The 57,671-nt window shown below is 43.9% G+C and carries 53 protein-coding genes (1 of these 53 running past the window's edge); 2 read left to right on the top strand and 51 right to left on the bottom strand.

Annotated elements, in window-relative coordinates:
* The 7 genes from fabG to D0469_RS19960 form a co-directional block, all read right to left on the bottom strand.
* Nucleotides 1–292, bottom strand: the 5' end (the start) of a protein-coding gene (fabG, locus tag D0469_RS19995; protein WP_117328482.1) for a 3-oxoacyl-[acyl-carrier-protein] reductase. 449 nt of this gene lie to the left of the window's left edge; 292 of the gene's 741 nt are visible here — the first part of the coding sequence; it begins with the start codon at nucleotides 290–292; the stop codon falls past the left edge of the window.
* Between the two features lie 5 nt (nucleotides 293–297).
* Nucleotides 298–1,236 (bottom strand): ACP S-malonyltransferase, encoded by a 939-nt coding sequence (gene fabD, locus D0469_RS19990; protein WP_117328481.1) that lies wholly within the window; start codon nucleotides 1,234–1,236, stop codon nucleotides 298–300.
* 10 nt (nucleotides 1,237–1,246) lie between these two features.
* Nucleotides 1,247–2,242 carry a phosphate acyltransferase PlsX gene (gene plsX / locus D0469_RS19985; RefSeq protein ID WP_117328480.1) on the bottom strand — a complete coding sequence of 332 codons (996 nt, stop codon included), beginning with the start codon at nucleotides 2,240–2,242 and terminating at the stop codon, nucleotides 1,247–1,249.
* Nucleotides 2,239–2,820, bottom strand: a complete 582-nt coding sequence (fapR, locus tag D0469_RS19980; RefSeq protein ID WP_117328479.1) for a transcription factor FapR — start codon at nucleotides 2,818–2,820, stop codon at nucleotides 2,239–2,241. Before fapR ends, plsX begins: the two co-directional genes overlap by 4 nt.
* Before the next feature lie 150 nt (nucleotides 2,821–2,970).
* Nucleotides 2,971–5,013, bottom strand: a complete 2,043-nt coding sequence (recG, locus tag D0469_RS19975) for an ATP-dependent DNA helicase RecG (RefSeq protein WP_117328478.1) — start codon at nucleotides 5,011–5,013, stop codon at nucleotides 2,971–2,973.
* Nucleotides 5,014–5,640: 627 nt separating this feature from the next.
* Complete coding sequence (locus D0469_RS19965) at nucleotides 5,641–7,284, bottom strand: DAK2 domain-containing protein (protein WP_407675759.1); 1,644 nt, start codon at nucleotides 7,282–7,284, stop codon at nucleotides 5,641–5,643.
* Nucleotides 7,285–7,338: 54 nt separating this feature from the next.
* Nucleotides 7,339–7,701: an Asp23/Gls24 family envelope stress response protein gene (locus tag D0469_RS19960; RefSeq protein ID WP_117328475.1), complete on the bottom strand. Its 363-nt coding sequence runs from the start codon at nucleotides 7,699–7,701 to the stop codon at nucleotides 7,339–7,341.
* A 327-nt stretch (nucleotides 7,702–8,028) separates the two neighbouring features.
* Between D0469_RS19960 and rpmB the strand changes: the two genes are divergently transcribed.
* A complete protein-coding gene (gene rpmB / locus D0469_RS19955) occupies nucleotides 8,029–8,217 on the top strand; it encodes a 50S ribosomal protein L28 (RefSeq protein WP_029281412.1) in 189 nt (62 codons plus the stop codon).
* A gap of 186 nt (nucleotides 8,218–8,403) precedes the next feature.
* On the opposite strand, the gene spoVM is transcribed toward rpmB, so the two are convergent.
* The 17 genes from spoVM to D0469_RS19870 all read right to left on the bottom strand — a co-directional run bounded on the left by spoVM (nucleotide 8,404) and on the right by D0469_RS19870 (nucleotide 26,271).
* Nucleotides 8,404–8,484 carry a stage V sporulation protein SpoVM gene (gene spoVM, locus D0469_RS19950; RefSeq protein ID WP_101593720.1) on the bottom strand — a complete coding sequence of 27 codons (81 nt, stop codon included), beginning with the start codon at nucleotides 8,482–8,484 and terminating at the stop codon, nucleotides 8,404–8,406.
* A gap of 100 nt (nucleotides 8,485–8,584) precedes the next feature.
* Nucleotides 8,585–9,238 carry a thiamine diphosphokinase gene (locus tag D0469_RS19945; protein WP_117328474.1) on the bottom strand — a complete coding sequence of 218 codons (654 nt, stop codon included), beginning with the start codon at nucleotides 9,236–9,238 and terminating at the stop codon, nucleotides 8,585–8,587.
* A gap of 148 nt (nucleotides 9,239–9,386) precedes the next feature.
* The gene (gene rpe / locus D0469_RS19940; RefSeq protein ID WP_117328473.1) at nucleotides 9,387–10,031 is read right to left on the bottom strand and encodes a ribulose-phosphate 3-epimerase; all 645 of its coding nucleotides are present in this window, start codon (nucleotides 10,029–10,031) and stop codon (nucleotides 9,387–9,389) included.
* A gap of 4 nt (nucleotides 10,032–10,035) precedes the next feature.
* Nucleotides 10,036–10,917: a ribosome small subunit-dependent GTPase A gene (gene rsgA, locus D0469_RS19935; protein WP_117328472.1), complete on the bottom strand. Its 882-nt coding sequence runs from the start codon at nucleotides 10,915–10,917 to the stop codon at nucleotides 10,036–10,038.
* Between the two features lie 14 nt (nucleotides 10,918–10,931).
* A complete protein-coding gene (gene pknB / locus D0469_RS19930) occupies nucleotides 10,932–12,923 on the bottom strand; it encodes a Stk1 family PASTA domain-containing Ser/Thr kinase (RefSeq protein WP_117328471.1) in 1,992 nt (663 codons plus the stop codon).
* A gap of 5 nt (nucleotides 12,924–12,928) precedes the next feature.
* Nucleotides 12,929–13,678 carry a Stp1/IreP family PP2C-type Ser/Thr phosphatase gene (locus D0469_RS19925; protein WP_117328470.1) on the bottom strand — a complete coding sequence of 250 codons (750 nt, stop codon included), beginning with the start codon at nucleotides 13,676–13,678 and terminating at the stop codon, nucleotides 12,929–12,931.
* A 5-nt stretch (nucleotides 13,679–13,683) separates the two neighbouring features.
* Nucleotides 13,684–14,760 carry a 23S rRNA (adenine(2503)-C(2))-methyltransferase RlmN gene (gene rlmN, locus D0469_RS19920; RefSeq protein WP_407675758.1) on the bottom strand — a complete coding sequence of 359 codons (1,077 nt, stop codon included), beginning with the start codon at nucleotides 14,758–14,760 and terminating at the stop codon, nucleotides 13,684–13,686.
* Nucleotides 14,761–14,778: 18 nt separating this feature from the next.
* The gene (rsmB, locus tag D0469_RS19915) at nucleotides 14,779–16,125 is read right to left on the bottom strand and encodes a 16S rRNA (cytosine(967)-C(5))-methyltransferase RsmB (protein WP_117328468.1); all 1,347 of its coding nucleotides are present in this window, start codon (nucleotides 16,123–16,125) and stop codon (nucleotides 14,779–14,781) included.
* A 1-nt stretch (nucleotide 16,126) separates the two neighbouring features.
* On the bottom strand, nucleotides 16,127–17,071 hold the full coding sequence (gene fmt / locus D0469_RS19910) for a methionyl-tRNA formyltransferase (RefSeq protein ID WP_117328467.1): 945 nt from the start codon (nucleotides 17,069–17,071) through the stop codon (nucleotides 16,127–16,129).
* A complete protein-coding gene (def, locus tag D0469_RS19905) occupies nucleotides 17,068–17,553 on the bottom strand; it encodes a peptide deformylase (RefSeq protein WP_233523125.1) in 486 nt (161 codons plus the stop codon). Before def ends, fmt begins: the two co-directional genes overlap by 4 nt.
* Nucleotides 17,554–17,567: 14 nt before the next feature.
* Entirely contained in the window at nucleotides 17,568–19,982 is a 2,415-nt protein-coding gene (priA, locus tag D0469_RS21790; RefSeq protein WP_117328465.1) for a primosomal protein N', read from the bottom strand.
* Nucleotides 19,979–21,196 (bottom strand): bifunctional phosphopantothenoylcysteine decarboxylase/phosphopantothenate--cysteine ligase CoaBC, encoded by a 1,218-nt coding sequence (coaBC, locus tag D0469_RS19895; RefSeq protein WP_117328464.1) that lies wholly within the window; start codon nucleotides 21,194–21,196, stop codon nucleotides 19,979–19,981. Before coaBC ends, priA begins: the two co-directional genes overlap by 4 nt.
* Nucleotides 21,197–21,428: 232 nt before the next feature.
* Entirely contained in the window at nucleotides 21,429–21,644 is a 216-nt protein-coding gene (gene rpoZ, locus D0469_RS19890) for a DNA-directed RNA polymerase subunit omega (RefSeq protein WP_117328463.1), read from the bottom strand.
* A gap of 3 nt (nucleotides 21,645–21,647) precedes the next feature.
* Nucleotides 21,648–22,262: a guanylate kinase gene (gene gmk, locus D0469_RS19885; protein WP_117328462.1), complete on the bottom strand. Its 615-nt coding sequence runs from the start codon at nucleotides 22,260–22,262 to the stop codon at nucleotides 21,648–21,650.
* A gap of 9 nt (nucleotides 22,263–22,271) precedes the next feature.
* Complete coding sequence (remA, locus tag D0469_RS19880; RefSeq protein ID WP_101593696.1) at nucleotides 22,272–22,535, bottom strand: extracellular matrix/biofilm regulator RemA; 264 nt, start codon at nucleotides 22,533–22,535, stop codon at nucleotides 22,272–22,274.
* 54 nt (nucleotides 22,536–22,589) lie between these two features.
* The gene (locus D0469_RS19875) at nucleotides 22,590–23,465 is read right to left on the bottom strand and encodes a YicC/YloC family endoribonuclease (protein ID WP_117328461.1); all 876 of its coding nucleotides are present in this window, start codon (nucleotides 23,463–23,465) and stop codon (nucleotides 22,590–22,592) included.
* 127 nt (nucleotides 23,466–23,592) lie between these two features.
* Nucleotides 23,593–26,271, bottom strand: coding sequence for a cation-translocating P-type ATPase (locus tag D0469_RS19870; RefSeq protein ID WP_117328460.1), 2,679 nt, complete (start codon nucleotides 26,269–26,271; stop codon nucleotides 23,593–23,595).
* Nucleotides 26,272–26,836: 565 nt separating this feature from the next.
* On the opposite strand from D0469_RS19870, the gene D0469_RS19865 reads away from it, so the two are divergent.
* Complete coding sequence (locus tag D0469_RS19865) at nucleotides 26,837–28,585, top strand: Rqc2 family fibronectin-binding protein (RefSeq protein ID WP_117328459.1); 1,749 nt, start codon at nucleotides 26,837–26,839, stop codon at nucleotides 28,583–28,585.
* 168 nt (nucleotides 28,586–28,753) lie between these two features.
* Here the strand turns inward: D0469_RS19865 and pyrE are convergent, their stop codons facing one another.
* From pyrE to D0469_RS19730, 27 genes are all read right to left on the bottom strand, one after another.
* Nucleotides 28,754–29,386 carry an orotate phosphoribosyltransferase gene (gene pyrE / locus D0469_RS19860; RefSeq protein WP_117328458.1) on the bottom strand — a complete coding sequence of 211 codons (633 nt, stop codon included), beginning with the start codon at nucleotides 29,384–29,386 and terminating at the stop codon, nucleotides 28,754–28,756.
* A complete protein-coding gene (gene pyrF / locus D0469_RS19855; protein ID WP_117328457.1) occupies nucleotides 29,383–30,099 on the bottom strand; it encodes an orotidine-5'-phosphate decarboxylase in 717 nt (238 codons plus the stop codon). Before pyrF ends, pyrE begins: the two co-directional genes overlap by 4 nt.
* Nucleotides 30,071–31,012 (bottom strand): dihydroorotate dehydrogenase, encoded by a 942-nt coding sequence (locus D0469_RS19850; RefSeq protein ID WP_117328456.1) that lies wholly within the window; start codon nucleotides 31,010–31,012, stop codon nucleotides 30,071–30,073. Before D0469_RS19850 ends, pyrF begins: the two co-directional genes overlap by 29 nt.
* Nucleotides 31,009–31,788, bottom strand: coding sequence for a dihydroorotate dehydrogenase electron transfer subunit (locus tag D0469_RS19845; protein WP_117328455.1), 780 nt, complete (start codon nucleotides 31,786–31,788; stop codon nucleotides 31,009–31,011). Before D0469_RS19845 ends, D0469_RS19850 begins: the two co-directional genes overlap by 4 nt.
* Nucleotides 31,785–35,012 carry a carbamoyl-phosphate synthase large subunit gene (gene carB / locus D0469_RS19840; protein WP_117328454.1) on the bottom strand — a complete coding sequence of 1,076 codons (3,228 nt, stop codon included), beginning with the start codon at nucleotides 35,010–35,012 and terminating at the stop codon, nucleotides 31,785–31,787. Before carB ends, D0469_RS19845 begins: the two co-directional genes overlap by 4 nt.
* A complete protein-coding gene (locus D0469_RS19835; protein WP_117328453.1) occupies nucleotides 34,991–36,097 on the bottom strand; it encodes a carbamoyl phosphate synthase small subunit in 1,107 nt (368 codons plus the stop codon). Before D0469_RS19835 ends, carB begins: the two co-directional genes overlap by 22 nt.
* The gene (locus D0469_RS19830) at nucleotides 36,094–37,380 is read right to left on the bottom strand and encodes a dihydroorotase (RefSeq protein ID WP_117328452.1); all 1,287 of its coding nucleotides are present in this window, start codon (nucleotides 37,378–37,380) and stop codon (nucleotides 36,094–36,096) included. Before D0469_RS19830 ends, D0469_RS19835 begins: the two co-directional genes overlap by 4 nt.
* Complete coding sequence (locus tag D0469_RS19825) at nucleotides 37,343–38,278, bottom strand: aspartate carbamoyltransferase catalytic subunit (RefSeq protein ID WP_117328451.1); 936 nt, start codon at nucleotides 38,276–38,278, stop codon at nucleotides 37,343–37,345. The genes D0469_RS19830 and D0469_RS19825 overlap by 38 nt, the downstream gene beginning before the upstream one ends.
* 229 nt (nucleotides 38,279–38,507) lie before the next feature.
* Entirely contained in the window at nucleotides 38,508–39,839 is a 1,332-nt protein-coding gene (locus D0469_RS19820; protein ID WP_117328450.1) for a solute carrier family 23 protein, read from the bottom strand.
* Nucleotides 39,840–40,087: 248 nt separating this feature from the next.
* The gene (pyrR, locus tag D0469_RS19815) at nucleotides 40,088–40,630 is read right to left on the bottom strand and encodes a bifunctional pyr operon transcriptional regulator/uracil phosphoribosyltransferase PyrR (protein ID WP_117328449.1); all 543 of its coding nucleotides are present in this window, start codon (nucleotides 40,628–40,630) and stop codon (nucleotides 40,088–40,090) included.
* A gap of 370 nt (nucleotides 40,631–41,000) precedes the next feature.
* Nucleotides 41,001–41,915, bottom strand: coding sequence for an RluA family pseudouridine synthase (locus D0469_RS19810; RefSeq protein WP_117328448.1), 915 nt, complete (start codon nucleotides 41,913–41,915; stop codon nucleotides 41,001–41,003).
* A complete protein-coding gene (gene lspA, locus D0469_RS19805) occupies nucleotides 41,908–42,381 on the bottom strand; it encodes a signal peptidase II (protein WP_117328447.1) in 474 nt (157 codons plus the stop codon). The genes D0469_RS19810 and lspA overlap by 8 nt, the downstream gene beginning before the upstream one ends.
* Before the next feature lie 328 nt (nucleotides 42,382–42,709).
* Entirely contained in the window at nucleotides 42,710–45,481 is a 2,772-nt protein-coding gene (gene ileS, locus D0469_RS19800; RefSeq protein WP_117328446.1) for an isoleucine--tRNA ligase, read from the bottom strand.
* A gap of 465 nt (nucleotides 45,482–45,946) precedes the next feature.
* Nucleotides 45,947–46,450, bottom strand: a complete 504-nt coding sequence (locus D0469_RS19795; protein ID WP_117328445.1) for a DivIVA domain-containing protein — start codon at nucleotides 46,448–46,450, stop codon at nucleotides 45,947–45,949.
* 254 nt (nucleotides 46,451–46,704) lie between these two features.
* Entirely contained in the window at nucleotides 46,705–47,478 is a 774-nt protein-coding gene (locus D0469_RS19790) for a YlmH family RNA-binding protein (RefSeq protein ID WP_117328444.1), read from the bottom strand.
* Between the two features lie 203 nt (nucleotides 47,479–47,681).
* Entirely contained in the window at nucleotides 47,682–47,957 is a 276-nt protein-coding gene (locus tag D0469_RS19785; protein WP_117328443.1) for a YggT family protein, read from the bottom strand.
* Nucleotides 47,958–47,964: 7 nt separating this feature from the next.
* Nucleotides 47,965–48,411, bottom strand: a complete 447-nt coding sequence (locus D0469_RS19780) for a cell division protein SepF (protein ID WP_117328442.1) — start codon at nucleotides 48,409–48,411, stop codon at nucleotides 47,965–47,967.
* A gap of 12 nt (nucleotides 48,412–48,423) precedes the next feature.
* Nucleotides 48,424–49,101, bottom strand: coding sequence for a YggS family pyridoxal phosphate-dependent enzyme (locus D0469_RS19775; protein WP_117328441.1), 678 nt, complete (start codon nucleotides 49,099–49,101; stop codon nucleotides 48,424–48,426).
* A 7-nt stretch (nucleotides 49,102–49,108) separates the two neighbouring features.
* Entirely contained in the window at nucleotides 49,109–49,930 is an 822-nt protein-coding gene (gene pgeF, locus D0469_RS19770) for a peptidoglycan editing factor PgeF (RefSeq protein WP_117328440.1), read from the bottom strand.
* Between the two features lie 101 nt (nucleotides 49,931–50,031).
* Nucleotides 50,032–50,295: a YlmC/YmxH family sporulation protein gene (locus tag D0469_RS19765; protein WP_117328485.1), complete on the bottom strand. Its 264-nt coding sequence runs from the start codon at nucleotides 50,293–50,295 to the stop codon at nucleotides 50,032–50,034.
* A 348-nt stretch (nucleotides 50,296–50,643) separates the two neighbouring features.
* Nucleotides 50,644–51,423, bottom strand: coding sequence for an RNA polymerase sporulation sigma factor SigG (gene sigG, locus D0469_RS19760; RefSeq protein WP_101593639.1), 780 nt, complete (start codon nucleotides 51,421–51,423; stop codon nucleotides 50,644–50,646).
* Between the two features lie 270 nt (nucleotides 51,424–51,693).
* The gene (gene sigE / locus D0469_RS19755; RefSeq protein ID WP_117328439.1) at nucleotides 51,694–52,413 is read right to left on the bottom strand and encodes an RNA polymerase sporulation sigma factor SigE; all 720 of its coding nucleotides are present in this window, start codon (nucleotides 52,411–52,413) and stop codon (nucleotides 51,694–51,696) included.
* Between the two features lie 54 nt (nucleotides 52,414–52,467).
* Nucleotides 52,468–53,394, bottom strand: coding sequence for a sigma-E processing peptidase SpoIIGA (gene spoIIGA / locus D0469_RS19750; protein WP_117328438.1), 927 nt, complete (start codon nucleotides 53,392–53,394; stop codon nucleotides 52,468–52,470).
* Nucleotides 53,395–53,817: 423 nt separating this feature from the next.
* Entirely contained in the window at nucleotides 53,818–54,951 is a 1,134-nt protein-coding gene (gene ftsZ, locus D0469_RS19745) for a cell division protein FtsZ (protein WP_117328437.1), read from the bottom strand.
* 42 nt (nucleotides 54,952–54,993) lie between these two features.
* Nucleotides 54,994–56,286 carry a cell division protein FtsA gene (gene ftsA / locus D0469_RS19740; protein WP_117328436.1) on the bottom strand — a complete coding sequence of 431 codons (1,293 nt, stop codon included), beginning with the start codon at nucleotides 56,284–56,286 and terminating at the stop codon, nucleotides 54,994–54,996.
* A 142-nt stretch (nucleotides 56,287–56,428) separates the two neighbouring features.
* Nucleotides 56,429–56,791 (bottom strand): small basic family protein, encoded by a 363-nt coding sequence (locus tag D0469_RS19735; protein WP_117328435.1) that lies wholly within the window; start codon nucleotides 56,789–56,791, stop codon nucleotides 56,429–56,431.
* Nucleotides 56,791–57,516 carry a DUF881 domain-containing protein gene (locus D0469_RS19730; protein ID WP_117328434.1) on the bottom strand — a complete coding sequence of 242 codons (726 nt, stop codon included), beginning with the start codon at nucleotides 57,514–57,516 and terminating at the stop codon, nucleotides 56,791–56,793. Before D0469_RS19730 ends, D0469_RS19735 begins: the two co-directional genes overlap by 1 nt.
* Between the last annotated feature and the right edge of the window lie 155 nt (nucleotides 57,517–57,671).

Below are 57,671 nucleotides of genomic sequence, written 5' to 3'. Positions count from 1 at the left end.
AAAGGTTGTCACGGGTGATGCCTGCATTGTTAATCAAAATATCCAGGCTGCCAAAGCGTTCAATCACAGCCTTTACCATATCTGTTACAGATTCCGAATTGGAGACATCACATTGAATGGTACAGCTATCCCTGCCCATTGCCTTGATTTCATCAGCCACTTCGTTTGCTTTTGCCTCACTGCCAGCAAAATTAATCGCTACATTCGCACCCTGCCTCGCCAGCTCCAGAGCAATTTCTTTTCCGATACCTCTTGATGCACCGGTTACCAGCGCTGTTTTTCCTTCAAGCATTCCCTTTACCCCCTAATGGCCTCGGTCGTTTTTCGCAGGCTTTCTGCATCTGAAATGGAATACACCGTTACAGAACGATCAATTTTTTTAATTAAGCCTCCAAGTACCTTTCCAGGTCCAATTTCAATAAATGTGTCGACACCAAGCCCTAGAAGCGTATGAATGCTGTCTTCCCATTCTACAGGCGAGTAAAGCTGCTCCACCAGCTTTGTCTTCATTTCTTCAGGGTCGGATATGGCACGAGCCGTTACATTTGATATAACCGGAATCACTGCCGGTCTAATTGTAATACTCTCGAGCACTTTCAGCAGTCTACTAGCGGCAGGTTTCATTAGTTCTGAGTGAAAAGGACCGCTGACTTCAAGCGGGATAGCTCGTTTTGCCCCTTTTTCCTTTGCTGCTTCACAAGCTTTCTTTACACCTTCAGCGGTACCGGATATAACTATCTGGCCTGGGCAATTAATATTTGCAAGCTGAACGGGATCTCCCTGGCGAGACACTGCGTCAGTAACTTCTCCGAGAAGGCCGCGATCCATTCCAAGAATAGCCGCCATTGAGCCCTGTCCGCTCGGAACAGCTTCTTCCATAAACTCTCCGCGCTTGCGGACAGCAAAAACTGCCTCTTCAAACTCGATGGCTCCTGCAGCCACCAGTGCTGAATATTCTCCAAGGCTGTGTCCCGCAGTATAATCTGCTGTAATTCCAGCTTTAGCTGCAAGCTCAAGGAGTGCAATGCTGGTTGTTAATAGTGCAGGCTGCGTGTTTGCTGTCTTTGTTAATGTTTCTTGCGGCCCTTCGAAAATAATCTGAGATAAAGAAAAATCCAGTTTCCTATCTGCCGCTTCAAATATCTGCCGCGCAAACTCGTTTGAAGCATATATATCTTTGCCCATTCCGACCGTTTGGGAACCCTGCCCAGGAAAGACAAATGCTATTTTTCCCATACCAATCCCCCTACTCTGCTGTTTTTGCAGCTTCAATCATTTCTTTTATAGTTCCTGCTACATTATGCTGTACCATTATGCGGGTCTGCCTGATAGCACTGAAGAAGGCTGTTGCATCAGATGAACCATGAGCTTTGATAACTGGTGCCTTTAAACCAAAAAGCCCGGCACCTCCATACTCGGAATAGTCCATTTTCATTTTGATGTCTCTCAATTCCGGTTTTAAAACCCCGGCTGCTAGCTTGCTTTTCAGACTACTCGTCAAAGCTTCCTTTAGCATTTTAAAAACAGAAAATGCAGTGCCTTCAATCGTCTTTAAAACCATATTGCCTGTAAAGCCGTCTGTGACTACAATATCAGCTGCACCTTCAAGCAAATCGCGGGCTTCTACATTCCCGATGAAGTTAAGGCCCGAATCCTTCAATAGCCCAAAAGCTTGCTTTGTCAGGTCATTTCCTTTTGTCTCTTCAGTCCCGATATTCAGTAATCCGACCCTCGGACTTGCAAGGCCTCTTACCTGTTGGGCATAAATCGAACCCATAATTGCGAATTGCAGCAAGTGCTCTGGCCGGGCATCGGAGTTTGCCCCAACATCCAACAGGACAAAGCCCTCGCCGGCAACAGTGGGAAGAGTTGGAGCAAGCGCTGGACGTTCAATTCCTTCAATCCTGCCTACAACAAATAATCCTGAAGCCATCAGGGCGCCAGTATTGCCTGCGGATATACAGCCATCGGCGTTTCCGTCAGCCACCTGCCGGGCGGCAAGCACCATTGAAGCATTTTTCTTGCGCCTTACTGCCCTTACAGGTTCATCAGTCCCTAAAATCTGTTCTTCTGTATGTAAAATCGTAATTCGTGTATTATCTTTCAGATGCTGCTTAATCTGCTTTTCATCCCCGACTAGCAGAATTTCTAAGTCCGGAAATTCCATAACAGCTTTCATGGCCCCTAATACAGGTTCCTTTGGAGCATGATCTCCACCCATTGCATCTATTGCTATTTTCATTCTAATTCTTCCTTTTCTGCGGTTGTTGACCGGAACATTTCAAATTCCCCTTTGAATACCAGTTCCTGGCCGACATAGCTGTTGACTTCAACAAGCGTCCGGTCATTCTTATCAAGGGATTTAACTTTCGCCTTGGCGATTACTCGCTCACCTTGCTTGACGGGCCTGGTAAATACTATACCCGCCCTTGCCGTTAATGCAAGCTCATCATTTATAACTGCTACTGCTAGGGAATTTGCCTGTGCAAATAAGTGATGGCCCCTTGCAATTTTATTCCGTTTAAATACATGTTCAGCGGTAATATCTAATATTGATATCGCACTTTGGTCAAGGTCGATATCAATTACTTCCCCGATTACTTCTTCTAGCGGCAGCGCCCTGACTTCGTCACTGAATCTCTTTTCCGCCACATTCTTGATTCTCTCACGGAGTTCCGGAATAGAAAGCTCTAGCCGATCCAGCCTGACCGTTTGGACACTGACAGAAAATGTTTCAGCCAGTTCTTCATCTGTAATAAAAGGATTATGCTTAATCGTTTCGACTAACAGATGCTGGCGTTCCTTCTTATTCCGTCTCATTTGAAGGTCACCATCCGTAGTATTAAGACTAGGTACTAATAGTAGTATAAAGATAATAAAAACAGATTGCAAGAATTTGAATAACTCTCCCAATCTGTTTTCAGTTTCCATAACGTATTATATTTGCTAATGATACAGAAGGTTTTTTGGCTAATCGAGCTTTTCGCTGCCCATAGCACCTGATTCTTGTAAGTACTCTCTAATAATTTTATATTCGGGAGCATTCCAGAATTCATCAGATGCTATCAATTTGGCAGCATCATTTCTGGCTACTTCTAGCGTTCGATAATCATGGACCATGTCTGCCACTTTAAACTCAGGGACCCCACTTTGTTTTTTGCCAAAGAAGTCACCTGGACCTCTAAGTTCAAGATCCTTCTCGGACACAACAAAGCCGTCGTTCGTTTCCGTCATGATCTTCATCCGCTCTTTTCCTGTTTCTGACTTAGGATCGGCAAGCAGGATGCAGAATGATTGGTCGCTGCCTCTACCTACCCTTCCGCGAAGCTGATGAAGCTGGGCCAGACCAAACCGTTCAGCATCGTAAATAACCATTACTGTTGCATTGGGAACATTGACACCTACCTCAACGACAGTAGTGGATACTAGTACCTGGGCAGTGTTTTCGCTGAAAGCCTTCATAACTGTTTCTTTTTCCTCCGGATGGAGACGTCCATGCATCAGGCCAACGCGGTACCGCCCGGCGAAATACTGGGTCAGAGCTGCATGCACATCAAGCACATTTTGAAGCTCCAGCTTTTCTGATTCCTCAATCAGCGGACAGATAACATATGCCTGCCTTCCCTTCTGGAGTTCCTTCTCTATAAAAGAAAGCACACGGGGAAGCATATCCTGCTTTGCCCAATAAGTCTCAATTCCTTTGCGTCCAGCAGGCATCTCATCAATGGTTGAGACATCCATTTCACCAAACACGGTAATTGCCAGCGTTCTCGGGATTGGGGTAGCAGTCATAAACAGGACATCCGGATTCTCACCTTTTTCCCTAAGTATCCTGCGCTGTTCTACACCGAACCGATGCTGTTCATCGGTTATCACCAGCCCAAGTTTTTGAAAATGGACCTCATCCTGAATAAGGGCATGGGTCCCGATAATAATGTCGATTTCACCTGCTTTTAACGATTCCAGCAGCTCCCTGCGCTTTTTTCCTTTTATTGAACTTGTAAGCAGCGCTGTTTTGAGTCCCGCAGGTTTCAGCAAATCCTTGAGAGAAGCAGCATGCTGTTCAGCAAGGATTTCAGTCGGAACCATAAGCGCCCCTTGATAGCCTGCAGACACAGAAGAGAGCAGGGCGATGGCGGCCACCACTGTTTTCCCTGACCCAACATCCCCCTGCAGCAGCCGGTTCATCCTGTATGGAGATTTCATATCGGCACTAATTTCATTGACGACCCTTTTTTGGGCATTGGTTAATGGAAAAGGGAGACTTCCTATGAATTCCTTTACTTCTGATAAATTATATTTCTGCTGAATGCCTTTCGTTTCTTCTCGTTGCATCTTTCGCAATGCTTGCATTTTCAGCTGGAAATATAGAAACTCTTCATAGACGAGGCGTCTTCTGGCCTGTTTAATATCTTGCCCTGAGAGCGGAAAATGCATGGTGCGAAGTGCGTCCTTCCTTGGCATTAGTTTATACTCTGATAGGATATTGCGGGGAATGTTTTCATTAATTTGTTCCCCATACACGGCAAAAGCTGCTGCAATAAACTTTCGCAGGGTTTTTACAGTCAAGTTTCCCCTTGTACCATAAACCGGTTCAAAATCTTTCTCTTTTTTATATGGACCTGCAGTGAATTCATTGGCTGTAATAGTCTGTCTATTGCGGTCCCATTTCCCTGTAACTGTAACAATGTCATTGATTGCCATTTTGCTTTTTAAATATGGCTGGTTGAAGAAAACGACTGAGACAAGATTCCTTCCTGCAAGAAGCTTTATGGTAAGCCGTGACTTCTTTTTGCCAAAGTACATTAATGAAGGCTGGCTGTGGATCTTGCCTTCAACAGTTACCCTTTCTTCATGCCCAGCATCCTCTAAATCCTTCAGCCTGTAATCCTCATAGCGGTAGGGCAGATGTTCGAGAAGGTCGGCAATAGTATAGATATTCATTTCGTTCAATGAATTGGCCGTTTCCTCTCCAATTCCCTTCAGCGCGGAGACCGGATCATTGATGTTCATGCGGTTTCTCCCTCTACATTCTATTTTTCTTACTCTATTATCGCTCAAACCGGCCAATTATTCCAGAAATTATACAAACTGATGTTCCGATCGATACGGAAAACGCAAGCGCATTGATTAGCGTAAGGACTGCTACAATCGCCAATGTTGTAACTTAAACCCGATCAACCCTTGTCCATTTATGACGTCAGCACTAGCGCATCCTCACAAAGCTGCCGTATTATTTCGTGAGATCCCTCGGTGCCAAAGCGTGTCATGGCCTGTGCGTCGGGGCTTTATTTTCCTGCGAAAAAAAATTGCTGAGTGCTGGAGCTGGATATCAAGAAAGCGGAAGCGCCCTGTTTTAGAGGAAGAACGGCTAAATTCGCCACGTCCTGTGGGAACGCCGTTCTGACCCACGTCCTGTGGGCCTCCGACAAGCATAAGACAAGTGCTGAAAGAAGGCGCTTTTTGCCTGCTGATGACCCTGAGGGGCTGGGTGCTGGGGCTATACTCTGTACAGGTTAAAAAAGTCTTTTTTTCCAAATAAAAAAACTGCTCCATCATACCCTGTGCCTATAGCAATCTGCATTTCAAGCAATTCGCTCTCTTTAGGCCGGTACAATGGAACAGCTAATTCATTGTTGCTTATTCAATTGAAAAAATGAAAGAATATAACGGCTGGTTTCCGTTGTGAATCTCTACCTCTGCATCTTCGAAGTTTTCATTGGCAAATTCAACAATTAAGTCTACCTCTTCCCGGCTTGCTTCTTCACCGTACAAGATTGTCAGAATTTCTGATTCTTCATCCATTATTTCCTTCAGTAATTCCTTGGCAGCCTGAACCTTATCCTTGTTCTTAATCACGATTTTTCCGTCTGCAAGCCCCATAAAGTCACCTTTTTCGATTTCAAGCCCGTCAATGCTTGTATCACGAACTGCATAGGTAATTTGCCCTGTTTTCACATGACTTAGCGCATCCTTCATCGCTTCAGAGTTTTGCTCTGGTTTAGCAGAAGGATTAAAGGCCAGAAGTGCGCTCATTCCCTGAGGAACAGTCTTGGAAGGGATAACAATAATATTTTCCTCCAGCACATCTGCAGCCTGCTCAGCTGCCATGATGATGTTTTTGTTATTAGGCAGAATGATTACGTTCTTGGCATTTGTTTCCTTCACTGCCGTAACGATATCCTCCGTGCTAGGATTCATCGTTTGGCCGCCCTCTATTACAGCGTTCGCCCCAATGCTTTTAAATAGTGAAGTGATACCTGACCCCATTGCAACAGCGACAATACCATACTCTGATTGTTCCTTCTTAGCGGGTTTCATCTCTGTATTTAATTTGGAATGAGTTTCTCCAACGATACTGCTGTGCTGTTCACGCATATTTTCGATTTTTAACTTTATTAAGCTGCCGTATTTCTGGCCATAGTTTAAGCACTCACCCGGCTGTTCGGAGTGAATGTGCACCTTAACAATTTCGTCGTCGGAAATAACCAGCAGAGAATCACCGTATTCACTTAGATCATTACGGAATTGCTGTTCGTCGAATGGCTTTTGTGACATCTTATCCTTTTCAAGCTTGACCATAAATTCGGTGCAATAGCCAAAAACGATATCTTCCGTGTTGATATGTCCCTGAACGTTTATATGATGCTCAGCACTTACCAGCTCATCCATTGAAGGACCATTATACTGTGTTTCAGGCAGCTTTTCACCCTTCAGTTCGGCAAGGAAGCCTTCATAAACAAGCACAAGCCCTTGCCCGCCGCTATCGACTACGCCAACTTCTTTCAGAACCGGCAGTAAATCAGGCGTTCTATTTAAGGATGCCTTAGCTTCCTTAAGAGTTTCTTCCATAACCGCAATGATGTCTGTCTCATTTTTAGCAGCAGCGACAGCGCGTTTGGCCGCATCCTTTGCAACCGTCAGGATTGTTCCCTCAACCGGCTTCATGACTGCTTTGTATGCTGTTTCGACACCTGCTTCAAAAGCATGAGCAAATTCTTCACTGTTAATAGATTGCTTATGCTCTATAGATTTGGAAAATCCGCGGAATAATTGCGAAAGGATTACTCCTGAGTTTCCGCGCGCCCCCATCAGAAGTCCCTTTGACAAGGAAGCCCCGACTTTTCCAATATGGTCCTGCACATTATCCTTAACTTCCTTAGCGCCCGAAGTCATGGATAGATTCATATTTGTCCCGGTATCACCATCCGGCACTGGAAAAACGTTCAGAGCATCAACCATGTTTGCATTCGCTGCAAGATGGTTGGCACCCTGGATGATCATTTCAGCAAAACGCTTTCCATTAATACTTTTAATCGACACAAACTTTCCTCCTTACTATGGGTTCGTCACTCGGACTCCCTGAACAAAAATATTTACGGAATCCACAGCAAGTCCAACCGTTTTATCAAGAGTGTACTTTACTTTTGATTGAACATTATGGGCAACCTCTGATATTTTCGTTCCATAACTTACAATTATGAACATATCAATATGTACTTCATCGTTTTCCTGGCGAACGATAACACCCTTAGCAAAGTTTTCTCTTCTTAACATTTCCGCGATTCCGTCTTTAAGCTGCTTTTTGGAAGCCATCCCTACAATGCCATAGCAGTCGACAGCAGCTCCGCCGGCAACCGTAGCGATAACATCATTTGAGATATCGATCTGACCGAACTTCGTTTTTAATTCGATGGACATTAATCGTTCCCCCTTTGGAAATTACTCCATTGCTATAGACATTTTACTATATTGTCATTTTTTTTAAAAGTAAAGATCGCAAAACGCTTTCAGGCCAGTACTTTAAGCATGGGATTTTCAGGCCTGACACTCTTTTTTTTCGTTACTGTCTTATTATAAAGCAATCACTATAGTAATATGTCAAGGTTTTTTTCTTGAAACCTTAGAACAGAAGTATTGCATTCTAACTGCATGTGTGTTAAATTATTAAAGTGTTTTCTAAAGACTTATAAAAGACTTAAGAAGATTGATACTTAAGCGTAGCACGTAGTTAGGAGGGAATTTAATATGGCACGTAAATGTGTAATCACTGGAAGAAAAACTCGTTCTGGTAATAGCCGCTCTCACGCAATGAACGCAAGCAAGCGTACATGGGGCGCTAACCTTCAAAAGGTACGTATTTTAGTTGACGGCAAACCTAAGCGTGTATACGTTTCTGCAAGAGCTCTTAAATCAGGCAAAGTAGAACGCGTATAATGCTCAGGCATCCTTGATAATAAGGATGCCTTTTTTATTTCTCGGCATAAATGAGTTTTTCATACGGGTTTGGGCTGCCATCTGGCCATTTGCAGCAGATTTTAATGTGTTCAAGCTTTATGGTAAAACAGAATTAAAAAAACACCCACTGAGCTGGGTGCTAAGGATGTTCCATTCAATTCATTTTTAATCTTTTTTAAATGCTCCGAGCATAGCGCGCACTAACCCGCCCAGAAATCTTGGCAATTTAATTGTATAAAATTTCATAATGCCCCTCCTCGCAATATCTCACTTATTTCAATTTAAGCTTATCAGGAGATATCCAGACATCATCACTCATGCCCGCTTTTCCCATATAAGCGTGAATTCAATCACGGCTTCTTACCACCAATAATATGCCATCCGTAAACGAAAAAGTACCATTGTTTGAAATAAGTTCGTTGCTGACGCATAATGAGAAACCCATTTTTATATCCATATTGTCTAAAGGATATTTAAAGCCGTTAAGAGTAATCCCTTTTACTTCCCGGGTAACAGGCAGAAATGATACATACCGAAACTCTGTCTGCCGGGAAATATGGTAGGTGCCCGGTTTACGTACGGTAATCATATTCAAACGGTCAACAACATGAATTTCAGGGTCATCACTGTTCAGAAGTACCTCATCTCTTGTTAAAAGCTGAATGTTGGCAAGCATATGGTCGAGCCTGCCTCCAGTTGCCCCGAAAATAAAGATATTTTCCGCTTTTTGTGACATGGTCCAGTTGAAGGCGATTTCCATATCAGTTTCATCCTTTTCGGATGGATAAATTTCCAATTCGCCCAGCTGTGCCGTGATCAAGTCTAATTCGTCTCCGGTTACTGAGTCAAAGTCTCCAAAAGCTACATCAGGCTTTATTCCTTTTTCAAGCAAAATAAACACACCACGGTCAATCCCTACCCATAAAGTGCTGGGAGATTGATAGAGGCTTAAATCAGGCAGCAGTTCAGGTGGTCCTCCTGCAACAAGGCATATATTCATAAACAAGCACCCCCTTCTTTATTGCTTTTATATATATAAGTAGACCCTGCCATCAGCCGCTCTCCGGTGAATAACAGGGTCTGTTTTTCCACAGCTAGAAATTCTGCATACTGCGTTTGAAGCAGTCAGCTTCGCTGCATTTATAACCTTAAATTCCCCGGATATTTTCGATTGCAGCCTTCCGGTCCAATTGATTAAAGATAGCTGATCCTGCTACCAGGACAGTTGCTCCCTGCTCAACGCAAAGCTTAGCAGTTTGAGCGTTAATGCCGCCATCCACTTCAATTTCCAGCTGAAGTCCTTTTGAATCTGCCATTTCTTTTACTTCTCTTATCTTTCGCAAAGTGGAAGAAATAAAATTCTGGCCTCCAAAACCTGGATTTACAGACATAAGCAGCACCATATCGAGGTCCTCTATAATCTGCTGAATCGTTGAAACTGGAGTTGCTGGATTTAAAACTACTCCCGCCTTAACACCTAATGATTTAATAAGCTGGATCGTTCTATGCAAATGAGGGCAGGCCTCGACGTGAACTGTTATATAATCTGCACCTGCTTTTGCAAAAGCCTCAATGTACCGGTCCGGATTTTCAATCATCAGATGTACATCAAGCGGCAGCTTTGTTACAGGGCGGATCCCTTCAACGATAAGCGGACCTATGGTGATATTCGGGACAAAATGGCCATCCATAACGTCAACATGGATATAATCAGCACCGCCAGCCTCAACATCACGAATTTCCTCTCCCAAGCGCGAAAAATCCGCAGACAATATTGATGGTGCAATCTTCATCGCATTAATACCTCGGCTTTCTCTCTCTGATTTCATCTAAAAACTGTATATAGTGATGGTACCGGTAATCAGGGATTACTCCATCCTCGACCGCTCCTTTAACCGCACATTTAGGTTCTTTGTCATGGAGGCAGCCACGGAATTTGCATAACTCTCCGGTTTTGTGAATTTCCGGGAAACAGTAGGATAGCCTTTCTGCTTCAATCTCAATGAACTCCAGCGAACTAAATCCCGGAGTGTCAGCTACAAGGCCGGTCCCGATATGGATTAACTCGACATGTCTCGTCGTATGCTTTCCCCTGCCAAGATGTGTAGAGATATCGTTCGTTTTGAGCTCAAGTTCCGGGTTAATGGCATTTAATAGCGAAGATTTCCCGACACCGGATTGACCGGCAAACACGCTGATTTTATCTTCCAGAAAAGGCAGCAAACGTTCTGTTCCATCTGAAGTAACGGAGGATGTAGCAATAACAGTATAGCCCATTGCTTCATAATCCTTAATATACTGATCCAGCTCGTCTTTACTGCCAGATGAGGCCAAATCCATTTTGCTGACAACAATAATCGGCTCAATCTCATTATCCTCGATGAGCACTAAAAATCTGTCGAGCAGTGCAGTGCTAAAGTCCGGTTCCACAGCTGAGAAAACCAGTATAGCTTGATCGACGTTGGCAATTGGCGGCCTGATTAGTTCATTTTTTCTCTCATTCACTTCCAGGATATACCCATCCGTGATATTCTCAGCCTGGTAAACAACACTGTCCCCTACCAAGGGGGTGACTTTATTCTTGCGGAATACCCCTCTTCCCCTGCATTGCACAATCTTATCTCCATCCAAGACATAATAAAAACCGCTAAGAGCTTTAATAATTTTGCCTGAAGGCATAGCATCACTCCTTATTATTCTTCATCAGGATACGGAACGTACTCTTCAAAAATTGTTGTATTGTCCCTGATTACTTTATAGATAGCTGTTGTACCAGGTGCTATTGTAAAAGTAAGCGTTTCTTTTGCAGTCTCCGTAATAAAGAAGCTATTATCAAGTACAGAAATATCCCGGGTCATATCTTGGATGAATATTTGTACTTCCTGTGGCTCCCCAGGGGTCACAGGAGCATATTCTATCGTGATGTCCCTTGTTACCTGTTTGGGAGGAAGCTCTTCCTTTCCTTTTGAGAGAACTACCTTGACGGTGCTGCCTTTATTGATTTTGGTATAAGCTGCAGGCGACTGGCTGATAACCTGGCCGACAGGGATTGTGTCGTGATATTCTTCTTTATCTACCTCAATAATAATCCCAGCCTCATCTTCATAATCATCCAGGCTTTTTTTCGTGTATTCCTTCAAGTCCTTAAGAGTGATTTTATCCGCGCCTTTGCTGACCACGAGCTCAAGCACTGTTTCGGAGGGAACGACTTCTGTGCCTGGCGAAGGCGACTGTTCCAGGATGGTACCGGGTTCACTTTCTTCGTTGAATTCTTCCTGTATATCGATTTCTTTGAATCCGATTTCCTTGAGATTAGGCTGTATTGTTTCATATAGGCGCTCGCGGTAATCAGAAAGTTCAACTTTTCCCTTCCCGGTACTCCGGTAAATATCAATCTCTTGGCCTTCTTTTACAAGCTTACCTGCTTCAGGGTCAGTTTTGATTACCGCACCATCAGGAATTTCCTCATCTTCAAGTTTATGAGTCTCGCCAATTTCAAACCCTGCACCCATCAGAGAAGTTAAGGCGTCATCAAGGTCTTCTCCTCTTACGTCCGGTACCTTTACCTCTTCAGGACCCAGGAGCTGAGGGAAAACCGTCACAGTAAGGATGCCCAGCGTTAATAGCAGAGTAAAAATTATTAGTAGAGTAATCATTACCTTTTTGCCTTTTTTCTTGTCTTTTGGGGCGGTGTTTTTCTTTTTTTCCTTTGGCTGTGACTGTTCGGCATTGACGATTGTCGATCTGTCAGGATCCCTGATTAATGTTTCTTCCCTCGGCGGCACATTGTCATTAGTTATGATGGGGATTGCTTTCGTAGCTTCCTCATCTTCTGGGATAGTAAAAGGCGTTTCATTGATCCGCTCCGGCTGCAAGGCTGTACGGATATCATCTTCCATTTCGTCAACGCTGCTGTATCTGTAATAAGAATCCTTGGCTGTCGCTTTTAAAATAATATTTTCCACGCTCTGAGGAATTTCTGGATTCCAGCGGCGGGGCGACGGAGTTTCTGATTGAAGGTGCTTCAATGCAATGGAAACAGCAGATTCCCCTGAGAAAGGCAGCCTCCCAGTTACGATTTCAAACATTACAATTCCCAGTGAATAAATATCGGATTTCTTATTGGCCATTCCGCCCCTCGCCTGTTCAGGAGACAGGTAATGGACAGAACCCAGGACGGCGTTCGTCTGGGTGATGCTAGTTGCACTTAATGCCATGGCAATCCCGAAATCTGTTATTTTAACATTGCCATGATCATCAATTAATATATTCTGAGGCTTAATATCTCGATGAATAATTCCATTATGATGGGCATGGGCAATAGCCGCTGTAATCTGTTTCATAATATCGACCGCTTTTTCGATCGGTATCGGATAATACTTTTGTATGTACTGCTTTAATGTCAGACCTTTAACATATTCCATGACGATATAGTAAATGTCTTTTTCTTCGCCGACATCATATATGCTGACTATATTTGGATGAGCCAGGGAGGTAGCAGACTGCGCTTCCCGGTTAAACCGTTTAATGAACTCTTCATCATTGGAAAAATCCATCCGCAAAATTTTTAGCGCAACCTCACGTTCTAAAATCATATCCTGTGCCAGGTATACGTTGGCCATACCGCCTCCGCCTACCATGTCTAGAATTTTATACCGGCCGCTGATTCTCTTTCCTATCAGCATCCGTATCACCCGCCTTCACTTTCATTGAAAAATTCCACTAGGACAAGGGTGATATTATCTTCGCCTCCATGATCATTGGCAAGCTCAATCAGCCGGTCGGCCTTTTGTTCCAGATTAGTGTCTCTCGTTATTACATCAAGCATCTCAGGCTGTGAAACCTTGTTGGATAAACCATCAGAACAAAGCAGGAGTATGTCCCCTTCTTCAAATCCGATTGTCACTGTATCCATCACCACGTTCGTTTCGGTGCCCAAAGCTCTCAGAAGTACGTTTTTTCGGGGATGGTGTTCTGCATCCTCTTTGGAAATCTGACCGGACCTGACAAGTTCATTGACTAGAGAGTGGTCTTCGGTGATTTGTTTGAATCCGCTTTCGTTATAAATATAACAGCGGCTGTCACCAATATTAGCCACTGTTGCAAAGCGGTCAGTACAAATAGCAGCGACAATTGTTGTCCCCATGCCATTGCATTCAGAGTTATTTGCAGAATGCTCAAATAGTAGCTTATTGACGTGGACAATATTGTCGCGGAGCCATATTTCAGCATCCTCCGGTGTCTCCATCGGCCCTGATTCTGCCCAGCGGGACTGGAGCTCCTGAATGGTCATTGCGCTTGCAACGTCACCAGCACGGTGCCCGCCCATGCCATCTGCAACGATGGCCAGGCGGACTCCCTTTGAGCTTCTAAAAATCCCTCCGTTATCTTCATTATGCTGGCGGACTTTGCCACGGTCACTTTTAAAAATAGCTTTCATAGCCCTCACCTCGTCTCTTCTTTACGCTCCTTTGCCCGGAGCTGACCGCAGGCCGCTTCAATATCATGGCCCTGTTCCCTGCGGATGGTGACATTAATTCCGCGCTTTTTAAGCGTCTTTTCAAATTCGAAAATTTGTTCACGAGGTGTTCTTACATAGTTGCGTTCCGGTACATAGTTTACTGGTATCAGGTTAACATGGCATTTTAACTCTTTTATCAATGCTGCCAATTCTTCTGCATGTTCTACCTGGTCATTGACACCGCCAAACAGCCCGTATTCAAAGCTAATCCTTCTGCCTGTCTTGTTTGTATAATATTTCACCGCTTCAATAAGCTCAGGGAGCTTGTATGCACGGTTGATTGGCATCAGCCTGCTTCGAAGTTCAGTATTCGGCGCATGTAGTGAAATTGCAAAATTAATCTGCATGTTTTCATCGGCAAATTGATAAATTTTCGGGATGATTCCACTGGTAGAAACGGTTATGTGGCGCGCCCCGATATTGAGGCCTTTTTCGTGATTAATCGTTTTTAGGAAAGAAAGCATTGCATCATAATTATCGAACGGCTCACCTATACCCATAATTACTACTGAACTTACCCTTTCCTCTGTTTCATCAAGTGCCTGTTGGACATTTACGACCTGGGCCACGATTTCTCCTGCTTCCAGGTTTCTTTTTAAACCCCCAAGAGTGGATGCACAGAAGGTACAGCCGATTCGGCATCCGACTTGAGTGGTAACACAGACTGAATTACCATAGTCATGGCGCATCAAAACGGTTTCAATTGAATAACCGTCATGCAGTTCAAATAAAAATTTTATTGTCCCATCACTCGACGTATGCTTAATCAGCGTTTTTAACGTGGTTATTGTAAAATCCTTGGCCAGCTTTTCACGAAGCTCCTTTGAAAGGTTGGACATATCCTCAAAGCTTGATGCTCGCTTTTTATATAGCCAATCAAATACCTGTTCAGCCCGGAAAGGCTTTTCATCATTGCTTTTAAGCCAATCCTTTAATTCATGAAGCTCCAGGGAATAAATGGACCGTTTTTTCTCTTCTGTAGCGGCGGTAGTTTGTTCAATTGTCTTTTCTTCCAATTATTACACCTTCTTTCTGAAGCAAGCTATATAAAAACCATCACTGCCAAAATCCTGTGGGAAAATTTGAATCTCATGCTGGTCTACAAATGGCTGTACTTCTTGTGGCATACGGTTAGCAAGGGATAAATCCGGTTCAAAATCCGGATGGGCGCTCAGGAAGGCATCAGCTACCCTTTCGTTTTCTTCCTTATCCACCGTACACGTGCTATAAACTAGTGTTCCTTCCTGTTTTAAAAGGGGAGCAACCGCCTGAAGCAGCGTTCGCTGAATACTTGAAAGCCTCATAATATCATTTTCTGATTTGGAATACTTCAAATCAGGCTTACGACGCATTACCCCTAAACCTGAACATGGGGCATCTACAAGAACTTTATCAAATGTTTGCTGTTCAAACAGCTCCCCTGCTTTGCGGCTATCGGTTGCTTTTATTTCGATATTATTCAGATGCAGTCGTTCAGCCTGTTCCGCGACAAGTTTTACCTTGTGCTCATGAAGATCAAGGGCAAAAACTTTACCTGATGACAAGCCTTCTGCAATATGGGTCGTTTTTCCTCCAGGTGCAGAACAGCTGTCCAGCACCCAATCATCGCCCTTAGCTCCAAGGGCATATGCAACAAGCATCGAGCTTTCGTCCTGAATCGTTAACAAGCCTTCCTTGTAAGCATTAGAGTGTGCGAGATTACCCTTCAGGCACCTGATTGCTTCGTGAAGAATAGGACTCGGTTCCACATAAAACCCTTCTTCCTCAAGACGTAAGATCAGTTCCTTCCTGGACAAAATCGTTTTATTTACACGTGCCGTCTGCACAGGAGCATGCAAATTCAACTCACACATAGCCTCTGTCTTATCAAAGCCGAATTGGTCAACCCAGCGCTTCACAAGCCATGTTGGATGGCTTGTGGAAATGGCTAAGCGTTCGTCCTCATCCTTAATTTCATCAAGGGATGGCAGGCCTTTGCGCTGGATATTTCTTAATACCCCGTTTACCATTGAAGCTATTCCTTTATGACCGCGTTTTTTAGCGATTTCTACTGCTTCAAATAATATTGCATGATCCGGGACCTTATCCAGGAATGTCATCTGGTAGACCGACAGGCGCAGGAGAATCATAACCCAGTCCTCTACTTTTTTTCCGTTACCCAGAAAGGGTTCAAGAAAATAATCAAGAGTCATCCTGCGCTGCAGGGTTCCATACGTTAATTCCGTAAGAAGCCCGCTGTCTGATTGGGAAAGCTTATATTTGTTAATAGTTGAATTAAGCAGTAAATTGCTGTACGATTGGTTTTTTTCAACCGATTGGAGAATCTCAAGAGCAATTTCGCGAACTCCTTTTTTCTTAGCTGCCATTCTATTCACCTAACTTCCAGCCAGTTTCAACCATCGCACCAGCACCGCGCAAATAATCCTTCGCACTTATTCGCTTCTTCCCAGCAGGCTGAAGCTCGGTAATGATCACCGCGGTTGAATTTCCGGTTCTAACTTTTATGCCATCATCAAGGAGGCCAATGACTTCACCGGGTACCCCATTGTTGCTTGCTTCGGCTTTCCTTGCACTCCATACTTTCATGACATCCCCGTTTAAGGACGTATAAGCTACAGGCCAAGGATTCAGGCCGCGGATCTGATTGTATATGTCTTCACCTGATTTATTCCAGTCTATTTTTTCCTGTTCCCTTCTAATGTTCGGCGCAAAAGTTGCCTTCATATGGTTTTGTGGAATAGGAGTGAGCTCTCCCTTTATTAGCTTTGGAAGAGTTTGAGCAAGCAGGTCTGAGCCAAGTACACTCAGTTTTTCGAACAGCGTGCCAGTTGTATCGTCTTCTTTTATTGCAATTTCAGCCTGTGTAAGGATATCACCCGCATCCAGCTTTTCAGCCATATACATGATTGTGATTCCCGTCTTTTCTTTTCCCTCCAAAATAGCATAATGGATAGGCGCACCTCCCCGCAGCTCAGGAAGCAGTGAGGCGTGTACGTTAATACAGCCATATTTAGGAGCCTCAAGCAGGTCATTAGGAAGAATTTGGCCAAAGGCAGCCGTTACGACAAGGTCCGGATTTAAGGCAAGGATTGGTGCGAGTTCCTCTTGGATACGGATTTTTTCAGGCTGAAAAACCGGGATCCCATGTTTCTCTGCTTCAACTTTAACCGGAGGCGGGGTTAGTACCCTTTTTCTGCCAACAGGGCGATCCGGTTGTGTAACTACCCCGATTACCTCATAGCCTTCCGCGATGATTCTTTTAAGCACCGGTACAGAAAAATCCGGGGTTCCCATAAAGACGATTTTTGTCATTCTTCTTCATACCTTTCCAACTCTTCTTCGGTTAAATAAGCTGTGATTTTAGAGGTAAACAGAACACCATTCAGGTGGTCAATTTCATGCTGGATGGCCCTCGCCAGGAAATCTTCGGCAGCCAGCTCAAAGAACCGTCCTTTTCGGTCCTGCGCCCGGATTTTTACAAAATATGGCCTTGAAACCTCGCCGTATGTGCCCGGAAAACTTAAGCAGCCCTCCGGACCAGTTTGCTCGCCGTCTGTCACTAGTATTTCCGGGTTTATCATTTCAATGATTCCACTCTCATCACCGATATCGACAATGGCTACCTGCTGGCTAACACCGACCTGGGGAGCAGCAAGACCGACTCCATCAGCTGCAATCATGGTCTCATACATATTGTCTAACAGTTTTGCCAATTTTTTATTAAAACTTGCCACTTTTGTACATCTTTGCTCCAGAACGTCGTCTGGATACATCACAATGGGTAAAATAGCCAAATTATAATTACTCCTTACATCATCATCTGCGGATTTAAATCGATTGCAATTTGCAGCTGTCCTTTTGCTGTCTCCTGCTGAAAATTGTTGATAATATTTTTCAGCAGTGCGTTCAAGCCCGGTTCCCGCTTGTATTTTATCAAACATTGGTATCTATATCTATTCTTTACGCGGCTTAGCGGAGAGGCGACCGGCCCAAGGATGATAGCCTGACGGCTCAAGTTAGAGCGCAAGTACTTCGTAATTTTCTCTGTGACTGATACTGTTTTTATTAAATCTTCATGGAACACGGTTACAAGGGCTAAATAAAAATACGGCGGATAGTGGTTTAGCCTTCTTATTTCCATTTCTTTTTCAAAAAAAGTATCAAAGTCCTGGCGTGCCGCAAGTTCAATACTATAGTGTTCTGGCGTATAAGTCTGGATGACCACCTCGCCCTTAAGCTGGTGTCGGCCTGCCCTTCCGCTGACCTGAGTAAGCAGCTGAAAGGTTTTTTCTGACGCCCGAAAATCGGGAAGATGAAGCATCGTATCTGCAGATAAAACACCTACAAGTGTGATGTTGGGAAAATCAAGACCCTTGGCAATCATCTGGGTCCCAAGCAAGATATCGGCCTTACCTTCCTGAAAAGCGTTCAGGAGCAGCTCATGTGATCCTTTTTTGCTTGTAGTATCTACATCCATCCGGATTACTCTCGCATTGGGCAGAATTTTCCCAAGCTCTTCTTCAACCTTCTGGGTCCCAGTTCCAAAAAACCGGATATGGTCACTGCCGCATTCAGGGCATACAGGCGGCATGCCTTCTTCATGGCCGCAATAATGGCATTTTAGGGAGTGGTTGCTGCGATGATATGTGAGAGAAATATCGCAATCAGGGCAATTGATGACCACTCCGCAGCTCCTGCACATAACAAAGGATGAGTGCCCTCGTTTATTTAGAAACAGGACGGTTTGTTCACCCTTAGTCAGCCTGTCCTCCAGTTTGGCAAAAAGTTTCTCAGAAAACATCGAACGGTTGCCTGTCCGAAGCTCTTCTCTCATATCGACAATCTCGACTGAAGGAAGTGTACTATTATTCATCCGTTTTGTCAGTGAAAGCAGCTTATAAACACCTTTTTGTGCCCTTGCAAACGACTCAAGCGAAGGAGTGGCGCTCCCAAGAATCACTGGACAGCTGTGCGACAGCCCTCTTTGGATCGCAATATCACGTGCATGGTAGCGTGGCGGTTCCTCCTGTTTATAGCTTCCTTCATGCTCCTCATCAATAACGATGAGGCCTATGTTTTGGAATGGCGCAAATACAGCGGACCGGGCCCCTACTACTACCTTGACCTCCTGGCGGTGAATTTTTCGCCACTCGTCATATTTTTCTCCCACTGATAAACCGCTGTGAAGTACGGCCACCTGATTTCCAAAACGCTCTTTAAACCGTTTTACCGTTTGGGGGGTAAGAGAAATTTCAGGTACAAGCATAATGGCTTCCTTGCCGTTTTGTATAACTTTATCAATTGCCTGAAGGTAAATCTCTGTTTTTCCGCTGCCTGTTATCCCGTATAAAAGAAAGATATCATTCCTTTCTGCATCAACGGCCGCATTGATTGGCCCCAGTGCCGCTGCTTGCTCATCGGTCAATCGGAATGCGCTCGTTTCTTCAAAGCTGCGGTTTTCATAAGGATCACGGTAGATTTCTTCGTCATATTCAGCGAGAATGCCTTTTTCTACAAGAGCCTTTACTGCTGCGGCCGAGCTATGAACGATTTCCAGCAGATTTTTTAGGGAGACGGATTCTGGGGCATGTAAAAAATGTTCTACTATTTGCCGCTGTTTTTTAGCGGATGCCGAGAGGGAATCAAGTGCTTCTGATAGCTCCTCCGTGCTCAATAATGGTTTAACATGGCGAACTGTCTTTTTGTTCAACCGGTTTTTTACATAGTAGACGACTTCCAGATTTCCATTCTGTAATTCTTTATGGAACAGTGAAGGCTTTCCGGCCTCAAGCATTTCTTTCCAGGTCAATGTTTTTCTATGTTTAAAAAGGGAGCGCACATCTTCATGCATCCTATCAAACGAAGTCAGATCAGTAAGCTCAACATTTTTTTCATACTTGGCCTTCATAGCCGCTGGAAGCATGGCCTGAAGTGCAGAGACTTTAAAGCTTAGCGTTTGTTCGGTCATCCAGTCGCCCAGCTGCAAAAGTTCATCATTTAAGACTGGCTCTAAATCCATTGGCTCTTTAATTTCTCTCAATTTTTTAAGATCAGAGCTCTCTTTTATTCCTGTTACGAAGCCCTGGACCATTCTTGGTCCAAACGGTACAACTACCCTTATCCCGGGTCGGATTATACTTTTCCACTTATCTGGAATTAAATAATCAAATTCCCTATCCGTCTGCTTGGCAGGTACATCAACAATAACTGAAGCAATGCTCATGGACGATTATTCCCGTTTAGCATTGCTGTTACCTCATCAAGGATTACTTTAGCAACTTGCTGTTTGCTCATTTGCGGAAGCTCCATCTTGCTTCCATCCTTTTTATAAATTGTTACGATATTGGTATCCGTTCCAAATCCCGCGCCTGAAACCGTAACATTATTGGCAACTATCATATCGGCATTTTTTCGCTGCAGCTTTCCGATAGCATACTCATCAAGTTTTTCTGTTTCAGCGGCAAATCCAACCAGCACCTGATGCTGCTGTTTTTCATTTCCAAGTGCCATTAAGATATCCTTTGTCCGTTCCAATTCAAGAACTTGGCTGCCAGGCTGTTTTTTAACTTTTTGCTTATGATAGACTGCTGGTGTGTAATCGGCCACGGCAGCTGTTTTAACTACGGCATCAGCAGTCGGGAAAGCTTTCAAGGCTTCCTCGTACATTTCAGCCGCCGATTCTACCTTGATAATAGAGACACCTGGAGGAGCAGGAATTTGTACCGGACCTGAGATAAGCTTAACATCTGCACCCAGTGCTGCAGCCTGCCTTGCAAGCGCATAACCCATTTTGCCTGTGCTGTGGTTAGAAATAAACCGGACTGGATCAATTTTTTCCCTTGTCGGCCCCGCTGTAACGACTATATTTCTTCCTGCTAAAGGTTTGGCGGCTGTCCCAGAAAAGTAGTCTGATAATCTTGCTACAATTGTTTCTGGCTCCTCCAGACGGCCTTTGCCAACATAGCCGCATGCAAGAAATCCTTCTGATGGCTCGAGGAATTCATAGCCAAATCCAATTAACTGATCCATGTTTCTTTGCACAGCCGGATGGCTATACATGTGTACGTTCATTGCTGGAGCGATCCAGACAGGAGCGGTCGCTGCAAGCAGTGTAGTCGTGAGCATGTCGTCAGCAATACCGTTTGCCAGCTTTCCGATCACATTGGCAGTGGCCGGTGCTATCAGTATTAGGTCAGCCCAGTCTGCAAGGTCTATGTGGGAAATAACCTCAGGATTTTTTTCATCAAAGGTTTCTGTATACACATCGTTTCTGGAAAGCGCCTGAAACGTTAAAGGTGTTACAAATTTTTGTGCCGAATCACTCATAAGCACTTTTACAGCAGCTCCAGCTTGCGTCAGCTTGCTAGTTAGTGCCGCAGCTTTGAAAACGGCAATTCCGCCGGTAACACAAAGCAATATATTTTTATCGTTAAGCATGTATATTCCCCCAGCCTATCTTACTTATTTCATTATGAAGGATTGTCCGCTTTTTTTCACCTAATTACAATCTTCCTGCCTCAAATGACATACTCTGGCAGTTTATTTTCATCAACAATCAAAAATCCTTGCCATATGGAAAAATGACAAGGATTTTCGCTGATCCAGGATAAGAAATTACGGAACTGCAACTTAATTAAAAAGACGGTCAATATTTTCTTTTCCCGGTAAATTAGGATTCCTTTTTTTCGTCGTAGGAATTAGTGTACTTCAGGATTCCTGAATGGATTTCTTCCAGGGCCTGGCCGACAAATTTATGTGATACTGGCTTTTCAAGCTTTGTTGGCTTGTTCTCCTGCATTGTTCTTGCTCGCTTAGCTGCAACAGATACGAGTGAATATTTTGAGTCAATCTTTTCAAGCAATGAATCTATAGATGGATATAACATTTATCAATCAACCTCCAGCATTTTTTTGTAGCGTATTGCTACTCTTTCACGTCGGCAATGCTCAGCGACAATAATGGCGTTTATACGGCGGCATGCACTATCTACTTGATCATTTTCTACTACATAATCATATAAATCCATTAATTCGATTTCATCTTTCGCAGCCTGCATCCTTCTCCCAATTAAATCCTCTGATTCAGTACCGCGTGTGACGATACGGTTTTTCAGTTCCGAAAGACTTGGGGGTGCAAGGAAAATAAAAAGCCCTTCAGGGAACTTTTCACGAACCTGGCTCGCGCCCTGTACTTCAATTTCCAGGAAGACATCCTTTCCTGCATCAAGCGTTTCACGGACATAATCAACAGGAGTTCCGTAGTAATTTCCAACAAATTCAGCATATTCCAACAGCTTTCCCTGTTCAATTAAAGTCTCAAACTCTTCTCGGGATTTAAAAAAATAATCTACACCATCAACTTCCCCTTCGCGAGGTTTGCGGGTGGTCATTGAAATCGAATATTCAAAAGCTGTTTCCGGCTGGCTAAATATCTGTTTGCGCACAGTTCCTTTCCCTACACCGGAGGGACCTGACAACACAATTAATAATCCTTTTTCCACCATTTTGTTCACCTATCCCTCATCCACACTTTCATCGCGATCATGAAGGCGGGCAGCCACTGTTTCTGGCTGGACTGCCGACAAAATTACATGGTCGCTGTCTGTAATAATAACGGCCCTCGTCCTTCGTCCGTATGTTGCATCAATCAATGAGCCCCTATCCCGGGAGTCCTGAATGATCCGTTTGATCGGAGCCGATTCCGGACTCACAATCGACACAATCCGGTTAGCGGAAACGATATTCCCAAAACCGATGTTAATCAGCTTGATAGACATCTTTGTCCCCCAATCAAATTCTATTGTAGCCTTAGCTCTAAAATCATAATCAGATTACTCGATATTTTGCACCTGTTCCTTCATCTTTTCAAGCAGGCTTTTCATCTCAACAACCTGTTTTGTAATTTTAGCGTCGTTCGCTTTCGAACCAATAGTGTTGACCTCCCGGTTCATCTCCTGAACAAGGAAATCAAGTTTCCTTCCTATTGGCTCCGTCAATTCGAGCGTTTCAAGAAACTGAAATATATGGCTCTCGAGCCGAATAAGCTCTTCACTGATATCTGCTTTATCGGCAAATATGGCAGCCTCTGTAAGCAGCCGGCTCTCATCTACCGCCCCTGTCAGGAAATCATGAAGCTTTTGGGCAAGCCGGTCGCTGTATTTCCTGGATACCTCAGGTGCATATTCAGCCAGTCCTGCCGCCGAAGCCTTTATTTTATTCAAATGGCTTCTCAAATCATTGACAAGAAGGATTCCCTCCTGCTTTCTCATCTTCAGCAGGGCGTCAAGAGCTTCGGTAACCGCTGAAAGCAAAACGGATTCCGCTTGCTCATTTTGGGTTTCCTTTTCCTCGACTGTAAAAATATCGTTTATATGTAAAAGATCCTTGATCCCAGTTTCAAAATTCAGCCCGTACCTTTCCTTAGCCTGGCCAATAATCTCAAAATATTGGTCTGCCAGCTTCCAGTCGAGCTTAAGGTTCCGGTCGACAAGTCCTTCGCCCTCAACTGAAACGAAAATATCTGCCCGTCCTCTTCGTATGTATTGACCAGCAATTTTTTTTATTTTTTCCTCAAGCATCAAAAACTGACGCGGCATTCGGATATTATACTCAAGAAATCTGTGGTTAACTGATTTCATTTCCACAGTTATAATCAGGGAACCGCTTTCTGCTTTTCCCCGGCCGTATCCGGTCATACTTACTGCCATGACACACCACATCCCATCGATCTTTTTGGCACTTTATATTGGGAACAGCTGCTGCCGCCCGCTTTTTTCGAGAAAAAACAAAAAGGTAATAGAGCACACTCTACTACCTTTTGAATTATATCATAAACTATTTTGATTTACTTATTAAAAATGATCCCGCAAGTAAAAAAGTTGGTACCGAAGCCAGCCCCGCAATCAGGAACCAATCATGCGCAAGGATTGGCACTGTATGGAAAATCAGCTGGAGCGGCGGGTAATAAATGACGATAAGGACGAGCAGCAGGGAAGATAGCACTGCCCAGACAAGATACTTATTCCCAAAAGGATTTCTGGCAAAGATTGATTTTTCGCTTCTGCAGTCAAAAACATGGATAAGCTGGGCAAGAACCAATGTGGCAAAAGCAACAGTTTGCGCATACACAAGGTCTTCAGGATTATTCTTGTAAACAATCATGAATGCTGCAAGCGTCGATAGTCCGATCAAAAAGCCGCGGGAAATAATTTTCCAGCCAAGCCCTCTTGAAAACACTCCCTCGTTCGGACTTCTTGGATGCCGTTTCATAACATCTCCTTCGGGCCGGTCAAGCCCGAGCGCCAAAGCCGGCAGCCCGTCCGTAACTAAGTTGACCCAAAGGATTTGAATCGGTACCAATGGCAAAGGGAGAGCGAGCAGCATGGCAAAAAACATAACCAGTATTTCACCAACATTGGAAGCCAGCAAATAGCGGATGAATTTACGGATGTTTTCGTAAATATTCCGCCCTTCTTTAATGGCTGATTTAATCGTTGCAAAGTTGTCGTCCAGCAAAATCAAAGAAGATGATTCTTTTGCTACATCTGTTCCTGTGATTCCCATTGATATCCCGATATCTGCAGATTTAATGGCTGGTGCATCATTTACTCCGTCCCCTGTCATGGCCACTACATGCCCTTTATTCTGCAGGGCTTTTACGATTTTCAGTTTATGCTCAGGAGATACACGTGCAAAAACGGCGACATCTTCCACCACATTCTCAAGTTCCTGTACAGACATTTCCGAGAGTGCCCTTCCATCAAGCACCTTATCTTTGCCCTTTAAAATGCCAAGCTGCTTTGCGATGGCCTTGGCAGTAGCCACATGGTCACCTGTAATCATTACCGTTTTAATGCCGGCTTCATGGCACTCTTTTACAGCTTCTTTTACCTCCGGACGGGGCGGATCAATCATTCCATGTAAACCGATGAAAGTTAAGTCCTTTTCGGCCTCTTCTTCACGGAGAAGGACGGTTCCGGCTCCAATTTGTTTATAGCCGACAGCAATCGTCCTAAGTGCCTGGGCAGCGAGGGAATCAACGGCGTTTTGGATCGAATGCCTGAGATCCTTATTCAAAAGCTGCAGCTTGTTATCCCATAGCACCGATTCACAATGGCTAACCAGTACATCCGGCGCACCCTTTGTAACTACAAATTGCTTTCCGGTATCATCCTTCACAACCACACTCATCATTTTCCTGGTGGAATCAAATGGGAATTCCTTAATGACGGTAAAGCTTTTTTTCAGCTTATCCCTGGTCAGCCCTGCTTTTAATGCAGCAACAAGCATTGCTCCTTCAGTCGGATCACCATCCAAGATGTTTTTTCCGTCCCGGTCAACCAGCTCAGAATTGTTGCATAAAAGGCCGAATGTCAGCAGCTGTTGCAGTGATTTTTCCTGCTGTGGTTTTACCGCTTTCTCCCCGTCATAAAATTCCCCTTCAGGCTCGTATCCGGTACCGCTGACCGTCCAACTAGTTCCACCGCTCCAAAGATTGGTAACTGTCATTTTATTTTGCGTCATAGTGCCTGTTTTGTCTGAACAAATAACCGAAGCACACCCTAATGTCTCTACCGCAGGAAGCTTTCGGACAATTGAATTTTGTTTGATCATCCGCTGCACTCCTAAAGAAAGTGCCACGGTTACAATTGCCGGAAGCCCTTCCGGAATGGCAGCAACGGCGAGTGATACACCCGCAAGGAACATCGTATACAAATCCTGGCCCTGAAGCACCCCGATAGCTACTACTATAATAGTAAGAAGCAGTGCAGCGGTAATCAGGATCTTTCCAAGCTGTTCAAGCCTTCGCTGAAGCGGGGTTGCCATTGTTTCAGCAGATTGGAGCAAATCAGCAATTTTCCCCATTGATGTATCCATACCAATGGAAACTACCGCACCAACGCCGCTCCCCCGTGTGACCATAGTGCCCATAAACGCCATGTTTTCTTCATCACCAATTGACTCGGCAGAATGATAAAGAGGCTCCGCAATTTTAGTTACCGGAACGGATTCACCGGTTAAAGCAGATTCTTCTATTTCAAGGGAAACTGCTTCAATGATCCGCAAATCAGCACCAATGCGGTCACCGCTAGAAAACTTAATGATGTCCCCTACAACAACTTCACGTGATGGCTTTTTTACCCAGTTTCCTTCACGGAGAATCTGAACTTGGGGTGCTGCCATTTGTTTTAGTGCATCAAGGGATTTTTCCGCTTTTCGTTCTTGAAAAAAGCCGAGAAACCCGTTGATCAAAATGATCGCAATAATGGCAATCGAATCGATATATTCTCCCAGCAAACCGGAAACCAAGGTCGCGGCAAGCAGGACAAGGACCATGAAATCCTTGAATTGAGCCAGAAATAACATAAGCGCAGATTGCTTTTCTCCTTCACGCAGCTCATTGAAGCCATGCTGTTTCTGACGAAGTTTTATCTCCTCCTCCTTTAAGCCATGCTGGGCGCTTGTCCCCAGGGACGCTTCTATTTCCTGTTTATTCATCTCACGGAACTTCATGTGCGCATCACACTTCCCCTTCTTAATTAAACTAACCCGGTGTTGCTCATAGTTCATGCTTATTCAGACTCGTCCAGAAAAATGCTATAATTTAAAGCGGAAGCATTTAAAAGGAAGAACGGCTAAAGGCGCCACGTCCTGTGGCAACGCCATTCTGACCCGCATCGTGTGGGCCTCCGGCAAGCATAAGCCAAGCTTGACAGAGGGCGCTTTTTGCCTTCCGAAGTGCTTAGCTTATGACCTCAAGGCCGACGTCCTGTGCGTCGGGGCTGGGTGCTGGAGCTGGATAGCTTGGGTTAAAATGATTTTTTAATTAAGAAGTAACCAGCGAAAGCAGCCCGATCAGTTTCAGAGCGTTTTTCTATACAAATCGTCTATACTGATGATCCTGAGTAATTGCACCTAGGCTAGCAGATTGGGTAAACGGATGGATTATATGAAAGAAGGCTTTAGCCTGGGACTGGCGGGTATATATTGCTATATGGATCCAGCTTCGAATAAAACTGGGAGAATTGGGATAAAAAGCCTTTTCTGCCTACATAAATGAGCAAAGGAAGTTATTACTATGTCGTTTGACGGTCTTTTTACAAAAGCAATGGCTGAAGAGCTTTCAGCCAATTTAAAGGGCGGGCGGATAAATAAAATCCATCAGCCATATAAAAATGAAATAATTATTCTGATCCGGGCAGCAGGGAAAAACCATAAATTGCTTCTTTCCGCCCATCCAAGTTATGCAAGGGTCCAGCTGACACAGGAAAGCTATGAAAATCCACAGACACCTCCTATGTTTTGCATGCTGATGCGAAAGCATTTAGAAGGATACGTAATTGAAGATATTTATCAATCTGCTCTTGACCGCATCATTGTTTTAGAGGCAAAGGGAAGAAATGAATTGGGTGACATTTCTTCCCGTCAGCTGATAATCGAAATTATGGGCAGGCACAGTAATATTGTCCTGATCGATAAGGAAACGAAAATGATTCTTGATAGCATCAAGCATGTTTCACTGGCAGTTAACAGCTACCGGACTGTTCTGCCTGGACAGACCTATATCGCCCCTCCTGCCCAGGAAAAGATGAATCCATTTGAAAGCGGAAAAGATGACCTACTGGGAAGGATCGACTTTAACACTGGCAAACTGGATAAGCAGCTTGTTTCCAATTTTGCCGGTGTATCGCCGCTGCTTGCCAAAGAGGCAGTTCATCGGGCAGGTTTAGCCAACCGAAATACTCTGCCGGATGCATTTTTTGACCTTATCAGTGACATTGCCAGCAGGAAATATCAGCCTTCCATTATGGAACAAAACGGCAAAGAGTCTTTTTATATGCTTGAGCTGCAGCATCTTTCTGGTAACAAGCGTTTGTTTTCCAGCCTGTCGGTAATGCTGGACAGGTTTTACTTTGGAAAGGCGGAACGGGACCGTGTTAGGCAGCAGGGTAATGACCTTGAGCGGTTCATCTCGAATGAGATAGAGAAAAACACCAATAAAATCAGGAAACTGAAGCGGACTTTGCAGGAAAGTGAGAAAGCGGATCAGTACCAGCTGTTCGGGGAATTATTGACTGCCAATCTGTACCAGATGCAGCGGGGCATGAAGGAAATTGGGGTGTTAAATTATTACGATGAGGAAGGCGGAACTGTTATCATTCCGCTTGATCCGCAAAAAACACCGTCAGAAAATGCGCAAAAGTATTTTACACGATACCAAAAAGCAAAAAATGCGGTTGGAATTGTCCTTGAGCAAATTGAAAAAGCCGAGACGGAAACTGCTTATTTTGAAATGCTTCTTCAGCAGCTGTTATCAGCGTCGCCTAGGGATATTGATGAAATAAGGGAAGAACTTCAAGAGGAAGGCTATATCAGACAACGGCAGAAAAAAGGTATGAAAAAGCCTGCCAACGCCAAACCACTGCTTGAAACTTATTTATCTTCTGAAGGAGACACCATTTTTGTAGGAAAGAACAATAAACAGAATGATTACTTGACTAATAAATTTGCAAGGAGAGACGAGATCTGGCTCCATACGAAAGATATCCCAGGGTCGCATGTCGTTATTCGCAATGAAAACCCATCTAAAAAGACAATCATGGAAGCTGCCAATATTGCAGCATTTTACAGTAAAGCGAAGGAATCCAGTTCTGTTCCGGTTGATTTCACCAAGGTTCGCCATGTTAAAAAGCCTAACGGATCAAAGCCTGGGTTCGTAATATATGATAATCAGCAAACGGTATATGTCACTCCTGATCCGGATCTTGTTCTTGCTCTAAAAGAACGAATAGTGCCCAAGCAGCAAAGCGATAAAAAAATAAAATAGATTCAACAAATCAATGCAAACAAGGAGTTCCATCAATGGACTCCTTGTTTAAGTTTTTCTGTAAATTTTATATGCGTTACCTGCTAGCTTTTCCTATGATTTTGCATTGTGGCTCAGTTTGTATACTTTTTTAAGTTGTCTCAAACATAATCCTCAAATCCGCTGAGCTTATCCTTCCAGCCATTCTGTGCCGGCCGGGTTTTCCCGCCACGTTTCAAGCTTTTTCATATCTTTTCCTTCAATATAATCTTGATCTTTTGCAACATTGATTAAAGTAGAATAATCGCTTAATGCGTAAGCAGGGATCCCTGCTTGGGCAAATTGCTGCTCAGCTTTTTCCATTCCGTATGTAAAAATTGAAGCTACCCCTAATACATTGCAGCCCGCTTCACGAAGCGCCTTAACAGCAGTAATCGAACTCCCGCCAGTAGAAATCAAATCTTCAATAACTACGACATTTTGTCCGGTTTTCACCTGACCTTCAATCTGGTTACCCTTTCCGTGTCCTTTTGCACTGGAGCGGACATAACACATAGGGAGATTCATCAAGTCACTCACCCAGGCAGCATGAGGAATTCCAGCTGTTGCTGTCCCTGCAATTATTTCTGTGTCAGGGAACTTCTCTTCTATCAGAACTTGAAGGCCTTTTGCAATCTCCTTACGTAATTCCGGATAAGAAAGGGTCAGTCTGTTATCGCAATAAATGGGAGATTTTATTCCCGAAGACCAAGTAAAAGGGTTATTCGGCTGCAAATATACAGCTTTTATTTCTAATAATTTTCCAGCAAGATAGTCTTTCAAATTTGCACACCCTCCCAGGCATTTCGAATTGTATGATAGACATCAACAGGATCAGCTGCCTTAGTAATGGATCTTCCTACGACAATATAATCAGAACCAAGCTGACGGGCTAACTCTGGTGTAGCGATCCTCTGCTGGTCATGGCTATCGTCTGTCAATAGCCGGATCCCAGGTGTGACTGCAAGAAAGCCGGAACCGTTGTACTGATGAATTACGGGAGCTTCCAGCGGTGAGCAAACAACACCGTCAAGCCCCGCAGCTTTTGCAAGTTTTGCATATTGGAGAACCGAGTTATCAATGCTTCCCGGAATCAACTGCTCCTTATTCATCTGTTCGTTCGTGGTACTCGTCAGCTGCGTAACGGCAATGCAGAGCGGGCGCTGTGCTCCGGCCTCTGTTCCTGCATCAAGGCCCTCAATCGCTGCATACATCATCTTTGTTCCGCCGGCTGCATGGACATTTACGATATCAACGCCTAGAGAAGCCAAACCTTTCATAGCCTGTTTTACGGTGTTTGGAATATCATGGAGCTTTAAATCAAGAAAGACTTGGTGACCCATACTTTTTATTTTTGAAAGGATAGCCGGCCCATTTTGGTAAAATAGCTCCATGCCTACTTTAACGAACAGCTTTTCTTCCTTAAAGAAACTCAGGAAGTTAATTGTTTCCTCCTGATTAGGAAAATCAAGCGCGATGATTAGCGATTGCTTCATTTTGTTTCCAGCTCCTTCCGATACATTCTGAAATGTGAGCAGCACCTATCTTTTGAAGAAGTCCAGGAAGCTCGTCTATGATTTTCGGACATACAAATGGGTCTACAAAATTAGCTGTACCCACAGCGACAGCACTGGCACCCGCATAGATAAACTCCATAGCATCCTCTGCCGTTGAAATTCCCCCCATCCCAATAATCGGGATGGATATGTGCTGGTTGACTTCATACACCATCCTTAAAGCAACCGGTTTGATTGCAGGGCCGGATAAACCTCCTGTTGTATTGGCAAGAACCGGCTTGCCAGTACGAAGATCAATTCTCATCCCGAGCAGCGTATTAATCATCGTTATCCCGTCAGCGCCGCCCGATTCCACTGCTTTGGCTATTTCAACGATGCTGGAAACGTTAGGAGAAAGCTTCACATAAACAGGAACATCTGATACCTGCTTTACTTTTCTTGTGACTTCCCTGGCTACTTCAGGAATAGTGCCAAATGCAATTCCGCCTTCCTTCACATTTGGGCAGGATATATTCAGTTCCAGTGCATGGACATTTGGCGCCTTGCTGATTTCCCTGGCTACATGCACATAATCTTCTTCACATGAACCTGCTACATTAGCGATGATTGGTACATCAAACTGCTCCAGCCAAGTAAGCTCTTCTTCGAGAACTTTCTCCAGTCCAGGGTTTTGCAGTCCAATTGCATTCAGCATACCCGCAGACGTTTCAGCGACCCTTGGAGTCGGATTGCCAAAACGCGGTTCAGCGGTAGTCGCTTTAATCATGATAGCTCCAAGGCTGCTCAAATCATAAAATTGGCTGTATTCACGACCGAATCCAAAACATCCTGATGCTGGCATGATTGGGTTTTTCAAGTCTAGCCCAGGCAGATTAATAGATAATGTATTCATAGTACTACCTCCCCAGCAGGAAATACCGGTCCATCGCTGCATACTTTGCGGTAACTTTTCCCGCCAGCTCCCTCTGCAGCATGGCAGACACACGCGAAGCAAGCCCCAATTCCGCAGCCCATTCGCTCCTCAAGAGAAAGAAAGACATCGCGGCCCTGAAATTTGTCTTGCACAGCCTTTAGCATTGGAGTTGGACCGCAGGAATAAATAGCGGCAAAATTATCCCTCAGATTATCGATTACATCGGTGACAAGGCCTTTTGTGCCATAGGAACCGTCAACAGTTGCGATGTGAGTCTCCCCAAGCAGGCTGAATTGCTGTTCATAGAACATGGCATTCTTCGTTTGAAAGCCTAACACATGAATTACCCGGACACCCTTTTCTGTCAGCTTTCTGGAAAGCTCAAAAAGTGGAGGAACACCAATCCCGCCCCCTATCAAAAGAGCCGTTTCGCCTTCTGCAGCCGCCTCTACCGGAAAACCATTTCCAAGCGGGCCCAGTACATCGACCTTTTGCTTTTCTTTTTTTGCCGAAAGCAGGGCTGTTCCCCTGCCTTCAGCTCGGTATATCATCGTAAATTGCTTTTTTTCATTATCAATGGAAGAGATGCTGATCGGCCTTCTAAGCAGCGGTTCATAGCCATCCCCTGTTTTGAGGTGCACAAATTGCCCCGGCTGCTTCATTTCGGAAACCAGCTCGCCCTGTAAAGTCAATTCATAGATTGATTCGGCGATTTGTTTTTGGCTGACAATCATCAGCTGCTCGTTTTTGATCATATAATTGTCACCTCAGGGTTCTTTACTGATTCATTCTCCACTGTTTTTTTCATTGGTTCGGCTGAGAAAGTCATAGACTCAAGAACCTTAAGTATCGCATCTGCAGTATCAAGGGAAGTCAAGCAAGGGATGCCATTTTCGACAGCCTCTCTTCTAATCCGGAATCCGTCCCTTTCAGGCTGCTTTCCTTTTGTAAGTGTGTTAATAATCAGCTGTGCTTCGCCGGTCCTAATAACATCAAGAAGTGTATGGCCTTCACCTCCGATTTTGTCTGTTTCCCCTACCGGTATCCCTGCTTCTTTTATTGCAGAAGCAGTACCGCTCGTGGCAATCAATCGGTAGCCGATACTATGAAATCTTTTTGCAAGATTCAAAGCCTCTTGTTTATCCTTGTCAGCCACCGTCAGAAGCACAGAACCATGCTCTCTAATTTTCATACCGGAGGCCAATAAGCCTTTATATAATGCCTTTTCCATTGTGCTGTCTTTTCCCATAACCTCACCGGTGGATTTCATTTCAGGCCCAAGCGTTATATCGACCCTTCTCAGCTTGGCAAAAGAAAACACAGGCACCTTTACATAAACTCCCTGTTTATCAGGCACAAGCCCGCTGTCATAACCCATAGATGCCAGCGATTGCCCCAGAATCACTTTCGTAGCAATATTGGCCATCGGCACATTCGTGATTTTGCTTAAAAATGGCACCGTCCGGCTGGAGCGCGGATTCACTTCAAGAACAAATACCTCACCCTTGCTGACAACATACTGAATATTTAACAGGCCGATAATATTGAGCCCTTTGGCAAGACGGGTTGTATATTCAACAATCTTATTTTTTATTTCAATACTGATGCTCTGCGGAGGATAAACAGCAATTGAATCTCCGGAGTGAACTCCGGCCCGCTCGATATGCTCCATAATTCCAGGAATCACTACATCTTTCCCATCGGAAATCGCATCAACTTCGATTTCCTTTCCATATAAATAGCGGTCAACTAATACTGGATGTTCCGGATTTACATTCACGGCATTTTTCATATAATGAAGCAGTTCTTCCTGCTTATAGACAATTTCCATTGCCCGGCCGCCAAGTACATAGGAAGGCCGGACAAGCAAAGGGTAGCCGATTTCCTCAGCAATCAACACGGCTTCTTTCACGGATACTGCCGTTTTTCCAAGTGGCTGCGGAATGTCAAGCTCTGTTAAAGCATGCTCAAATTTATCCCGGTTTTCAGCTCTGTCCACATCCTCAAGTGATGTTCCAAGTATCTTCACGCCCCGATCTACTAATGCATCAGCAAGATTGATTGCTGTTTGTCCCCCAAACTGGACGACTGCACCAATCGGCTTTTCAAGATCAATAATGCTCATAACATCCTCGATAGTTAGCGGTTCAAAATAAAGCTTGTCTGAGATGCTGAAATCAGTAGAAACTGTCTCCGGATTATTATTGATAATGATTGCTTCATAACCCGCTTCGCGAATCGCCCAGACGGAATGGACAGTCGCATAGTCGAACTCAACGCCCTGGCCAATCCTGATCGGTCCTGAACCAAGGACTACGACGCTTTTCCTGTCACTGACAACTGATTCATTCTCATCCTCATACGAACCGTAAAAATAAGGTGTTTCAGATTCAAATTCCGCTGCGCATGTATCAACCATTTTATAAACCGGGATAATACCCTTTTCCTTGCGCCATTCATACACAGTCTTTTCATTTGTATTCCAGAGCGCAGCCACGGTCCGATCACTGAAGCCCATCCTTTTTGCTTTTTCGCCCGCTTCCTTGTCATAAGGGTTTTCCCGCAGCACTTGTTCAAATGCAACGATTTTATGGAATTTATGCAGGAAGAAAAGGTCGATCGCACTCCACTCGTGAAGCAGTTCAATCGTTACTCCTCTTCTTAAAGCCTCCCCAATGTAAAATAAACGCTCGTCTCCGGCTTTGCGGATTCTTTTTTCAATCAGTTCATCGCTTATCCGGTCAGCATCCTTCAATTCAAGATGGAAAAAGCCAGCTTCTAGTGAACGGACCGCCTTCAAGATGGATTCTTCAAAGGTACGGCCGATTGCCATAACTTCACCGGTAGCCTTCATTTGAGTACCAAGCCTGCGGTTGGCTGACTCAAATTTATCAAATGGCCAGCGCGGAATTTTGGAAACTACATAATCCAGCGCTGGTTCAAAGCTTGCATATGTTTTTCCCGTAACAGGATTCATCATTTCATCAAGCGTCAGGCCAACTGCAATTTTCGCAGCTAGTTTTGCAATCGGATAGCCTGTTGCTTTGGAAGCAAGCGCTGATGATCTGCTGACACGCGGGTTTACTTCAATGACGTAATACTGGAAGCTGTATGGGTCAAGTGCAAGCTGGACGTTGCAGCCGCCTTCAATTTTAAGCGCCCTGATGATTTTTAATGAGGTATTCCGCAGAAGCTGGTATTCCCGGTCGCTCAGCGTCTGGCTAGGTGCAACGACGATAGAATCACCTGTATGGACCCCCACTGGATCGATGTTTTCCATATTGCAGACAACAATTGCATTATCGTTGGAGTCGCGCATTACTTCGTATTCAATTTCTTTCATTCCGGCAATGCTTTTTTCTAGCAAGCACTGGTTTACCGGACTGTGCTTCAGTCCGCCTGTTACGATTTCCAGCAGTTCAGCTTCGTCCGAACAAATGCCGCCTCCCGTTCCGCCGAGTGTAAAAGCAGGGCGGACAATTACAGGGTAGCCTACTCGTTCCACAAACCGGAGCGCTTCTTCTGTGGTATGGACAATATCGCTGTCAGGTACCGGTTCGCCAAGCTTGTTCATTAAGGTACGGAATAAATCCCTGTCTTCTGCCTGTTCGATCGCGGAAAGCTTTGTTCCCAAAATTTCAACGCCGCATTCTTCCAATACACCAGATTTAGATAATTCAACTGCCATGTTCAGTCCTGTCTGTCCGCCAAGCGTTGGAAGCATGGCATCCGGGCGTTCCTTGCGGATAATTTTGCTCACAAATTCCAAAGTCAGCGGTTCAATATACACTGCGTCGGCAATTTCTGTATCTGTCATGATTGTCGCAGGATTGGAGTTTACGAGAATTACCCTGTAGCCTTCTTCACGCAATGCTATACAAGCCTGTGTGCCTGCATAGTCAAATTCTGCTGCCTGGCCGATTACAATTGGGCCAGAACCAATAACTAGGATGCTTTTTATATCTGTGCGTTTAGGCATAATTTTTCCCCTTCCTTATTAACAGCTTCAATCATATTCATGAATTCATCGAATAAGTAATTGGCATCTTCTGGTCCCGGTGATGATTCCGGGTGGTACTGGACAGTAAAGGCCGGATATTCTGTGTGTGCCAAGCCTTCGACAGTGCCATCGTTTAATGCTATATGAGTTACTTTGAGATTTGTATGTTTAAGTGAATCCGTTTGAACTGTGTAGCCATGGTTCTGGGAAGTCAAAGCAATTTTGCCAGTTTCCAAGTCTTTCACCGGATGATTGGAACCTCGGTGGCCAAATTTCATTTTTTCTGTATCCGCTCCATTAGCAAGGGCAAACAGCTGATGTCCCAGGCAGATTCCAAACAAAGGCACTTTTCCCTGAACTCCTTTTATCATTTCGATTGCTTCTTTAACATCCTTTGGGTCTCCAGGGCCATTTGACAGCATGATGCCATCCGGAGACAGGCTCAGCACTTCTTCTGCCGTTACATTGTAAGGAACCACTACAATGTCACAATTGCGATTATTTAATTCCCTTAAAATTCCGTGCTTCATACCGAAATCAACTAGGACAACTCTGCTGCCGCGGCCTGGACTTGGGTAAGCCGTTTTGGTTGATACCCGTTTTACCTGGTCGGTTGGTGTAACTGTAGCTTTTAGCTGCTGAATTACTTCAGCCGCACTGTTTTCCATGCTGCATATTGAGCCCTTCAATGTCCCGTATTTGCGGATAATTCTTGTCAGCTTTCTCGTATCAATACCGCTGATTCCTGGGATATTTTTCTGTTTTAAATACTCATCGAGTGAGATCTGGCTTCTCCAGTTTGACGGATATTCCGCTGCTTCCTTCACTATTAATCCATGAACCGCAGGGATGATTGACTCAAAGTCATCGCGGTTGATGCCATAATTCCCTATCAAGGGGTATGTGAGGGTTACGATCTGTGCGCAGTAAGAAGGATCCGACATAATTTCCTGATAGCCAGTCATCCCGGTATTAAAAACAACTTCGCCAACTTTATCCACATTGCTGCCAAAACCTTCACCTGTAAATATTGTTCCATCCTCTAAGATGAGCTGTCTTTTCATAGGTTAACTGTCTCCTTTTTCCAGGCTATTTTACCTTCTGCGATCGTCATTGCCGGCCACCCAAAGCATGTAAGGCCGTGAAACGGTGTGTTTTTTCCCTTTGACACGAAGCTATTCTTGTCAATCGAACTCTCATTCTCTAAATCTATTAACACAATATCAGCGATACCGCCGGCTTTCAGTTCTCCAAAAGGAAGTCCAAAGCTCTCTGCAGGTTTTACTGTAAGAAAGTCAACTAGCTGCTTTAGCGTTATTTTGTTGGTACGGACAAAATTTGTGTACAGCAGCGGGAACGCGGTTTCTAGCCCAACAATACCAAAAGGGGCCATTTCCATTCCTTCTTCCTTTTCCTCTGCGGTATGCGGTGCATGGTCTGTCGCAATAAAATCGATCGTTCCATCTAATAGCCCTGCAATAAGTGCTTCTCTGTCCTCTTTGCCTCTTAATGGAGGGTTCATTTTATAATTGGTGTCCATTCCTGGAATGTCTTCATCACAAAGCAGCAGGTGATGCGGACTAACTTCGGCTGTTACGCGGATGCCTGCCCTTTTCGCATCCCTTACTACTCTGACAGATTCCTTCGTGCTAATATGGCACACATGGTAATGGCAGCCCGCTGCCTCGGCAAGAAGCACGTCCCTTGCGATATGTACAGATTCGCACACAGACGGAATTCCTCTTAGACCTTGGCTTAGTGAAAAAGTCCCTTCGTGTACAGCTCCTTTATTGATTAATGAATTGTCCTCACAATGGGCAACGATTGCAACATTCTGTGCAGCAGCTTGTTTCATGGCTTCTAGCATCAAGCCGGCCTCCTGTACGCCTACACCATCATCAGTGAAGGCAAAAGCCCCTGACTTTTTCATTGCGGCAAAATCCGTCAGCTCTCGGCCAAGCTGGCGCGTTGTAATTGATCCATATGGCAGCACTCTGACATGCCCTGTTTCTTCAATCCTATTAATAAGCCATTCTATTTGTTCCTTAGTATCTGGAACCGGACGGGTGTTGGGCATGGCTGCAATTGTTGTAAAACCGCCTTTCGCCGCTGCATAGGTACCCGTCTCGATCGTCTCCTTTTTCTCTCCGCCCGGTTCCCTTAAATGGACATGGAGATCGATCAAACCTGGTGCGACAAGCAGTCCGGAAGCATCAATTGTTTCATAATCGGCCCCCTCCATATTCTCTGTAATTTCGGAAATTATTTTCCCATCTATTTTAATATCTGCTTTCTTCAGATTGCCTTCCTCAGTTAGCAACGAACCATTTTTGATTATGAGCTTCATAAATGTTTCCTCCTTCAGCTTTTTCGAATGCTCTCTTTAAAACTGCCATTCTTACAAATACACCGTTCTCCATTTGTTTAAATATTCTCGAACGGTCGCATTCAACTAATTCACTATCTATTTCCATTCCCCGGTTTACAGGAGCGGGATGCATAATAATGGCCTTTGGCTTCATTGAACGCTCTCTTTCCTTCGTCATGCCAAAGCTTGACAGGTAATCACCATCCGGTGCAGAGGAATCTCCTGAATGCCTTTCATGCTGAATGCGCAGCAGCATAACTACATCTGCTGTTTTAATTGCACTATCAATATTTTCATAACTTCCAGACTCAAGGCTAAAATCCATCCATTCCTTTGGACCCGAGAATACGACTTCTGCTCCAAGTCTTGAAAGCGCATCTGCATTGGAACGGGCAACTCGGCTGTGCCTGATATCTCCGATAATTGCAATCTTTAATCGTCGCAAACTGCCAAATTCCTGCTGGATTGTTAATAAGTCCAAAAGTGATTGTGTCGGATGGTTTCCGCAGCCATCACCTGCGTTGATGACCGGGATGTTTAGCTTTCCTTTAAGTTCATCAAAGTACCTGTCTTGTTCATGGCGGATAACTAGGGCACCGACACCTATAGATTGCAGAGTCTTTGCTGTATCGTACAAAGTTTCTCCCTTTTGGACACTTGATGTTTCAGCATCAAAATGTATCACATCGAGTCCTAGTCTTCTTTCAGCAACTTCAAAGCTGCTTTTTGTTCTTGTGCTTGGTTCAAAAAAGAGGTTGGCTACAAAAAGCTTTTTTCCCGGTGCCCACTGCCTTCCCTCTGCAAAACTATGCGCATCTTTAAGAATTTCATTAATTTCGCGAACCTGCAGCTCATTCATTGTCAGTAAAGAATTCATAGGTATCGTTCCCTTCAATTTTTTCAGAAATTAAACAGTTATATTTTTCGAAAAAAAACACCCTATCCAAAAGAGAGGATAGGGTGTAATAGGGTAAAGTAGGGTAGCATAAGCTGAAGCTAGTTCCTGATATATACACTTATAGCAGGAACAGCTTTTCGCTTAGCCAAAAACCGTCTTCACTTCCAACACCCTTTTAAGCCTCTCTGGACTACCTTTTAAAAAGTGTTTAAGCCGCGTTTATTTTATTTTTTTTTTCCGTTTCGAACATATTACCGCTATTTTTTTCTCTTCCAGGAAGGATTATGTTTAACAATACTCCGATTAGAGCAGCAAGAGCCATTCCGGAAAGTGATACTCCATCTGAAAGCTTCACAAATGCTCCGCCGACTCCGATGACAAGAATTACAGAAGAAATGATTAAGTTTCTGTTGTTGCCAAAGTCTACTTTATTATCGATCAGCATCCGCAAGCCGCTTGAAGCAATGATTCCGAATAATAGGATCGAAATTCCTCCCATAACTGCAGAGGGGATTGAGCTGATCAGTGCTGAAATTTTTCCGATGAAACCAAAGCAGATTGCAGTCACAGCTGCTCCGCCGATAATATAGACGCTGAATGCTCTTGTAATTGCCATAACTCCGATATTTTCACCATAAGACGTCAATGGCGGCCCGCCGATAAGGGAACCAATCATAATCCCAACCCCGTCACCCATCACTGAACGGTGCAAGCCTGGTTTTTCAATAAAGTTCCTGCCAACTACTTTGCTTAAAACCATTTGGTGACCGATATGCTCAGCCAGTGTTACAATCGCAACCGGTATCATGATCAAGGCAACTTCCCAGGAAAAGACCGGAGTGTATGTTGCAAATGGGATCATGAATTCCGGCATCTGGAACCATGCAGCTTCCTTTACACCGCTCAAATCAACGATTCCAGCGAAGAAAGCAGCTGTATAACCCGTGATGATGCCGATAAGGATTGGAATCAGGCCAAGGAATCCCTTAAGAAACATAGAGCAGACGATTGTAACCCCAAGTGTAATTAAAGCAACTGTGATGTGGGTAGTGCTGTAAACAAGCTCTCCGGCAGGTGCTCCCGGATTTTCGTACATTGCCATGTTAACTGCCGTACCGGCAAGCCCAAGCCCGATTACAATGATAACCGGGCCAACAACAACTGGCGGCAAAATGTTCATTAGCCAGCCAAGGCCGATTTTTTTAATAACCAGCGCGACAGCTCCGTAAACAAGTCCGGCCAGGAAACAGCCGATCATAGCTGATTCCGGGCCGCCTAAAGCTTTTGCGGCAATGATTGGTGAGATAAAAGCAAAAGATGAACCAAGATAAGCAGGAATCTGCCCTTTTGTTACGAGTAAATAAGCAAGTGTTCCTAGTCCGCTTGAAATCAAGGCGATTCCTGGGCTCAAACCCACCAGGAAGGGTACAAGCACCGTTGCCCCAAACATTGCAAATAGGTGCTGAAGGCTTAATGTTATCCACTGCCCCGGTGACGGAACATCTCTTATGTCCAATACTACATCGCGTTTTTGTTCCATGATACATTCCTCCTAGTTCTTAAAAGCGCAAGCACCCTGGCAAATAGAGAACGGCTCGTCACTACCTGTGCGTCTGGGCTGGGCGCTGAAGCTAGATATCTGTACTAGTTAAGCAAGATACACTTTCTTATCTAAATAAGAAAACCCTCATTGTCAGAGGGAAAAGGAGGGCACCGTCGGCCTTTTGCCGCTCTCGTCTGCCTCCCCCTTGTCAGCCTCTCGGGACTGCTTGTTAAAAGGGTGGTTATTTACTTTTCTAAAATGCTTACTTGGTCTTCTGAGTCTATTTCAATCAGTGAAACTGATATTTTTTCGTGCAGAGAGGTTGGCACGTTCTTTCCAACATAATCAGCGCGAATCGGCAATTCCCGGTGTCCCCTGTCCACAAGTACCGCAAGCTGAATATGTGCCGGTCTTCCGATATCGACCAGAGCATCCAGAGCAGCCCTGACTGTCCTGCCGGTAAAAAGGACATCATCAACTAATATTACTTTCTTATTTGTTATATCTGCCGGGATGTCCGACCCTTTTACTAAAGGATCTCCGTCAGTCGTTTTCATGGAAAGGTCATCCCTGTATAGAGTGATATCAAGCTCTCCAACCTCAACCTTCTTGCCTTCAATCTGTTCGATTCTTTTGGCAAGCCTGTTCGCAAGGAAAATGCCTCTTGTCTTGATACCGACTATAACGCAGTTATCAATACCCTTATTTTTCTCAATTATTTCGTGGGCAATTCTTGTTAAAGCTCTTCTAATTGCCTGTTCATCCAAAACTACTGCTTTTTCAACCATTTGTTTCATCCTTTCTCATCCGGATCGAAACGGAATTTAGAAAAGCGCAAGCGCCCTGACAGAGCAACGTCGACTAAGTTCTGGTACGTCCTGTACCAAACGTCGACGCAGGCACTAGCACATCCTGTGCCTCGGGGGTGGGTGCTGGAGCTAGACATCTGTACTTGTTTAAAAAAATTATAACTTTTTTATTCAGAAAAAATCCTCCCGCCGCTCAGCAGGAGGATACAGATAGTCCTGAGCAGTTATGGGTCTGTTCAATACCCACAGCACTGCTGTCCATAAAAATCCGTTTCCTTCTCAGCCTCACGGGACTGTATTAAAGGTTCTTATTAAGCTAAACCCATCTTACAGAAAGATAGGCGGTTTGTCAACGCTTATGGCGAAGTTTGTCGAGCAGATCTTCAAACTCCTGCGGAAGGGGTGCCTCAAATTCCAAATATTCCTTCGTTCGAGGGTGGATAAAACCGAGCACCCCGGCATGGAGGGCCTGTCCGTCAATATCAAGAGTTTTTCTTGGACCGTATTTTGGATCTCCAGCAAGAGGAAAACCGATATATTTCATATGGACACGGATCTGATGTGTCCTCCCTGTTTCAAGCTGGCACTCCACAAAGGAAAAGTTTTCAAAACGTTCCAGCACCCGGAAGTGAGTAACCGCATTTTTAGCGTTTTCTTCTGTAACGGTCATGCTCTGGCGGTCTTTTTTATCCCGGCCGATTGGCGCGTCTATCGTACCGTAATCGTGTGGTATAACACCGTGGACGATAGCCCTGTATTTTCGGGTCACAGTTTTATCAACCAGCTGCTGTACAAGGCTTTCATGGGCCATATCGTTTTTAGCAACCATTAGTAATCCAGACGTATCCTTATCGATCCGATGGACAATTCCAGGCCGCATAACTCCATTTATGCCAGAAAGATCCTTACAGTGGGCCATTAAGCCATTTACAAGGGTTCCGGAAGTATGGCCAGGTGCCGGGTGGACAACCATTCCGCTGGGCTTGTTTACCACAAGTACGTCGCCGTCCTCGTAATAAATATCAAGATTCATTTCCTCCGCTTCTACATCCAGGTCTTCAGGTTCCGGTATTACAAGCTCAATTTCGTCTCCTGTGCTGCATTTATAGTTCGTTTTTACTGCTGAACTGTTTACAAGAACATGGCTTTCCTTGATCCATTGCTGAACCTGGGTTCTCGACCACTCTTCATTTAAGGTGGACAGCACTTTATCAATTCTAAGCCCGTTTTCCTCTTCAAGCACTCTATGCTGAAAATTACTCATTTGTTTTTTGCCCCTTCACCAATTTTTCTTCAAAAAGCATGTAAATAACAAGCATTGCTACCCCAATTGACAGTGCAGCATCCGCAATATTAAACACCGGAAAATTATAGCTGAATATATATGTATGGATAAAATCGACCACTTCTTTTCGGAAAACACGGTCAATAAAGTTCCCGATTGCCCCGCCAAGCATCAGGCCTAGAGAAATGCCAAGAAGCCAGTGCTGCTTTGCCATTTTCTGAATGTAATATATCAAACCGGCTACAACCACAACAGTTATGATATAAAAAAACCACATCTTACCTTCAAGGATTCCCCAAGCGGCACCACGGTTACGATGGGAAGTTATGTAAAAGAGATTTTCAACGACCGGGATGCTCTCCCCCAGCTCCATCTTTTTAACAATCAGCATCTTCGTGAATTGATCCAGAGCAATCACAATCAGAGCAATAAAATAATATAACACAAAGCTTCCCCCAACTCATACACTAATCTTTTCTTGAATTGTAGCATATTACATATTTTAATGCACAGCACACATTGCAAGTTTTCCATCCCGGCCTACATTCAGAAAATTAGAAAATAGAATAAATTGTGGCCGTCTTGAAAAAGCTGCCGCTTTAATTCGTGGGTATGAAACTTCCGCCATTGAATATTGTCGTAAAAAAAGTCGCTTTACGTTATGCTGACATTTAGTCCCCATCATTTATATATTTCTTAACAAAATAAAGGGAGCCGAGTTATAAAAGGCTCCCTTCGTCACTGCTAAATTTAATTTAGCAGAGTGAAATATTTTACAAACTATTAGCGTAATTCTCTTCCACTACAGTTGCACAGCGAGGGCAAAGGGTTGGATGAGACTCGACATTGCCGACTTCCTTAGAAACATTCCAGCAGCGCTCGCAAATTTCTCCTTCAGCTTTTGTTACCACGATTGCAGCACGCTCTAATTGCAGCGAGTCTGCAGGTGCGTCTCCTTTGCTTCCCGCCACTTCAAAATCAGAAACAATAAACAGCTGTTCAAGGCTTTCGTTAATGCTATCAAGCAACGTTTTTGTTTTGTCATCAACGTAGACAGAGACTTTAGCGTTAAGAGATTTTCCGATAACCTTTGCGTTCCTTGCTTCCTCTAACGCTTTGAGAACTTCATCTCTAAGATCCATGAACGCGCTCCATTTTTCTTCCAGCTGCACAGCATTTTCAATCTCGCGCTCTTCTGGCATTAAAGTAAGCTGAATACTCTCCTCTTGTACGCCGGGCAGGAATGACCAAACCTCATCTGCTGTATGGGACAGGATTGGTGATACGAGCTTAGTGAGTGAAAGAAGCGTTTCTGATAATACCGTTTGGATAGATCTGCGTCTTACATCATCCGGTGCTTCACAGTATAAAATATCCTTGGCGTAATCAAGGTAGAATGCGCTTAAATCAAGTGTACAGAAGTTGTTCACAAGATGATAAATGTTTGCAAATTCATATCTTTCATATGCCAGCTTCACATTTTTCACTAGTTTGTTAAGCCTAACTAGCATATACTGGTCAACTTCCTGCAGTTGGCTAAATGCTACAGCGTCCGTTTCCGCATTAAAATCGTGCAGAGTTCCCAAAAGGAATCGGAATGTATTCCGGATTTTACGGTACACCTCAGCTACCTGCTTTAAGATTGCATCGGATACACGAACATCTGATTGATAGTCAACAGATGCTACCCAAAGACGGAGAATGTCTGCACCAAGCTGGTTCATGACCTTCGACGGCACAACTACATTTCCAAGGGATTTACTCATTTTCCGGCCTTCGCCATCCAATGCAAACCCGTGGCTCAACACGCCTTTATATGGCGCTTTTCCTGTAACGGCAACTGCTGTTGAAAGCGAAGAGTTGAACCAGCCGCGGTATTGGTCGGACCCTTCCAAATATAAATCTGCAGGTCTTTGCAGGTCTGGGCGCTCTTCCAAAACAGCCTGATGTGATGAACCGGAATCGAACCAAACATCCATGATATCTGTTTCTTTTGTAAAATGGCCATTCGGGCTGCCCTCATGGGTAAAGCCTTCCGGAAGCAGGTTTTTAGCTTCTCGTTCAAACCAGACATTGGAGCCATGCTCGCGGAACAGGTTTGAAACATGATCAATAGTTTCATCAGTAATAATGGAGTCTCCGTTTTCAGCGTAAAAGACTGGGATTGGAACGCCCCATGCCCTCTGGCGTGAGATACACCAGTCGCCGCGGTCACGTACCATGTTGAACAGGCGGGTTTCACCCCAGGCCGGAACCCATTTTGTTTCTTCAATAGCTTTTAACAGGTCCGCGCGGAAATCCTTGATCGATGCAAACCACTGCGCTGTCGCACGGAAGATCGTTGGCTTTTTTGTACGCCAATCGTGCGGATATGAGTGTGTGATGAATGACAGACTTAGAAGCGCTCCTGCTTCCTTAAGCCGCTCAGAGATCGGCTTGTTTGCTTCGTCATAAAATAGCCCCTCGAATTCTCCCGCTTCATTAGTCATATAGCCTTTTTCATCAACTGGGCATAAAACGTCCAGCCCGTATTTTTGGCCGACAATGAAGTCGTCTTCCCCGTGGCCCGGAGCTGTATGAACACATCCTGTACCTGCATCTAGAGTTACATGCTCGCCAAGCATTACTAATGACTCCCTGTCGAATAATGGATGCTTCGCTATGATTCTGTCTAATTCGCTGCCTTTGTTTTTTGCAACAACAGTTGGATTCTCCCAGCCAACAGCTTGCGTGACTGACTCTAAAAGACCTTCAGCCACAATATATTTCTTGCCTGCTTCTTCTACAGTTACATAGATAAGCTCTGGGTGAAGCGAAATTCCAAGGTTTGCTGGAATTGTCCACGGAGTCGTCGTCCAGATAACGATATTTACACCCTCTTCGACAACACCTTTACCATTGGTAACTTCAAAACTGACATAAATGGAGGCAGAACGTTTGTCATAGTATTCGATTTCTGCTTCTGCAAGGGCTGATTCACTGGAAGGTGACCAATAGACTGGTTTTTTCCCTTTATAAATATAGCCTTTTTTCGCCATGTCACCGAAAACCTTAATTTGTTGGGCCTCATACTCCGGTTTAAGCGTAATATACGGATTTTCCCAGTCGCCGCGAACGCCAAGGCGCTTAAACTGCTCACGCTGATTGTCAATCTGCTCATAAGCGTATTGCTCACAAAGCTTGCGGAATTCAGCAACACTCATTTCTTTACGTTTAACGCCTTTTTTAGCCAAGGCTGTTTCGATTGGCAATCCATGAGTATCCCAGCCAGGTACATACGGAGCGTGGAACCCGTTCATTGATTTATATCTCACGATAAAGTCTTTCAGAATTTTATTTAGAGCATGCCCCATATGGATGTCACCGTTAGCGTACGGAGGTCCATCATGAAGAACGAACAATGGCCGTCCCTTTGTATGCTCCTGTACTTTTCGATAGATGTCCATTTTGTCCCATGATTCCTGGATTTCAGGTTCTCTTTTCGGCAGATTTCCACGCATTGGGAATTCTGTTTTTGGCATTAACAGCGTATCTTTATACTCCATTTCAATTCCTCCGTTTTAATTAACATTCATTTGTCACCAATAAGAAAACATTTTCACACACAAAAAAGCCTTCTCATCCCTGAATAGGGACGAGAAGGCTTACAGATCCTTTTCCCGCGGTACCACCCTTGCTAGACAACAAGCCAAATGCTTTTTGTCCTCTCTTACATTCGTAACGTGAATGGCGACGCTTCGTTTACTGATTTATCAATGTTCAACTCAGAACTCCAGGGTGATCTTCCATAGCTTTGCCTATACCGGGCTTCCACCGTCCCCGGCTCGCTTTTCGAAAGGGTAATGTCCTTTTGCTATAGGCGGGATAAGTCATGTACTGTCCCTGTCATCGTTTTAAAAATATGAATGTTATGTTATTAAAAGATTATATGCGAAAAATGTTGTTAGCGTCAAGTCACTCAACCGGATAAACCGACTGCTTCATAACTCTACAGCCAAAAGTCCCCAAGCTTATTCCTGTTCTACAGGGTTTAATTCAGTAGCATCCAATTCATACTCAAGCAAATGGTCCCAGTCATCATTGTCCAGTAAATCCAGCTGTGCCTCTACCAGCATCTTGAAACGAGTCCGGAAAACCTTGGATTGCTTTTTGAGTTCTTCAATATCAAGGGCTATTTTCCTTGCCTTTGAAAGCGACTCATTTACGATCCGATCGGCATTCTTTTCTGCTTCTTTAACAATCAACTTAGCTTCCTTTTGGGCATTTCGCCTTACTTCCTCAGCAGCTTCCTGTGCAACTATAATCGACTTATTCAGCGTTTCCTCAATCACTGTAAAATGGCCAAGCTTATCATGCATATCATTTAATTTCTCTTCAAGCTCTTTCTTCTCACGAAGAAGCAATTCGTAATCCTTTATAATTTGGTCAAGAAATTCATTTACTTCATCCTCATCATACCCGCGGAATCCTTTGCTGAATTCCTTATTATGTATATCCAAAGGGGTTAAAGGCATAAAGCACCTCCATAAAAATTTAGAAAAGCGCGGAGCATCCTGTCAAAATGGCATCAGCTAAGATACCTTACTTACACTTATCGTCCTTATCCTGACAGTTTTAACATTTGCCCAGCACATATGGTCTTTTTCGGAAAAAAATCTGCTAGAGCTGCTTGGGCTAGACACAAGTACACATTCCAGATGTACTTTATTTTCTATATTATCTATAGTACGTTTCGACAGTGATTTTGTAAATCCTTCTATTTCTTCAATTATTTTTGGCGTCCAGCAGTGATTCTCCATTTATCCTTCTTTGTTTTGCCATCAATCGACAGAATTTTGCAGCGCCCAAAGCCACGAACTGACAAAATGTCCCCTTCTCTGCATTCTTCAGAACTATTATCTTCCTCTTTAAAATTCAGCTTCACCTTACCGGATACAATTAAAGCCTTTGTTTTTTCTCGGGACAGGTTTAAGAGGCTTGAAAGGACCACATCCAGTCTCATTGAACTAACCGTGGTAATCATTTCTTCCCACTTTTCCTCTGCCTGTATAATTTTTCCAATTGTCTGTTCCTTTAAAGAAACTGCTGACTTGCCGACTTTATCAAGATTGGCCAGCAAATAATTTTCAATTTCTTTTGCTGCGACGATTTGGACTGAATCCCCTGAAATCAAAACATCGCCGAATTTTTCGCGCTTCAGCCCGAGTGACATCAGTGTTCCAAGTACCTGCCGATGCTCCATAGCTATGAATTTTTTTGGGTATATAAGTTCAAAAAGGACAATTTGAAAATCTTCTTTTTCCGGGATGAAATAATCTGGGTATAGCAATGCCCTTTTCCGCTCAGCATACTCTCCACCGCCAAAAAACTCCAGCTTGACCTCTGCATCGTTTCCTGCGATTGCAATCATAATCTGCTGCTCCCTTGGATCAAGAAAGTCCGTTAGCTTGGGTGAATAGGAGTTCTTCACCTGTTCCTTTATATTGTGAGACTGGTCAATAAATTCTTTTTCCTCAGGCCGGAAATGCTGATAAATGCTCATTAATTTCACTCCTTATTTGATCAGAGCAAATTCTATGACAACGCCACTTGCTCCAATCGCGAAAAACTGCCTGGCTTTTTATTCCCGAAACACAGTTATCCCGGCAGGAACGCTCGTTCGCGCTGTCCAATGGTTCTATGAGTAAAAGTATATACTTATAAAAAAATAAAAAGGGATCAAAAAGACCCCCTCAATAAAATAGCCTATTGTAGCATTCCCTGGACAATGAAATAAAGGTCATGCAGCCCCCTGGATGCCAGGTTCAAGACAAAGAAGGCAACAATCGGCGAAATGTCAATCATCCCGATAGAGGGGATAAACCGGCGGAAAACTTCCAAATAGGGCTCGCAAATTTTCCCGAGAAACTGCCCAATCGCGGATTCACGGGCATTTGGAAACCATGACATTAAAATATAAATAATTAACGCATACGAGTATATTTCAATCAATTGTAAAAGTATCTGGACAACAAAGTACATGTTCTAATTACCACCTCAATTCTTCATATTCATCATTCGAAAGGCCGGTAATATTACCGGAAACATCGACATTTTCAGGTGTGCACAGAAAAATATCCGTGCCGATTTTTTGTATATCACCGCTGATTGCATAAACGGTTCCGCTTAAAAAATCTACAATTCTTTTCGCCTGGTCATGTTCGATCCTTTGCAGATTAACTACAACTGCCCTGCGGTTTTTCAAATGGTCTGCAACATCCTGTGCCTCAGAATATACCCTCGGTTCCAGCAATACAACCTTTGAGGACTTCTGAACGCTCTGCAGGCTGACAACATTCTGCGGAGGCTGCTGAGCCTGTCTGGAAACGGCTTTGGCAGGCTTTTGTTCCGGTACCTGTTCGTCTTCGATTATTTCTTTATATTCATATTCATCATCAAGTGCGAAAAATGATTTAATCTTTGATACGATTGTCATTATGGCACCTCCTTAAGAATCTTCACCCACTAATGCGGTTCCTATTCGAATAAATGTAGCTCCTTCTTCAATGGCTATCATGAAATCATTGCTCATTCCCATCGAAAGCTCCCTGCACGGTGCGTTCTTTAGGCCGGCAGCCTGAATTTCCTGCTGAAGCTTTTTCAGTTTTCGGAAGGCGGATCGGATAATACCTTCCTCTTCTGTAAGTGGAGCCATTGTCATAAGTCCCTCGATAATAATATTATCAAAACCGCTTAGCTCTTTGATAAAATATAAGGCCTCATCAGGCGAAATACCATGTTTTGACTCTTCTCCAGAAGCATTCACCTGGACAAAGCATTTAACCGGAGTATGGGCACGCTTTTGGATTTCCTCGGCCAGTGACACACGGTCCAGCGAATGGATATAATCAGCTATGCCGATGATATTTTTTACCTTCCTTGTTTGCAGAGTACCAATAAAGTGCCATACTGGCTTGTCCCCCAGGTGTTCATATTTTGCCAATAACCCCTCATCACGGTTTTCGCCAAAATCAGTTATGCCTGCTTCCAGAGCTTCAGCAGCCCGTTCAGTTGAAACGTATTTTGTCACTGCTACAATTTTAATTTCTTCAGGAGTACGGCCACACATTTCACATGCTTCTTCTATCTTGTTCTTGATGTTGTTTAAATTGTCTGCAACCTTCACTTTTACACTAATCCTCCTTCCAGCCAATGAAGCTCATCATGCGGCCAGTTTTTCCAGAATCTTTTCGATGTGAGAAAAACAGATCGCTATTGCAGCTGGTACAAAACCTGGATACTTGTATTTGGGCTGGAGGAACGCCTGCTTTTTGCAAAATCAATTCATTTAATTTTTTTAAATCGAGCTGATATTGTCCCTCTCTGATTCGATTATAGGGTTTTTTGTCCATTTCTTCCAGTCTAATTTCGACAAATTGAATGACTCTGTCATCCACCACATAACAATCTCCACAAATGGAGGGCCCTATAACTGCATGGATATCATCAGCGTGGATTCCCTCAGCCTGCCATTTCTCGACCATTTCTGCCGCTATGCCATTAACTGTGCCTTTCCAGCCGGCATGCGCAACTCCAATATGCCGACTGGAAGAAGAATAAAAATAAAGGGGTACACAGTCAGCGAAGCAAAGGGTTAATAGGATCCCTGACTTTTCTGTATACAATCCATCTGTTCCTTTTAGGCTTGAAGAATAGTCCCTTGAGCCCATGCCTTTTTCTTTTGATGTAACTTTCACCACTTTGACTTCATGGGTCTGCTCAGCACCTGTCCAGCAGCTTAAAGGGAAAGAAAGATTGCCTGCAACGGTTTCCCTGTTGGAAATAACATCTTCCAAAATATCGTTTACGTGAAAACCTAGGTTTAAGCTTTCAAAATGTCCCTTGCCATGCCCGCCGTTTTTTGTCGTAAAGCCCGCAGTTAATAACGGGTTACTATCCATCCAAGGCTCTATTAATAAAAGCTGTTTACTTTCCTTTACAAAAGGTTCGTTCATTGTCCTACCTCAGAGTTTTTTTATAAGTGTAACATATTACCCACTCAAAACGCTCCTTTTTAGTAATCGATGCTATACCTCTCTTACAAAAATGCTGATCACTATTTGTTTTCCACAGTTGTCAGCAATCCTGCCGATTGATCGACTAGTATCACATCTGCCCCAATTTTCCGGATTTTCCGCCACGGTATAATGACATCCTCATCCTTGCCAAAGAAGCCAAGCACCTTCCCGCCGTTTGAAACAACGATTGCTTCGATAGTACCTTTACTAACATTGATCACCAGGTCTGATATGTTACCTAAAATTTTCCCATCAGAAATACTTACAACTTCCTTCACCTGAAATTCTGATATTTTCACCATGTTTACCAGCTCCTGAAGCATCATTTTAATTAAACTATATGCACCCGGAAGGTTTACCATGAAAGGTTTCCTTTCCGGTTTACTTAAAGCCCTGCTGCTTGCTGTTTATTTGATGGGAAAAGGGCAGAGAGCCGAAACAGTAGAAAAGGGGGCAAAGTATCCCGATCCCTGCAATTGATGAAGTTAAATTCGTACGCTGTATCTATTTCTAGCTTTTGTATTCATTTATCATGGAAAAGTTTAGATTTTCCAATTTTAATAATTCATGCAAAAACCCCTGCCAGCTATGACAGGGGTTGCTCCATACAATTTTATGTGCTTTTATGAAAACTTTATGTTTAAAATTAGTTACTGTTGTATATTTTTGTTCATCTGCCTGATTGCTGCTTTTTCAAGACGTGACACCTGGGCCTGGGAAATTCCAATTTCTTCGGCAACCTCCATTTGCGTTTTACCTTGGAAAAACCGTTTGCGAAGAATAAGTTTTTCCCTTTCATTCAGCCTTCTCATGCCTTCTTTAAGTGCAATTTCATCAATCCATTGGCTGTCTTTATTTTTTTCATCACTCAGCTGGTCCATTACATAGATTGGGTCGCCGCCATCATTGTATATCGGTTCGAATAGAGATACAGGATCTTGGATGGCATCAAGTGCAAAAACAATATCCTCATGCGGAACTTCCAGTACTTTGGCGATCTCTATTGCAGTTGGTTCCCTGGAGGTCTCGCTCATAAGCCTCTCCTTTACCTGCAATGCTTTGTAGGCAATGTCACGTAAAGACCGGGATACACGGATAGGATTGTTATCTCGCAAGTATCTTCTAATTTCACCGATTATCATTGGCACTGCATACGTAGAAAATTTGACATTCTGTCCTAGATCAAAATTATCAATGGATTTCATTAATCCAATACAGCCGACCTGAAACAGGTCATCGACAAATTCACCACGGTTGTTAAAACGCTGGATTACGCTTAATACAAGCCTGAGGTTTCCGTTCACCAATTTTTCTCTTGCTGAAATATCGCCTTCTTGCATTTCCTTGAAAAGCTTTCGCATTTCATCGTTTTTCAAAACTGGCAACTTCGACGTGTCAACACCACAGATTTCAACTTTATTTCGTGACAATCTATTCCCTCCTCACAGGAGCTGCTGTTCAAAAACAGTATCTCCGTGGGAGGAAAAAATATGCACCCGGTATCAGTACTGTAGTCTTCAAAAAAAGGAATACAGGTACCCGGAATATTGATAATCATGGGATTTTTTTATTAAAAATTTTTTATTGTACGGCACTGGCCTACTGCTCCTACGGTTTGCATTAAGGGTACGGACCCGTCCAGCTGCTGCACTTCAGTAACCTTTTAAAATTGATGAGAAACCAGATGCTGCCTGGTTGGTTCACACCATTTTATTAAATTCCTTGCGCAGCCTTTTAATGATTCTTTTTTCCAGCCTCGATATATATGATTGGGAGATACCGAGCATATCAGCAACATCCTTTTGCGTTTTTTCCTCTCCGCCAATAAGACCAAAACGAAGTTCCATGATTTGCTTTTCCCGGTCGGAAAGCTGATGCAATGCCTTAGTTAACAGCTTTCGGTCAACATTTGCTTCCAGATCCTTCGTAATGATATCCTCTTCCGTTCCCAATACGTCAGAGAGGAGAAGTTCATTGCCATCCCAGTCAATATTCAATGGTTCATCAAAAGAAACTTCTGACCTAATTTTATTATTTCTTCTCAGATACATTAGAATTTCGTTTTCAATACAGCGTGAAGCATATGTAGCAAGCTTTATCTTTTTCTCTGGGTTGAATGTATTCACCGCTTTGATAAGTCCAATCGTTCCTATGCTAATTAAATCCTCGATATTGATTCCGGTGTTTTCAAACTTCCTCGCAATATACACGACCAGCCGCAGATTTCTTTCAATTAAAATAGCACGGGCTGCTTCATCTCCGCCGGGAAGCTTATTAATTAGCAATTCTTCCTCCTCTTTGCTTAACGGAGGCGGGAGAGCTTCACTTCCCCCAATATAGAATATTTCGTCTGACTTCAGGCCAAATTTATATAATAGCTTATACCAGTAATAAGTGAGGCGGAGGATAAATTTTTTCATGATGGTTCTCCCTTCTATTTTTATTAATTGCTGAGTATAGATTTAATAATCACTTTAAGATGCAGTTCTGATATTGGTGCCGGTAAGCATTTTAGGATGGACGATCGCCTGATATGCCTCATCCGGTGACAGCTGCTGCCGAGTAAACGAGATGAGGGACTTTGTTGCGTCAAGAATCCCATTCTCTTGGTGAACTCTGATAGAGTCTGCTTTAAATGCGGCAAGAAGTCCTTTATCATTACCAACTACCTTACAAGGGATAATTCGCAGCCGATCATCCCATTCAACATCCATTGAGCCATCCCCTGACAGAAAAGAATCAACATCATCAATTATCCTTAATACATTTTCGGGTAAATCCTCTTCAATTCCCCTTACCGAAAGAATCATGACAGGGGAACCGGAAATCGGATCATACAGCTGGTTCCCGCTATCGACAAGCCCGGTAACCGTCCATTCACAGTTTTTCAGCTTAATAGCTACTGTAACCAATTGATCAAAGGCTATTGAAGCCATTTCAATATTATCGATGCTTCGTTTTGAAAAATACCATGCTGCAGGAAAACCAAGCAGCACAAAGATCCAGCTTGCCGGATCACCAAATCCGGCCGTCATTTGAATAAAGCCAGAATTAAGGGCCGAAGGATTAAACTGGAAAAAATAATGCAGCCCAAGGAGCACTCCGCCTGATAGGAAGGTTATAAAATATAATAACAACAGACCCTTTAAAAATAATCTAAGCCTGACAAAGCCAAAAACTGTGATTATCATGAAGAAGGAAAAAAGCAACTTCACAAAAAGGTCGCCCGTCAGCCATTGGTACGGTGTAAATGCCAAAATGATAATCAGCGACCCAATGAATCCCCCAATCATAATCCGCCAGCCTTTCACCTTTCTTTTTAGCAGAATGGCCGTCCAATAAAGGAGGAGGCAATCAAAACACCAGTTCAAGAGCCATATTACATCTAAATAAAGCGTCAAGCATTCCCCTCCTTGCAATTACATCCTATTAACATGAAATACATAAGCAGCCTTCTAAAAGGACCGGCTAAACACTCGTCCTAGCTATATCATTCTGTGAAAAAATGTTGGGTGCTGGAGTAGACTGTATTTTTTTATAAGATTGGAACCTATTCTTTTAAAAAAGTATAGCGTACCTGACCACTGGAAGTGTGTCACTTTTTGACATGGATTTATGGGAGTTTTTTAGACATTTTTGTCCTTTTTGTAGAAAGATATTAGCAGAGCTAAGCAAGAGCTGAATGAATTCTTTTTAAAATCGTGGTATAGCCTGGATTGCAGCACCAAAGACTTAATTCCTTACGAAATTTCAATGCATGGTATTTTTATAAATTTCTTTCGCATCAAAAAAACCTTGCCTAATGGCAAGGTTTTGAATGATTATTAACGTCTTCTGTTTCGGTTGCGCAGGAATGTTGGAATGTCTAATGCTTCCTCTGCATTGTTCACATGGCGAACCGGTTCACTTACAGGCTCTTCCCGCTTAACTTCCCTTTTTGGAGGTGCAGCAGCCGGCCTGGACTGCTGGCCAAATGACGGCCTAGGCTGGCGAGCCGGAGCTTCTGTTTCGTTGAAACCAGTGGCGATTACTGTTACCACGATTTCATCCTTTAATGCTTCATTGATTACGGAGCCGAAGATCATATTGACGTCCTGGTCAGAAGCTGACGCAACAATGTCTGCAGCTTCCTGGACTTCAAAAAGGCTGAGATTTGTACCGCCGGTAATATTCATCAGAACGCCCTGTGCGCCGTCAATGGATGTTTCAAGAAGCGGGGAGGAAACAGCTTTTTTAGCTGCTTCCGCAGCACGGTTTTCTCCGGAGGCAATTCCGATACCCATCAATGCAGATCCTTTGTTGGACATGATTGTCTTAACATCCGCAAAGTCAAGGTTAATCAATCCCGGTGTCGCAATTAGGTCTGAAATACCCTGAACACCTTGGCGGAGCACGTTATCTGCTTCACGGAAAGCCTCAAGCATTGGCGTACTTTTGTCAACGATCTCCAGAATTCGGTCATTCGGGATGACAATTAGCGTATCAACCGCTTCTTTTAATGATGAAATTCCACCCTGAGCCTGAGTTGCCCGTTTGCGGCCTTCAAAGGTAAATGGGCGGGTGACGACACCAACTGTCAGTGCTCCCAGGTCTCTTGCAATCTGGGCAATAACAGGAGCAGCACCTGTACCTGTACCGCCGCCCATTCCAGCAGTTACGAATACCATATCGGCTCCGCGCAATGCTTCCTCAAGCTGTTCTTTACTTTCTTCAGCAGCCTTTTTGCCGACTTCCGGATTTGCACCCGCTCCCAGTCCGCGAGTAAGCTTGCCGCCAATCTGCATTTTTATCTCAGCCTTTGAAAGATTAAGAGCCTGCGCATCTGTATTAACTGAAATGTATTCAACACCTTGTACACCATGCTCTATCATTCGGTTCACGGCATTGTTTCCGCCGCCGCCGACGCCGATTACCTTAATCGTAGCTAATTGATCTAAATTAGAATCAAACTCTAACATGATAATCCTCCTAATTAAACGAAATTCCCTTTTACGTTCCTTTTATTCAAAAAAATAACCCAATATCTTTTTAAATTTAGAATCGCCCTTTTCAACCGGCTTCTGTTCTGTTCTTTCCTTTGGCCTTTGGGGCTGTTTTTGATGAGTCTGATCATTTCGCTCCGCAGCAGCGGCTACAGAACTAGTCTGTGGACCACCGGCCTGCAGCCTTGCCTTTTTGCAGGCATGCTTGATGAGACCAACCGCTGTTGTATACTGCGGCTCGCGGACACCGATATAATTTGGCTCCGCCGTACGGACACGGTTTTGTAACACATACCCGGCCAGTTCAAGGACTCCCGGCATTTTTACTACACCGCCAGTCAGGACAAATCCCCCTGGTACATCTGCATAGCCTAGCCGGCTTAATTCATCCTGTACCAACTCAAAAATTTCCGTCATCCTTGCTTCTACTATTTCAGAAATCATCAGCTGGTTGCATGTCTGCATCTGATCGCTTCCTATAATCGGAACATTGAACACTTCATCTTCAGAAGCGTCATCATAGAAGGCATGTCCATGCTTAACTTTAATTTTTTCAGCGTCTTCCGTAGTCGTGCGGAGAACAATCGATAAATCCTTCGTGATAGTCTCTCCGCCAATCGGTATAACTGTAGTATGTTTCAGGTGGCCCTGTTCAAAAATCGCGAGGGTGGTAGAACCGCCGCCGATATCGACCTGCGCTACTCCCAGTTCCTTTTCATCCCGGGACAGTACCAGGGAACCTGCAGCAAGCGGCTGCAATGCAATATCAGTAATTTCAAGGCCGGCACGTTCCACACATCTCAGCGTATTATGTAATAATGACCGTAATGCAGTAATAAGTATGCCTCTCATCTCAAGTCTGACACCGATCATTCCCCGTGGATCGTTGATTTCATCCAGCTCGTCCACCTTATAGTACAGCGGGAGAACATCAACGATTTCCCTGTCAGCCGGAATAGTGAGAAGCTCAGCTGCCTCCCTTACCCTGATTACATCATGTTCAGTAATTTCTTTATTTTCGCTTGAAACAGCAACTACGCCATGGCAGGGCTGAAGCATAACATGGTTGCCGCTTATACCCACAACTACTTTCTTAATATCCATGTCTATCATTCTTTCAGCCTGTTCAACTGCTCTTTGAATTGAATGAACGGTCTCATCTATATCAACGATTGACCCCTTTTTTAGTCCATCTGACTTTACGTTGCCAACCCCGATAATATTTAAAGTGTCATTGACCATTTCACCAATGATTACCTTCACACTGGATGTACCGATGTCAAGACTTACGTATATTTCACTGTTGTTCATTCCATGGCACCTCCTTTAACACTTTTAATAGTTTAAATGAAACTTTTATTTTTTATGACCTTTTAATATAGAATAGTATAACAGTATTCAAATTACTATAGAAAACTATTCGTCACGTACTTCTTTTTCCCTCTAAAACCGGTTAACTTTTTTCAGGTTTTTTCACATTCTTCGGCTGCCTGGATAAAAGGATCCTCCGGATAACTGCAATATTTTGAAATAAGCGGACCCCAAAGGCAAAGATTGCAGCTAAATACAAGTCTACACCAAGATGTACGCCCAGAAAAGCTAAACTTGCAGCCAAAATTATGTTAAAAAAGAATCCTGACACAAAGACTCTCTCATCATATAAATTTTGAAGATGCGCTCTTATGCCGCCAAACAATGTATCGAGTGCAGCGAGCACCGCAATGGAGAGATAATTCGAATATTCCACAGGGATCTTGAGATCAGTCAGCAGCCCGAGGAGGACGCCTATCAACAGTCCGAAAATTGGCAGCCACATTATGTGTTTCCTCCCTTTTCGCTCTCTAAGGCGGGTTCCATATGTCTGATTGTTATAGACTCCTTATACGCCGGGATAGTGACTTCAGATGGCTGGTTTGAAATATTCACTTCCAGGTTATCGATAAAAAATTCTTCTATCGATTCGGAAACCTTCAGCCGGTCGCTAAGCTTCACCGAGTCTTCTGCGATAACCTTAATTTCGATTGGGTAGTCAGTAAGCGGATATCCATCAATTTTTGTCTGCCCATTTATATCACGAATGACAGTGGTGTTGATAACTCTTTGACCATTTACCGAAATATGCTCGGCATCATACATATTCAATTCATTGATTAATCTCTTTAGCAGCTCTGGTGAAATATTATTAACTTCCTCACCAAGGACAATAGCTTCGGGTACAGGCTTAATTATCAATACCACTCCGGGACCCTTGACTGCCGTCAATCCCGCTTCCTGCTTAAGATCTTCTAATGTTTCTTTAAGAACCTGCTCTTTCGAAGAAGTCATGTCAGTTTTATAATCCGCAATGCTTTCCTCAAGGGCCCGGATTTCTTTTACTAATTTGGATTGCGTCTGTAATTCATTCAGGAGCTCTCCCCGAATTTCCCAAGTGTCGCGTGTCTCCTGAATTTCCGGCTCCTTGATCGTCTGAAATTGGATTGCAAGCATAAAGCCAAGAATCGTCGCGACAATAGTAAATACAAATCCTTTTCGTTGATTCACGCATTCCACCAAACTTTCTACCAGAAAAGCGCAAGCGCCCTGAAAGAGGTAGAACGGCTATGTTCGCCACGTCCTGTGGCAACGCCGTCCTGACCCACCTCCTGTGGGCCCCCGACAAGCATAAGACAAGCGCTGACAGAAGGCGCTTTTTGCCT

Origin of the sequence: Peribacillus saganii (genome assembly GCF_003429095.1) — a bacterium.
In the GTDB taxonomy this organism is placed as follows: domain Bacteria; phylum Bacillota; class Bacilli; order Bacillales; family DSM-1321; genus Peribacillus; species Peribacillus saganii.
Note: the sequence above shows the minus strand (reverse complement) of the source record. Positions and strands in the feature narration are given on the sequence as shown.

Excerpts from the sequence above, each read along its gene's own strand:
- fabD (WP_117328481.1), bottom strand. The coding sequence starts at position 1,236 with ATGGGAAAAATAGCATTTGTCTTTCCTGGGCAGGGTTCCCAAACGGTC.
- plsX (WP_117328480.1), bottom strand. The coding sequence starts at position 2,242 with ATGAAAATAGCAATAGATGCAATGGGTGGAGATCATGCTCCAAAGGAA.
- fapR (WP_117328479.1), bottom strand. The coding sequence starts at position 2,820 with ATGAGACGGAATAAGAAGGAACGCCAGCATCTGTTAGTCGAAACGATT.
- recG (WP_117328478.1), bottom strand. The coding sequence starts at position 5,013 with ATGAACATCAATGATCCGGTCTCCGCGCTGAAGGGAATTGGAGAGGAA.
- D0469_RS19965 (WP_407675759.1), bottom strand. The coding sequence starts at position 7,284 with ATGATCATCCAGGGTGCCAACCATCTTGCAGCGAATGCAAACATGGTT.
- D0469_RS19960 (WP_117328475.1), bottom strand. The coding sequence starts at position 7,701 with ATGTCCATCGAATTAAAAACGAAGTTCGGTCAGATCGATATCTCAAAT.
- rpmB (WP_029281412.1), top strand. The coding sequence starts at position 8,029 with ATGGCACGTAAATGTGTAATCACTGGAAGAAAAACTCGTTCTGGTAAT.
- spoVM (WP_101593720.1), bottom strand. The coding sequence starts at position 8,484 with ATGAAATTTTATACAATTAAATTGCCAAGATTTCTGGGCGGGTTAGTG.
- D0469_RS19945 (WP_117328474.1), bottom strand. The coding sequence starts at position 9,238 with ATGAATATATGCCTTGTTGCAGGAGGACCACCTGAACTGCTGCCTGAT.
- rpe (WP_117328473.1), bottom strand. The coding sequence starts at position 10,031 with ATGAAGATTGCACCATCAATATTGTCTGCGGATTTTTCGCGCTTGGGA.
- rsgA (WP_117328472.1), bottom strand. The coding sequence starts at position 10,917 with ATGCCTTCAGGCAAAATTATTAAAGCTCTTAGCGGTTTTTATTATGTC.
- pknB (WP_117328471.1), bottom strand. The coding sequence starts at position 12,923 with ATGCTGATAGGAAAGAGAATCAGCGGCCGGTATAAAATTCTAGACATG.
- D0469_RS19925 (WP_117328470.1), bottom strand. The coding sequence starts at position 13,678 with ATGAAAGCTATTTTTAAAAGTGACCGTGGCAAAGTCCGCCAGCATAAT.
- rsmB (WP_117328468.1), bottom strand. The coding sequence starts at position 16,125 with ATGGCAGCTAAGAAAAAAGGAGTTCGCGAAATTGCTCTTGAGATTCTC.
- fmt (WP_117328467.1), bottom strand. The coding sequence starts at position 17,071 with ATGACAAAAATCGTCTTTATGGGAACCCCGGATTTTTCTGTACCGGTG.
- priA (WP_117328465.1), bottom strand. The coding sequence starts at position 19,982 with ATGAGCATTGCTTCAGTTATTGTTGATGTACCTGCCAAGCAGACGGAT.
- coaBC (WP_117328464.1), bottom strand. The coding sequence starts at position 21,196 with ATGCTTAACGATAAAAATATATTGCTTTGTGTTACCGGCGGAATTGCC.
- rpoZ (WP_117328463.1), bottom strand. The coding sequence starts at position 21,644 with ATGTTATATCCATCTATAGATTCATTGCTTGAAAAGATTGACTCAAAA.
- gmk (WP_117328462.1), bottom strand. The coding sequence starts at position 22,262 with ATGGTGGAAAAAGGATTATTAATTGTGTTGTCAGGTCCCTCCGGTGTA.
- remA (WP_101593696.1), bottom strand. The coding sequence starts at position 22,535 with ATGTCTATCAAGCTGATTAACATCGGTTTTGGGAATATCGTTTCCGCT.
- D0469_RS19875 (WP_117328461.1), bottom strand. The coding sequence starts at position 23,465 with ATGGCAGTAAGTATGACCGGATACGGCCGGGGAAAAGCAGAAAGCGGT.
- D0469_RS19870 (WP_117328460.1), bottom strand. The coding sequence starts at position 26,271 with ATGAAGTTCCGTGAGATGAATAAACAGGAAATAGAAGCGTCCCTGGGG.
- D0469_RS19865 (WP_117328459.1), top strand. The coding sequence starts at position 26,837 with ATGTCGTTTGACGGTCTTTTTACAAAAGCAATGGCTGAAGAGCTTTCA.
- pyrF (WP_117328457.1), bottom strand. The coding sequence starts at position 30,099 with ATGAAGCAATCGCTAATCATCGCGCTTGATTTTCCTAATCAGGAGGAA.
- D0469_RS19850 (WP_117328456.1), bottom strand. The coding sequence starts at position 31,012 with ATGAATACATTATCTATTAATCTGCCTGGGCTAGACTTGAAAAACCCA.
- D0469_RS19845 (WP_117328455.1), bottom strand. The coding sequence starts at position 31,788 with ATGATCAAAAACGAGCAGCTGATGATTGTCAGCCAAAAACAAATCGCC.
- carB (WP_117328454.1), bottom strand. The coding sequence starts at position 35,012 with ATGCCTAAACGCACAGATATAAAAAGCATCCTAGTTATTGGTTCTGGC.
- D0469_RS19835 (WP_117328453.1), bottom strand. The coding sequence starts at position 36,097 with ATGAAAAGACAGCTCATCTTAGAGGATGGAACAATATTTACAGGTGAA.
- D0469_RS19830 (WP_117328452.1), bottom strand. The coding sequence starts at position 37,380 with ATGAAGCTCATAATCAAAAATGGTTCGTTGCTAACTGAGGAAGGCAAT.
- D0469_RS19825 (WP_117328451.1), bottom strand. The coding sequence starts at position 38,278 with ATGAATTCTTTACTGACAATGAATGAGCTGCAGGTTCGCGAAATTAAT.
- D0469_RS19820 (WP_117328450.1), bottom strand. The coding sequence starts at position 39,839 with ATGGAACAAAAACGCGATGTAGTATTGGACATAAGAGATGTTCCGTCA.
- pyrR (WP_117328449.1), bottom strand. The coding sequence starts at position 40,630 with ATGGTTGAAAAAGCAGTAGTTTTGGATGAACAGGCAATTAGAAGAGCT.
- D0469_RS19810 (WP_117328448.1), bottom strand. The coding sequence starts at position 41,915 with ATGAGTAATTTTCAGCATAGAGTGCTTGAAGAGGAAAACGGGCTTAGA.
- ileS (WP_117328446.1), bottom strand. The coding sequence starts at position 45,481 with ATGGAGTATAAAGATACGCTGTTAATGCCAAAAACAGAATTCCCAATG.
- D0469_RS19795 (WP_117328445.1), bottom strand. The coding sequence starts at position 46,450 with ATGCCTTTAACCCCTTTGGATATACATAATAAGGAATTCAGCAAAGGA.
- D0469_RS19790 (WP_117328444.1), bottom strand. The coding sequence starts at position 47,478 with ATGAGCATTTATCAGCATTTCCGGCCTGAGGAAAAAGAATTTATTGAC.
- D0469_RS19785 (WP_117328443.1), bottom strand. The coding sequence starts at position 47,957 with ATGTACTTTGTTGTCCAGATACTTTTACAATTGATTGAAATATACTCG.
- D0469_RS19780 (WP_117328442.1), bottom strand. The coding sequence starts at position 48,411 with ATGACAATCGTATCAAAGATTAAATCATTTTTCGCACTTGATGATGAA.
- pgeF (WP_117328440.1), bottom strand. The coding sequence starts at position 49,930 with ATGAACGAACCTTTTGTAAAGGAAAGTAAACAGCTTTTATTAATAGAG.
- D0469_RS19765 (WP_117328485.1), bottom strand. The coding sequence starts at position 50,295 with ATGGTGAAAATATCAGAATTTCAGGTGAAGGAAGTTGTAAGTATTTCT.
- sigE (WP_117328439.1), bottom strand. The coding sequence starts at position 52,413 with ATGAAAAAATTTATCCTCCGCCTCACTTATTACTGGTATAAGCTATTA.
- ftsZ (WP_117328437.1), bottom strand. The coding sequence starts at position 54,951 with ATGTTAGAGTTTGATTCTAATTTAGATCAATTAGCTACGATTAAGGTA.
- ftsA (WP_117328436.1), bottom strand. The coding sequence starts at position 56,286 with ATGAACAACAGTGAAATATACGTAAGTCTTGACATCGGTACATCCAGT.
- D0469_RS19735 (WP_117328435.1), bottom strand. The coding sequence starts at position 56,791 with ATGTGGCTGCCAATTTTCGGACTGTTGATAGGCGTCCTCCTCGGGCTG.